At 59.4% G+C, this 57,154-nt stretch carries 51 protein-coding genes and 1 tRNA gene (2 of these 52 cut by a window edge); 28 read left to right on the top strand and 24 right to left on the bottom strand.

The window, feature by feature from the left end:
* A protein-coding gene (locus AB6B39_RS14510) for a serine hydrolase domain-containing protein (protein ID WP_284372544.1) crosses the window boundary here: on the bottom strand, window positions 1–436 show its 5' end (the start). It extends 743 nt beyond the left edge of the window; the window shows 436 of its 1,179 coding nt (coding positions 1–436); it begins with the start codon at window positions 434–436; its stop codon lies beyond the left edge, outside the window.
* Window positions 437–569: 133 nt separating this feature from the next.
* Between AB6B39_RS14510 and AB6B39_RS14505 the strand changes: the two genes are divergently transcribed.
* The 5 genes from AB6B39_RS14505 (at window position 570) to AB6B39_RS14485 (ending at window position 5,131) form a co-directional block, all read left to right on the top strand.
* Window positions 570–1,406, top strand: coding sequence for an enoyl-CoA hydratase-related protein (locus AB6B39_RS14505; RefSeq protein WP_284372548.1), 837 nt, complete (start codon window positions 570–572; stop codon window positions 1,404–1,406).
* A 155-nt stretch (window positions 1,407–1,561) separates the two neighbouring features.
* Window positions 1,562–2,275 carry a DUF4197 domain-containing protein gene (locus AB6B39_RS14500; RefSeq protein ID WP_284372550.1) on the top strand — a complete coding sequence of 238 codons (714 nt, stop codon included), beginning with the start codon at window positions 1,562–1,564 and terminating at the stop codon, window positions 2,273–2,275.
* A 129-nt stretch (window positions 2,276–2,404) separates the two neighbouring features.
* Window positions 2,405–2,716 carry a hypothetical protein gene (locus AB6B39_RS14495; RefSeq protein ID WP_284372552.1) on the top strand — a complete coding sequence of 104 codons (312 nt, stop codon included), beginning with the start codon at window positions 2,405–2,407 and terminating at the stop codon, window positions 2,714–2,716.
* 107 nt (window positions 2,717–2,823) lie between these two features.
* On the top strand, window positions 2,824–4,275 hold the full coding sequence (gene creD, locus AB6B39_RS14490) for a cell envelope integrity protein CreD (RefSeq protein ID WP_284372554.1): 1,452 nt from the start codon (window positions 2,824–2,826) through the stop codon (window positions 4,273–4,275).
* 76 nt (window positions 4,276–4,351) lie between these two features.
* The gene (locus AB6B39_RS14485) at window positions 4,352–5,131 is read left to right on the top strand and encodes a succinate dehydrogenase iron-sulfur subunit (RefSeq protein WP_284372556.1); all 780 of its coding nucleotides are present in this window, start codon (window positions 4,352–4,354) and stop codon (window positions 5,129–5,131) included.
* 39 nt (window positions 5,132–5,170) lie between these two features.
* Here the strand turns inward: AB6B39_RS14485 and AB6B39_RS14480 are convergent, their stop codons facing one another.
* From AB6B39_RS14480 to AB6B39_RS14465, 4 genes are all read right to left on the bottom strand, one after another.
* On the bottom strand, window positions 5,171–6,532 hold the full coding sequence (locus AB6B39_RS14480; protein WP_284372558.1) for a sensor histidine kinase: 1,362 nt from the start codon (window positions 6,530–6,532) through the stop codon (window positions 5,171–5,173).
* A gap of 79 nt (window positions 6,533–6,611) precedes the next feature.
* Window positions 6,612–7,976: a sensor histidine kinase gene (locus AB6B39_RS14475; protein WP_284372560.1), complete on the bottom strand. Its 1,365-nt coding sequence runs from the start codon at window positions 7,974–7,976 to the stop codon at window positions 6,612–6,614.
* A gap of 44 nt (window positions 7,977–8,020) precedes the next feature.
* Window positions 8,021–9,409 (bottom strand): sensor histidine kinase, encoded by a 1,389-nt coding sequence (locus AB6B39_RS14470; RefSeq protein ID WP_284372563.1) that lies wholly within the window; start codon window positions 9,407–9,409, stop codon window positions 8,021–8,023.
* Window positions 9,410–9,480: 71 nt separating this feature from the next.
* The gene (locus AB6B39_RS14465) at window positions 9,481–10,275 is read right to left on the bottom strand and encodes a 1-acyl-sn-glycerol-3-phosphate acyltransferase (RefSeq protein WP_284372565.1); all 795 of its coding nucleotides are present in this window, start codon (window positions 10,273–10,275) and stop codon (window positions 9,481–9,483) included.
* Between the two features lie 46 nt (window positions 10,276–10,321).
* On the opposite strand from AB6B39_RS14465, the gene AB6B39_RS14460 reads away from it, so the two are divergent.
* The gene (locus AB6B39_RS14460; protein ID WP_371398642.1) at window positions 10,322–10,834 is read left to right on the top strand and encodes an arsenate reductase ArsC; all 513 of its coding nucleotides are present in this window, start codon (window positions 10,322–10,324) and stop codon (window positions 10,832–10,834) included.
* A gap of 20 nt (window positions 10,835–10,854) precedes the next feature.
* Here AB6B39_RS14460 and AB6B39_RS14455 read toward each other — a convergent pair whose 3' ends face one another.
* Window positions 10,855–12,084, bottom strand: coding sequence for a mechanosensitive ion channel (locus AB6B39_RS14455; RefSeq protein WP_284372569.1), 1,230 nt, complete (start codon window positions 12,082–12,084; stop codon window positions 10,855–10,857).
* A gap of 182 nt (window positions 12,085–12,266) precedes the next feature.
* Here AB6B39_RS14455 and AB6B39_RS14450 point away from each other — a divergent pair, with 182 nt between their 5' ends.
* The gene (locus AB6B39_RS14450; RefSeq protein WP_284372573.1) at window positions 12,267–12,398 is read left to right on the top strand and encodes a hypothetical protein; all 132 of its coding nucleotides are present in this window, start codon (window positions 12,267–12,269) and stop codon (window positions 12,396–12,398) included.
* Window positions 12,395–13,543, top strand: coding sequence for a cell division protein ZapE (zapE, locus tag AB6B39_RS14445; RefSeq protein ID WP_284372574.1), 1,149 nt, complete (start codon window positions 12,395–12,397; stop codon window positions 13,541–13,543). The genes AB6B39_RS14450 and zapE overlap by 4 nt, the downstream gene beginning before the upstream one ends.
* A gap of 35 nt (window positions 13,544–13,578) precedes the next feature.
* Here the strand turns inward: zapE and AB6B39_RS14440 are convergent, their stop codons facing one another.
* The 6 genes from AB6B39_RS14440 to gmd form a co-directional block, all read right to left on the bottom strand.
* Window positions 13,579–13,731, bottom strand: a complete 153-nt coding sequence (locus AB6B39_RS14440; protein ID WP_284372575.1) for a hypothetical protein — start codon at window positions 13,729–13,731, stop codon at window positions 13,579–13,581.
* A gap of 88 nt (window positions 13,732–13,819) precedes the next feature.
* Window positions 13,820–14,791 carry a hypothetical protein gene (locus AB6B39_RS14435; protein WP_284372576.1) on the bottom strand — a complete coding sequence of 324 codons (972 nt, stop codon included), beginning with the start codon at window positions 14,789–14,791 and terminating at the stop codon, window positions 13,820–13,822.
* A complete protein-coding gene (gene cysN / locus AB6B39_RS14430; protein WP_284372578.1) occupies window positions 14,791–16,728 on the bottom strand; it encodes a sulfate adenylyltransferase subunit CysN in 1,938 nt (645 codons plus the stop codon). The genes AB6B39_RS14435 and cysN overlap by 1 nt, the downstream gene beginning before the upstream one ends.
* A complete protein-coding gene (gene cysD / locus AB6B39_RS14425) occupies window positions 16,728–17,621 on the bottom strand; it encodes a sulfate adenylyltransferase subunit CysD (RefSeq protein ID WP_348520187.1) in 894 nt (297 codons plus the stop codon). Before cysD ends, cysN begins: the two co-directional genes overlap by 1 nt.
* Before the next feature lie 267 nt (window positions 17,622–17,888).
* Window positions 17,889–18,869: a GDP-L-fucose synthase family protein gene (locus tag AB6B39_RS14420; RefSeq protein WP_284372580.1), complete on the bottom strand. Its 981-nt coding sequence runs from the start codon at window positions 18,867–18,869 to the stop codon at window positions 17,889–17,891.
* The gene (gene gmd, locus AB6B39_RS14415) at window positions 18,862–19,938 is read right to left on the bottom strand and encodes a GDP-mannose 4,6-dehydratase (RefSeq protein WP_284372581.1); all 1,077 of its coding nucleotides are present in this window, start codon (window positions 19,936–19,938) and stop codon (window positions 18,862–18,864) included. Before gmd ends, AB6B39_RS14420 begins: the two co-directional genes overlap by 8 nt.
* Window positions 19,939–20,029: 91 nt before the next feature.
* Here gmd and AB6B39_RS14410 point away from each other — a divergent pair, with 91 nt between their 5' ends.
* Window positions 20,030–21,013: a hypothetical protein gene (locus tag AB6B39_RS14410; protein WP_284372582.1), complete on the top strand. Its 984-nt coding sequence runs from the start codon at window positions 20,030–20,032 to the stop codon at window positions 21,011–21,013.
* Between the two features lie 3 nt (window positions 21,014–21,016).
* Here the strand turns inward: AB6B39_RS14410 and scpA are convergent, their stop codons facing one another.
* On the bottom strand, window positions 21,017–23,158 hold the full coding sequence (scpA, locus tag AB6B39_RS14405; protein WP_284372583.1) for a methylmalonyl-CoA mutase: 2,142 nt from the start codon (window positions 23,156–23,158) through the stop codon (window positions 21,017–21,019).
* Window positions 23,155–24,381: a methylmalonyl-CoA mutase family protein gene (locus AB6B39_RS14400; protein WP_284372584.1), complete on the bottom strand. Its 1,227-nt coding sequence runs from the start codon at window positions 24,379–24,381 to the stop codon at window positions 23,155–23,157. Before AB6B39_RS14400 ends, scpA begins: the two co-directional genes overlap by 4 nt.
* Window positions 24,382–24,600: 219 nt before the next feature.
* Here AB6B39_RS14400 and AB6B39_RS14395 point away from each other — a divergent pair, with 219 nt between their 5' ends.
* Window positions 24,601–25,398 carry a ferredoxin--NADP reductase gene (locus tag AB6B39_RS14395; protein ID WP_284372585.1) on the top strand — a complete coding sequence of 266 codons (798 nt, stop codon included), beginning with the start codon at window positions 24,601–24,603 and terminating at the stop codon, window positions 25,396–25,398.
* 48 nt (window positions 25,399–25,446) lie between these two features.
* On the opposite strand, the gene AB6B39_RS14390 is transcribed toward AB6B39_RS14395, so the two are convergent.
* A complete protein-coding gene (locus AB6B39_RS14390) occupies window positions 25,447–27,873 on the bottom strand; it encodes an LPS-assembly protein LptD (protein ID WP_284372586.1) in 2,427 nt (808 codons plus the stop codon).
* 309 nt (window positions 27,874–28,182) lie between these two features.
* Between AB6B39_RS14390 and AB6B39_RS14385 the strand changes: the two genes are divergently transcribed.
* Complete coding sequence (locus AB6B39_RS14385) at window positions 28,183–30,150, top strand: type I secretion system permease/ATPase (protein WP_284372587.1); 1,968 nt, start codon at window positions 28,183–28,185, stop codon at window positions 30,148–30,150.
* Window positions 30,147–31,523: an HlyD family type I secretion periplasmic adaptor subunit gene (locus tag AB6B39_RS14380; protein WP_284372588.1), complete on the top strand. Its 1,377-nt coding sequence runs from the start codon at window positions 30,147–30,149 to the stop codon at window positions 31,521–31,523. The genes AB6B39_RS14385 and AB6B39_RS14380 overlap by 4 nt, the downstream gene beginning before the upstream one ends.
* A 15-nt stretch (window positions 31,524–31,538) precedes the next feature.
* Here AB6B39_RS14380 and AB6B39_RS14375 read toward each other — a convergent pair whose 3' ends face one another.
* On the bottom strand, window positions 31,539–32,270 hold the full coding sequence (locus AB6B39_RS14375) for a glutamate--tRNA ligase family protein (RefSeq protein WP_284372589.1): 732 nt from the start codon (window positions 32,268–32,270) through the stop codon (window positions 31,539–31,541).
* 8 nt (window positions 32,271–32,278) lie between these two features.
* Complete coding sequence (locus tag AB6B39_RS14370) at window positions 32,279–33,787, bottom strand: helicase HerA-like domain-containing protein (RefSeq protein WP_284372590.1); 1,509 nt, start codon at window positions 33,785–33,787, stop codon at window positions 32,279–32,281.
* A gap of 68 nt (window positions 33,788–33,855) precedes the next feature.
* Here AB6B39_RS14370 and AB6B39_RS14365 point away from each other — a divergent pair, with 68 nt between their 5' ends.
* The 4 genes from AB6B39_RS14365 to AB6B39_RS14350 all read left to right on the top strand — a co-directional run bounded on the left by AB6B39_RS14365 (window position 33,856) and on the right by AB6B39_RS14350 (window position 37,553).
* A complete protein-coding gene (locus AB6B39_RS14365; RefSeq protein ID WP_284372591.1) occupies window positions 33,856–34,938 on the top strand; it encodes an AI-2E family transporter in 1,083 nt (360 codons plus the stop codon).
* A 160-nt stretch (window positions 34,939–35,098) separates the two neighbouring features.
* The gene (locus tag AB6B39_RS14360; protein WP_284372592.1) at window positions 35,099–35,758 is read left to right on the top strand and encodes a DUF1223 domain-containing protein; all 660 of its coding nucleotides are present in this window, start codon (window positions 35,099–35,101) and stop codon (window positions 35,756–35,758) included.
* 369 nt (window positions 35,759–36,127) lie between these two features.
* Window positions 36,128–36,466 carry a DUF2794 domain-containing protein gene (locus AB6B39_RS14355; RefSeq protein WP_284372593.1) on the top strand — a complete coding sequence of 113 codons (339 nt, stop codon included), beginning with the start codon at window positions 36,128–36,130 and terminating at the stop codon, window positions 36,464–36,466.
* 274 nt (window positions 36,467–36,740) lie between these two features.
* Window positions 36,741–37,553 (top strand): hypothetical protein, encoded by an 813-nt coding sequence (locus tag AB6B39_RS14350; protein ID WP_284372594.1) that lies wholly within the window; start codon window positions 36,741–36,743, stop codon window positions 37,551–37,553.
* Between the two features lie 187 nt (window positions 37,554–37,740).
* Here the strand turns inward: AB6B39_RS14350 and AB6B39_RS14345 are convergent.
* Together AB6B39_RS14345 and AB6B39_RS14340 are read right to left on the bottom strand one after the other, a co-directional pair.
* Window positions 37,741–37,816, bottom strand: a tRNA-Thr gene (locus AB6B39_RS14345).
* 73 nt (window positions 37,817–37,889) lie between these two features.
* Window positions 37,890–38,333: a DUF1761 domain-containing protein gene (locus tag AB6B39_RS14340; RefSeq protein WP_284372595.1), complete on the bottom strand. Its 444-nt coding sequence runs from the start codon at window positions 38,331–38,333 to the stop codon at window positions 37,890–37,892.
* A gap of 23 nt (window positions 38,334–38,356) precedes the next feature.
* On the opposite strand from AB6B39_RS14340, the gene AB6B39_RS14335 reads away from it, so the two are divergent.
* Genes AB6B39_RS14335 through AB6B39_RS14325 form a run of 3 tightly spaced genes read left to right on the top strand, consistent with a single transcriptional unit; the run spans window position 38,357 to window position 41,477 of the window.
* Window positions 38,357–39,250 carry a type II CAAX prenyl endopeptidase Rce1 family protein gene (locus AB6B39_RS14335; RefSeq protein ID WP_284372596.1) on the top strand — a complete coding sequence of 298 codons (894 nt, stop codon included), beginning with the start codon at window positions 38,357–38,359 and terminating at the stop codon, window positions 39,248–39,250.
* Between the two features lie 12 nt (window positions 39,251–39,262).
* Entirely contained in the window at window positions 39,263–40,990 is a 1,728-nt protein-coding gene (gene metG, locus AB6B39_RS14330; protein ID WP_284372597.1) for a methionine--tRNA ligase, read from the top strand.
* Complete coding sequence (locus AB6B39_RS14325) at window positions 40,944–41,477, top strand: DUF805 domain-containing protein (protein ID WP_284372598.1); 534 nt, start codon at window positions 40,944–40,946, stop codon at window positions 41,475–41,477. The genes metG and AB6B39_RS14325 overlap by 47 nt, the downstream gene beginning before the upstream one ends.
* A gap of 12 nt (window positions 41,478–41,489) precedes the next feature.
* Here AB6B39_RS14325 and AB6B39_RS14320 read toward each other — a convergent pair whose 3' ends face one another.
* Window positions 41,490–42,317 carry a hypothetical protein gene (locus tag AB6B39_RS14320; protein WP_284372599.1) on the bottom strand — a complete coding sequence of 276 codons (828 nt, stop codon included), beginning with the start codon at window positions 42,315–42,317 and terminating at the stop codon, window positions 41,490–41,492.
* 132 nt (window positions 42,318–42,449) lie between these two features.
* On the opposite strand from AB6B39_RS14320, the gene hpf reads away from it, so the two are divergent.
* The 4 genes from hpf (at window position 42,450) to AB6B39_RS14300 (ending at window position 47,448) form a co-directional block, all read left to right on the top strand.
* Window positions 42,450–43,019, top strand: a complete 570-nt coding sequence (gene hpf / locus AB6B39_RS14315) for a ribosome hibernation-promoting factor, HPF/YfiA family (RefSeq protein WP_284372600.1) — start codon at window positions 42,450–42,452, stop codon at window positions 43,017–43,019.
* 193 nt (window positions 43,020–43,212) lie between these two features.
* A complete protein-coding gene (locus AB6B39_RS14310; RefSeq protein WP_284372601.1) occupies window positions 43,213–43,692 on the top strand; it encodes a PTS sugar transporter subunit IIA in 480 nt (159 codons plus the stop codon).
* 71 nt (window positions 43,693–43,763) lie between these two features.
* Window positions 43,764–45,920, top strand: a complete 2,157-nt coding sequence (locus AB6B39_RS14305; RefSeq protein ID WP_284372602.1) for an RNA degradosome polyphosphate kinase — start codon at window positions 43,764–43,766, stop codon at window positions 45,918–45,920.
* Window positions 45,880–47,448, top strand: coding sequence for a Ppx/GppA phosphatase family protein (locus AB6B39_RS14300; protein WP_284372603.1), 1,569 nt, complete (start codon window positions 45,880–45,882; stop codon window positions 47,446–47,448). Before AB6B39_RS14305 ends, AB6B39_RS14300 begins: the two co-directional genes overlap by 41 nt.
* On the opposite strand, the gene AB6B39_RS14295 is transcribed toward AB6B39_RS14300, so the two are convergent.
* Window positions 47,421–48,617, bottom strand: a complete 1,197-nt coding sequence (locus tag AB6B39_RS14295; protein ID WP_371398640.1) for a hypothetical protein — start codon at window positions 48,615–48,617, stop codon at window positions 47,421–47,423. The genes AB6B39_RS14300 and AB6B39_RS14295 overlap by 28 nt on opposite strands.
* A 248-nt stretch (window positions 48,618–48,865) precedes the next feature.
* On the opposite strand from AB6B39_RS14295, the gene AB6B39_RS14290 reads away from it, so the two are divergent.
* The 3 genes from AB6B39_RS14290 to AB6B39_RS14280 are packed head-to-tail and all read left to right on the top strand — an operon-like array spanning window position 48,866 to window position 50,523.
* Window positions 48,866–49,459, top strand: coding sequence for an HNH endonuclease (locus AB6B39_RS14290; RefSeq protein ID WP_284372605.1), 594 nt, complete (start codon window positions 48,866–48,868; stop codon window positions 49,457–49,459).
* Window positions 49,456–49,620 carry a hypothetical protein gene (locus AB6B39_RS14285; protein ID WP_284372606.1) on the top strand — a complete coding sequence of 55 codons (165 nt, stop codon included), beginning with the start codon at window positions 49,456–49,458 and terminating at the stop codon, window positions 49,618–49,620. The genes AB6B39_RS14290 and AB6B39_RS14285 overlap by 4 nt, the downstream gene beginning before the upstream one ends.
* Before the next feature lie 33 nt (window positions 49,621–49,653).
* Window positions 49,654–50,523, top strand: a complete 870-nt coding sequence (locus tag AB6B39_RS14280; RefSeq protein ID WP_284372607.1) for a hypothetical protein — start codon at window positions 49,654–49,656, stop codon at window positions 50,521–50,523.
* Window positions 50,524–50,530: 7 nt separating this feature from the next.
* On the opposite strand, the gene AB6B39_RS14275 is transcribed toward AB6B39_RS14280, so the two are convergent.
* Window positions 50,531–50,956 (bottom strand): SufE family protein, encoded by a 426-nt coding sequence (locus AB6B39_RS14275; protein ID WP_284372608.1) that lies wholly within the window; start codon window positions 50,954–50,956, stop codon window positions 50,531–50,533.
* Between the two features lie 195 nt (window positions 50,957–51,151).
* Between AB6B39_RS14275 and AB6B39_RS14270 the strand changes: the two genes are divergently transcribed.
* Window positions 51,152–52,774, top strand: coding sequence for a sensor histidine kinase (locus tag AB6B39_RS14270; RefSeq protein ID WP_284372609.1), 1,623 nt, complete (start codon window positions 51,152–51,154; stop codon window positions 52,772–52,774).
* 5 nt (window positions 52,775–52,779) lie between these two features.
* On the opposite strand, the gene AB6B39_RS14265 is transcribed toward AB6B39_RS14270, so the two are convergent.
* Window positions 52,780–55,332, bottom strand: coding sequence for a hypothetical protein (locus AB6B39_RS14265; RefSeq protein WP_284372610.1), 2,553 nt, complete (start codon window positions 55,330–55,332; stop codon window positions 52,780–52,782).
* A 174-nt stretch (window positions 55,333–55,506) separates the two neighbouring features.
* On the opposite strand from AB6B39_RS14265, the gene AB6B39_RS14260 reads away from it, so the two are divergent.
* Window positions 55,507–55,923, top strand: a complete 417-nt coding sequence (locus AB6B39_RS14260; RefSeq protein ID WP_284372612.1) for a DUF1491 family protein — start codon at window positions 55,507–55,509, stop codon at window positions 55,921–55,923.
* Here AB6B39_RS14260 and AB6B39_RS14255 read toward each other — a convergent pair.
* Window positions 55,820–57,154 carry the 3' portion of an MATE family efflux transporter gene (locus tag AB6B39_RS14255; RefSeq protein WP_284372614.1) on the bottom strand. Its footprint extends 117 nt past the window's final position, so the window shows 1,335 of its 1,452 coding nt (coding positions 118–1,452); its start codon lies off the right edge, out of view; its stop codon occupies window positions 55,820–55,822. The genes AB6B39_RS14260 and AB6B39_RS14255 overlap by 104 nt on opposite strands.

Below are 57,154 nucleotides of genomic sequence, written 5' to 3'. Positions count from 1 at the left end.
CCCCGGCTGTATGAGACAAAAGCGCGCGCATACTCAGCGGCTGATCGCCGCCAGGAATGAGCCCAATCTCTATGGTGTCGAAAAGGCTGCGAATATCGGCATCAATGTCGATCCCTTCGCGTTCCATGAGTGTCAGGATTCCGGCGGCGGCGACAGCCTTGGACAGAGATGCGGCTTGCATCAGGCCCTGCGTCTGCGTTTGCGCCTCGCCAATACGGTAGGTGCGAGCGGGCGCGCTACCGGAAAGAACGGTAATCGATGCAGCGGTGACCGCGTGATGATCTGCGCGCTCGGACAGAATCGCTTCGACCCTGTCCAGTTTCGCGGTCGCGATCCGCTCCGTCGCCACGGGATCCGGCTCTGAAGGGCCGCTGCAGGCACTCAGCATGGACGCGGCCAGAAAGGCCGTCAGACGCTTGATTGCAGATATGCTCATGACCGTGTCCCCTGTCCGAAAAGGAATGGCACAGGCTCTTGGACTGGTCCAGATGCCGGTCTCTCGAGAAAGCCAAGAGGACGATGGACGGCGTCGTATCCGCTGCGCTAGCCTGTCGCAAAGAGGAGATATTATGCCTGAACAGATTGTTCTGTGCGAACGAGACACTGAGGTCGGGTCCGTCGCGATCGTGACGATGAACCGACCGGAGGCGATGAACAGTTTCAACAATGCGGTCTTTCGCCGGATGCTGGGCGTGTTCGACGCGCTGGAGCGCGATGACAGCGTTCGGGTGATCATTCTGACAGGGCAGGGTCGCGCCTTTTGTGCAGGCGCCGACATCTCCGACGGCTTCGGCTCGGCGGGGCTCGATATCGAAGCGGAGCGTGTCGACGGCGTGCCGCGCGATTCCGGCGGTGTGCTGAATCTCGCCATTGCGGCTCTGGATACGCCTGTGATCGCAGCGATTAACGGGGCGGCTGTCGGAATCGGTCTGACGATGACGCTACCCTGTGACATCCGGATAGCGGCAAAAAAGGCGAAATATGCCTTCCCCTTCGTACGCCGCGGCATCGTGTTCGACGGGGCGGCCAGCTTCTATCTACCAAAGCTGGTCGGCTTTTCGAAAGCAGCACAATGGTCGCTGACAGGGGGGTACATCGATCCGGAAGACGGGCTGCAATCGGGCTTGTTCAGCGCGCTATATGACAATGTGGATGTGTTGCCGCGGGCGCTGGAAATGGCGCGCGACATGGCGGTGAATTGCTCCCCAGAGGCGATGGCGCAAAATAAGCGGCTGTTGCGACGCACGATGCTGGGTCACGGCGTACTGGAGACGGAAGGCTTCACGGCGCACATGGAAGAGTCGGCCTTGCTGGAAAAAGCGTTTGTCTCGCACGACTGCGAGGAAGGTGTCCGCGCGTTTCTGGAAAAGCGCGCCCCGGACTTCCGCGACCGTGACACTGGCTGAGGCAAGGCGGATGCCCGAGCCAAGACAAATAGCCGAGCCATGACAAATATCCGAGCTAAGCCAAATGGCTGGACCAAGACAAGTCAGGGCCGTTTGTGATAGGCCCTTATCAGAGATGACATACGTAACCGTCAGTTGAACCAAGGATTGTAACCATGCTGGATCGTCGAACCCTGATCGTAGCCCTCGGGGCACTCCCTCTGACAGCTTGCGAAACGCTGGATCCGGCCATCCTGGAGCAAGTGCTGGGTTCGGGTGCGCTGACGCAGGGCGAAGCCGCAATGGGGATTCGCGCCGCTCTCGACAATGGTGTCGGTAATGCGCTGACCAATCTGGGAAGGGTCGATGGATTTCTGGGCAATCCTGTCGTGCGTATTCCGCTGCCAGATGTGCTGCAGGATCTGCAATCCTATCTCGCTCCGATCGGGGCGGATCGCTTATTGGTGGAATTGCAGCAACAACTCAATCGCGGCGCCGAAAAGGCGGCTCCGGTCGCGCGGGACATTTTCATCGATGCGGTGCGCGGTCTGACCATTCAGGACGCGATCAACATCGTTCGCGGTCCTGATACGGCAGCGACTGACTATCTGCGGGACCGCACAACGCAAAGCCTGACCGGTCTGTTCTCGCCGATCATGGAAGATGCGCTGGCCGATACGGGGGCGCTGCGTTTAGTGGACGAAGTCGACCGGCAAGTACCTGTCGGATTGCTGACAGGATCTGGCGCTGATCTGAAAAGTCAGTTGATCGCGCACGGCGTTGACTATGGCCTGCGCGGCGTGTTCCACTTCATCGCGAAAGAAGAACAGGCCATTCGCCGTGACCCCGCAGCCCGTACGTCGGCCATATTGCGGCGCGTTTTCGGCTGATTTTTCCCGGAATCGGCGAAAAAAGCAGCGTTAACAAAAGATTCACTTTCCTCAGTGGGGATTCTCTGGTTGTTTATTCTGACCGGGACGGGGAGCGTCCGGGCCAGTGGGGCGGTTTTGGGGAAAACCATGGATCTATCGGGCAACACGGTGCCGTTTGCGGCGCATTCCGGCGAGGATTGCGATCTGTATGCAATTCATGCTGCGGCTGAGATCGCGGATATGACGGATGCGACACTTTTCGTCGCCAGCGGTCTCCGTGCGGCTCGCGGCGCGCCGACAATCCATCGACGCCTGATCCTGACAGATCTGGCTCAGGTCCTTGGGTGCAATCCGGGCGAGCTGGATTTCCTGTTCATGGAACCGACGATCGCAGCCAATGACAGTGACCCGGTTGGCATGCCCGATTTCCGCGCCTCTCTGCTCGCCGCCAGGCATTAAGCGCCACGACAAGACCTGCAAGTCGCCCGATTTGCGTCGGGATTGGCCACGCTCTTGCCGTTAGTCAGGGTCAATGCACGGCGCAAATTCCCTGTTAGGATTGCGCCATGACCTATACGCCACAACCCACATCGCGATCGCTCGGCTTGAAGCTGATCGTCATTCTTGCCCTGATCGTCCTGATGGCGATTCCGGTCATGTTCATCTCCTTTATCAGCTTCGATCGATCATCGCGTGCCGATGAGGTCACGCGAGAGGTTAGCCGGACTTATGGCGGTCAGCAGCGATTATTGGGACCGGTCTTGGTCGTACCGTACCGGGAAACGCTCGCAAATGGCGGCGTGCGCGAAGGTGATTATGTCGTCTCCGCCCTGCAGGGAGAGGCCGCGTTTGCGGACATCACGGTCGAGGAAAAAAGCCGCTCACTCTATAAGGTGCCAGTCTACACGGCCGATGGGGCGTTGACGGCGACACTGCCGTCGCTTGACGCGCTGCCGGAAGCGGGTGGTCTGATGTTCGATCGATCGCAGGCCCGGATCGTCGTCGGGATCGGAGATGTGACGGGCTTGCAGGCGGACATTACCCTGAACGCGGACGGTCAGACGCTCACTTTCGAGCCCTTCTCACGCACGACCCGTTACCGCAGCGATCGCATGATGCGCGACATCGATGTCGACATCGAACCCGCTCTCGAGCTTGCCGTTGAACCTGCCATTGGACTCGCAAGAGATCCCGCACGTACAGTCGAGGTGCTGACGGACCGGTTGCAAGGGGGCGGCCTGACGCTGCTCTCCGTTCCGGCGACGGACTTGCTCCTGGCCGGTGAAAGAGATGTGTCCGTGTCGTTGCGTGTGACGGGCGCGCAGTCGCTATCCGTTATTCCCTTCGCCAGAAGCACGCGGGTCAGCCTGACATCTGACTGGCCGCATCCGGGTTTCGAAGGACGGTTCCCGCCGGGCGACCGCAGCATCTCCGAAGACGGGTTTTCAGCCGACTGGTCAGTCCCCTTCTTGCGTCGCGGCATTCCAGCCGATGGCCGCGCCATGGATATGACGGATTTGATCCATACGGGGCCGAACGCCATGCAGGTCAATTTCGTCAGCCCGCTCAACCCCTATCAGACCGTCAATCGCGCGTTGAAATATGCGGTGCTGTTCATCGGTCTGGTCTTTCTGGCCTATTTCCTGATGGAGACGCTGCTGGGCGTGCGGGTTCACCCGGCGCAATATCTACTGATCGGGATCGCACAGGCGATCTTCTATCTCCTGCTGCTGGCATTTGCCGAACATGTCGGCTTCACGATAGCCTTCCTGATAAGCGCTGTGGCGACGGTCGCTCTGACCGCCGGTTATGCCGGGGCCGTGTTCGGACGCAATAAGATGAGCATTGCTGCCTTTGTCTTCGCGTCCGTCTATGCGCTGCTATTCGTGCTGATGCGGATACAGGATTTTGCCCTGATGGTCGGTGCGCTGGTCAGTTTCATCGCCATCGCCGCGACGCTCTATCTGACGCGAAACTTGAACTGGTATGGCGACAAAATGTCGGACCCTGAAAGTTGAAACCAACTGACTAAGCGCTTCGTTTCTCCTGTAATTCCCGCTATAGGGCCGGAATTACAGGCAAGAGGATCACTTCATGGTTCAGCTGACGCTGCCCAAAAATTCCAAGATTGGCAAAGGCAAGGTCTTCGAGACCGACGCAACGGGCGCCAATGTCCGGACCTTCAAGATCTATCGTTACGATCCTTCTGACGGTGGGCTGCCGCGCTGGGACAGCTACCGGATCGATCTGGATGAATGCGGTCCGATGGTTCTGGATGCGCTGTTCAAGATCAAGAACGAGATTGATCCCACACTCGCCTTCCGTCGGTCCTGCCGGGAAGGGGTCTGCGGGTCATGCGCCATGAATATTGGCGGGCGAAACACGCTCGCCTGTACCCGCGCGATCGAAGATGCCGGCAATGGCGACATCACGATTTCGCCGTTGCCGCATCTGCCGGTCGTCCGCGATCTGGTTCCGGACCTGTCGCAATTCTACGCGCAATATGCGTCGATCGAACCCTGGCTGCACACACATGAGGCCGAGCCGAAAGAAGAATTCCGCCAGACGCCGGAAGACCGAGAGAAGCTGGACGGCTATTATGAGTGCATTCTCTGCGCGTCCTGTTCGACATCCTGCCCGTCTTATTGGTGGAATGGCGATCGCTATCTTGGCCCGGCGGCGCTGCTGCAGGCCTATCGCTGGCTGGTCGATAGTCGCGACGATGCCAAGACGGACCGGCTTGACGCGCTGGAAGACCCGTTCAAGCTCTATCGCTGCCACACGATCATGAATTGCGCCAATGTCTGCCCCAAAGGGTTGAACCCTGCTAAGGCGATCGCCGAGATCAAGAAGATGATGGTGGAGCGCGCCTAGATCGCTCTTCAGGATTTGCTGACGCGGCGGCTCCCCGGCCTAGGCGATGGCGGCGACGCCTGCGTCGGCGACGGGTAATTGCAGGGTGAAATGAAACGTCGTGCCTGTGCCGACGACACTCTGAAGCTGCAGCGTTCCGCCCATCATTTCAGTCAGTTCACGACAGATGGAAAGACCCAATCCTGTTCCTTTGGTCAGGGACGTCTTGGCCGAGGCCGATTGTGTGAAACGGTCGAAGACCGCAGCCTGCTCGCCCTCGGCGATCCCGACGCCCGTGTCCTGGACATAGAACTGGATAGCCGCGACTCCCCGCTCAAGGGCGACAGGACGCGCCCCGATCCGCACGCCGCCGGCATGGGTGAACTTGATGGCGTTACCGAGCAGATTGCTCAGGATCTGACGCAGATGCGCTTCGTCGCCGATCAGGATTTGCGGCAGTGACGCGGGTAGATCCGCGCCGACCCACAGCCCTTTTTCCGACGCCTTGACGGCAAACAGATCGCATAAATCCTGAATCAGCGGGTACGGATCGAATGGCTCAGCGGCAATCTGCAGTTCGCCGTCTTCCAGTTTTGCCATGTCGAGCACTTCGTCGATAATGTGCATGAGATTGCCGGCGCTCGTATAAATCAGTTCGACAGGGCGGACCTGTTCATCAGGCAATCTGGCCCGTGTCAGCATGTCCGAAAGGCCAATGATCCCATGCAGCGGCGTCCGGATTTCGTGGCTCATTTTCGCCAGAAAATCGGTTCGTGCGGCTTCGGCTTTTCTGGCACGGTCTGCCGCGGCTTCGAGCTTGCGCAAGGCGCGATACGCCATACGCGACAGGGCATAGGCCGTGACTCCGATCAGGGCGACAACCAGGAGAATCTGCATCATGCGTCGTTCGATAATTACGACGGCGTCCGCAGAGGGCGTGATGGACGTAGAGAGCGCACCGAGATGGAAAACCAGCGCCCCGACGGCCAGCGCATAGACCGCGATAGTCCAGCGGGCGCCGATCATGGCGACCATGAGAACCCCGAGGCACAGAAGCGGCAATGAGGGCGTGTTGATACCGCCGCCCATCGCCATGGATATATCGGTCGAGGTGCTCGATGTGGCCGACGCGAAAACCGAGGCAATCGGCAATGCAGTGGCAAAGAGACCATAGACGGACGGCGACTTCGTCCAGCGCAACCCCACGATCGCCGTGCAGATGATGACGCAAAGGGCCGCAAGAATGCCTGCGCTGAGCGAAAGCGCATGGTACCGAATGGCAAAGAAGAGAACGTTGACGATCAGCAGGCCGAGATAGGCCAGGCAGCAAAGATAGGTGATCCGTGCGCGTAGGCGATCTTCTGCGTGGATCGACCGGTCGATCCGGAGAAACCGTTCGAAGGCGTCAATATATCGGCTCACCCCACCTTTCATCAGGTCTAGATAGAAGATAAATGTTAAGCTGCCGTCACAATCCGGTCGTCAAGCCCGCCGGTCAGGTTCAGGCCAGAAGTCTTTCCGGCGCAGCGTCTGTCATTGGAAAGGCGAGGGTGAAATGAAAGGTCGTTCCCTGACCGGGCACACTGTGAAGCTGTAGTGTGCCGCCCATAATTTCTGTCAGTTCGCGACAAATGGACAGGCCGAGGCCCGTCCCTTTTTCCTTGGTCATTTTGGCAGACGACGTCTGCGAGAACCGTTCGAAGATATGGGCCTGCTCACTTTCCGGTATACCGACTCCCGTATCCTGGACAAAGAACTGGGTGATGGCGACCCCGGACTGAACGGAGACAAGCCTTGCGCCAATCTGGACGCCCCCTTCTGCCGTGAATTTCAAAGCATTACCGACCAGATTGCTGAGGATTTGGCGTAAATGGGGAGCGTCGCCAATCAGAAACTCTGGCATGCCGTTCGTCTTGGTGCCGAGCCAGAGACCCTTATGGGCAGCCTTGATGGAAAACAGATCGCAGACATCCTGCAGCATTTCTGCGGGTGAAAACGGATCCTGCGCGATCGTGACCGTTCCGTCTTCGAGCTTGGCCATGTCCAGGACTTCATTGATGATTTCCATCAGGCTGTTGGCACTGACCTGGACCAGCTTGGCATAACGCTTTTCCGTGTCTGGTATATCCGCCTCGGCGAGCATGTCGGACATGCCCATAATGCCATTCAGCGGGGTTCGGATTTCATGGCTCATCATGGCCAGGAAACCGGCGCGTGCGCTCTCGGCGGCGCGGGCGCGTTTCACGGCCCGATCCAGATGTTCGAGATTTGTGAAAAGCAGATGTGCAATCACGATGCAGATCGGTCCGACCAGGATTAGCCCGATTAAGGCTTGTGTTGCGCGATCCCAGGCGATGATAGTCATTGCCGCGTCCGCACCATAGCCAAGCGTGACGTTGAGTAGAGCGGCAATCACGCCGAAACTGGCCGCGATATAGAGAAGTGCCGTCCAGCGCGTTCCGATAAACGCGATCAGAGCTGATACGCCGCAAAGTACCGGCAGCAAGGCCGTGTTAATCCCGGGGGGCGGGTAGTTGGGAACAGAACTGATCATGGCCGATCCGCCGATGGCGATCAGGCAGGCGATCCCATAGCCGAGGCCGAAAAATGTGGCAGATTTCGTAAACCGCAGCATCGCTGTCATGGCGAGGGCAAAAACAGATGCGATCAACGGAATCGCCTGCTGCCCTGTCCATCCGCCGGTAACGGCATGCATCGAAATCACGTTGATGATCTGGACGAGAATGAAAATCAGCCCGGTCGCATAGATAATGCGCGCCCGCGCCCGCGTCCGGACATCCAGATGCGCATCGATCCTGAGCGTCCGCTCGAGGGTGGTTATGGATTGTCCGAAGATTGACCCCATGCGGCGGGCCTAGGCAAACAAGGTTGCTGTTTCATAAAGATGAATCACGCGCCGGATTGCACGCCCAGAGGCTCTGCGGTAGCCTGGGTTTGCTTAGCGGTTAGTGGCAGAGCGAGCGTGAAGTGGAAGGTCGTTCCCTGTCCGACCTGACTGTGTAGCGCCAGTGTCCCACCCATTTTTTCAGTCAGTTCACGACAGATGGACAGGCCAAGCCCGGTCCCTTTCTCCTTGGTCGTCTTCGCCGAAGACGTTTGGGAAAAGCGATCGAAAATATTCGTTTGTTCTTCGGCTGCGATGCCGACGCCGGTGTCCTGAACGAAAAACTGTATCATGGCCGTCCCGGACTGGACGCTGACCAGCTTTGCGCCGGCCCGGACACCGCCTTCCGGCGTGAACTTCAGTGCATTCCCGACAAGGTTACTCATGATCTGCCGCAGATGCGGCGCATCGCCGATCAACTGCCCCGGCAGACCGCCCACTTCACTGCCGATCCACAGATCCTTCTCCGCCGCTCTGACAGCGAACAGATCGCAGACATCCTGTATGACCTCTGCAGGCGAGAATGGATCCTGCGCGATTTTGACCGTTCCGTCTTCCAGCTTGGCCATATCTAGCACTTCATTGATGATTTCCATCAGCCCGTTGGCGCTGACCTGGACCAGCTTGGCATAACGCTTTTCCGTATCTGGAATATCCGCTTTGGCGAGCATGTCCGACATGCCCAGAATACCATTGAGCGGCGTCCGGATTTCATGACTCATCGTCGCCAAGAAGCCGGACCGGGTTTCCTCGGCTGCGCGCGCGCGATCCCGCGCATCTTCGACATCGTCCAGCGTGCGGTAGATCATCTGACTGACAGGCGCCATGATGGCGAGCGTCAGAAGAATGGCTGAGCTTCGCAGGACAAGGCTCAGCCGGTTCTGCGTCAAAAGGCCGACGTCAAACCCCAGTGCGACAGTCATTGCGTAGAATCCGATCAGGGTCATCACACACAGGCCAGCATAGAAGATGGCCACCTGACGATTGCCGAGAAGGCAAACAATGACGAGGATGGCGACCATATAGGGCGAATAGGCGAGGCCGATGCCCGTGATTTCAGTCGCGGCCGCATAATCGATATAGGCTGACAACCAGCCGCCAAGCGTCGAAGCGATCGCAAAGCCCCAGCTCAAAGCGATCGGGTCCTTGAAGCGCCGTAAGAGCAGTAGGAAGATCCCGCCGGAGCTGGCCATGAAGAACGAGACGAGATGGTGCGGCGTCGAAATGCCGAAGGCCCAGCTCAGCCCGAAAAAATTGAAAAGGGCGACCAGAATGAAACTGAGGCTCGCAATGCAGAAGAGTCGCGCGCGAATCCGGTTCGCCGCCGGCATGTCCTCCGGCAGGTCCATCCAGTCGATCAGACCGAGGATCAGCGTGTTAATGTGCCCCCACATCCGCACAGCTTAGGGAATAAGGTTTAGAAGATGCTTAATGGTAGATCGGACGCCGATACGCCCATCCGGGTCTAAAGATTGAGAACGACCCGGCGGAGATAATCCGTCGCTGTTTCGGCATTGTCGGGGAGGACGTCCGGAGGAATGACGTCACCAAAGGTCAGACGGAACAGGCGATGCTTCTTATTCAACATCTCCCGGAACAGGGTGATATCCCGCAATTCCGCGTTCAGTCGCGATACGGCATAGTAGAAATTGGAATTACGGGCCTGAATGCGTAGTGGCACGACAGGAACCTTGTACTTTTTGGCGACCATGGCGGCAGAGCTTTCCCAGCTTTGGTCTATCAGGCCATGCCAGCTCATCCGGGCGAGCCTTCCGGACGGGAAGATGACAATGCATTTTCCAGCTTTGATCGCCTGCCGCATTTTCAGAAGCGTGTCGCGGGTCTTGGCCAGGCTGCGTTTTTCCTTCACCCATTCGACCGGAATGATGATGTCCTCGCCCTGGGGAATGACGCGCAAAGCATCGGCATTGGCTAGAAAGACATGATCGGGGCGGCGTTCCCTGATCGCCTGGAAAACGGCCAGTCCGTCCGCCAGCCCGGTCGGGTGGTTGGCGATGATGATGCAGCCACCCTTGCGCGGAATATTCTGAAGCCCCTCGACCGCGACGCGCGGAGAAATATGCCGGGCCACCATGCGGAACGCCGCATGGCCCCGCATCGGCTTGACGGCATTGGCGAGGAATACTGCGGCGTCATAGGCGAGCAGCCTGTAAAGGAGCGGTCTGATAGCCCGCCACAGCCGCGGACGCCCCACCAGTTTGGGTGCGCGCTCCCGGATCAGTTCCTCGACAATATGCACGGCTCGCGTCTTGACCGCCCGATGCCGCCTTGGCAAGCGCCGCGCCATGACGCCTGTGCCCTATACTGTGTTGTTTCTCTGTACGGGCAATTCGGCCAGAAGCATCCTGTCCGAAGCACTTCTGACCGATCTGGGCGGTTCCCGGTTCCGGGCTCTGAGTGCCGGGTCGCAGCCCTCCGCGACGACGCATCCGGATGGGTTGGCAGAACTGAGGGCTCACGGACACGCGACGCGCGGTTACAGTTCCAAGAGCTGGGATGTTTTTACCGAAGCGGATGCACCGCAAATCGATCTGGTCGTAACCGTTTGCGACAGTGCGGCAGCAGAAAGTTGCCCGGTCTATCACGGTGCTGCCTTACGGGTCCACTGGCCTGCGCCAGACCCGGCACATATTGCCGATGAGAATACACGCCGACAGGCTTTCGCCGATGTCTACGCATTGTGCCGATCCCGGATCGAAGCGTTGATCGCGCTATCGGATTCAGAGTTGCGGGACAGCCAGACGCTACAGATGCTTCAGGCGATCGGGCACGAAAAAGCCGCCCCGAAGGGCGGCTGATCAGGGCGTATTAGGCGCGATCAGACCTTAGGCGGGGTCTTGCGGCGCGGAGTCGGTTTCGCAGCGGTTTTCTTGACCGGTGTGTTGCCCATTTCCTTGGGCGGGAACATTCTCTGCAGAACTTCACCGGCCCACTCGCGACCGCCAATACCGAAGGCCAAGGCACCGGCAACGGCTGCGCCGATCACAAGAGCGCCGAAGGCAGTCGGGATGATGTCGCCGGCAGGATCCAGAGAGGACAGGCCGAGGAAAACGAAGATCAGCACGGCGACATAGCGGAACAGTTCCGCGATGCGTGGGCTGATGACGCCGGCCATGATCCGGGCGATGAAATTCGCCAGGAAGACGCCGATCATGATCAGCACGGCCGCGCGCAGCAGCTGTCCGCCGAATGCGACGATGTCGTTGAAGGTCGCCGACAGGAACTCGTTTCCGAGAATGTCGAGCGCTGCCGTCAGGCCCAGGACGGTTATGATCAGAAAGGCCAGCGTGCCTGCCACGGAGGAAGGCTGAACGCGCAGTCCTTCGCCGTCATCGATCGACATCAACGTATTGACGCTATTGTCGAAGCCAAGGGTTGGCAGGAAACCTTTCAGGAAGTTGGACACAAAACGCCCGATAAAGATTGCCAGTCCAAGAACGAGAACAGCGCCGAAGATCGATGGGATGATATCGAGGAAGTCCTGCAGCATATTGCTCAGCGGTCCCGACACGCCGTCAATGTTCAGAATGCCCAATGCGCCGATCGCGACGGGTACAATGACCAGAATGAAGACCAGCGTGCCAATGGCGTTGGCCAGCGACCCGGTTGAACCCGTTGCCGATGCGACACCGAACCGGTTCATCAGATTGTCGATCTGCATGGCCCGCAGGGTCGTTGTGGTCGCGTTCTGAGCGATTTTGGCGATGAAATAGCCGATCCCGAAGAGAAGCGCCGCGCCGATTAGGTTCGGCAGGAACGCCGCAATGTTCCGGAACAGATCATCGATCGGTTGCGAATATTCGCCCAGATTGAGGAAACCGAGGAAAGGCGGTACAAAGAAGAGCAGGGTCAGCCAGAAACCGGCACGGCCCAGCGCGCTACCGAGATTGCCGCCTGTTGTCTTGGCCTTCGCTCCGAAGCGCGTCTTGTTGACGATCGTCGTGATAACGGAACGGATGATGAAAGCGATGATGAGCGCGGCAATGGCCGTGAGGATGGCGGCCAGCCATCCCGGCATCGTCGCCATGAAGTCGTTGATCTGGTCCATCGAAAGGGTCCCTCCAAATTTGATCGTGATACAGCGTATCGCGAAAGCAGGGCGTGAGTCGCCCGACATGCCATCTTACATTAACAGAAATTAAACGTAGCATGAACGGCGGAGTTCCCGCTTCTGGATGCTGTGGACGAGAAAATGTTGACGATGGGGCTGGCACGGGGAAAAGCGGAACTGTGACATCCCCTGAAAATCCCAACGAATCGATCGACACGCTGCCGCCAATCAGGCGGCCAATCTTGTTCTATGCGACCGTCACGATTGCCTTTTCGCTGCTGGGTTTGTCCGTGCTGGTTCTTCTAGCATGAGTGCATGGGCGGAGAGCGTCGGTGATTGGCTGGCAACCAAGGTGGAGGCAGGGGACCTGACGCCGGATCCCGTGCAGGAGCGTGCCGCAGCGACCCTCGACACGATGCTGCATCGACTTCGCGACTATGATCCGGGCTCCGGCTTTCTCGGTCTGTTCGGGCGGGACGACATCCCGAAAGGCCTCTATCTGTGGGGCGGCGTCGGTCGGGGTAAATCCATGCTGATGGATGTCTTCTTCCGCCTTGCGCCCGTAAGGTCGAAGCAGCGTGTTCATTTTCACGCCTTCATGATCGACGTGCATGCGCGCATCCATGCCTGGCGACAGCTGGACCGAAGCGGACGCCGCGCCAGCCCGCACCATAAGCGTGGCGACGGCGATGATCCGATCCCGCCGGTCGCGCGGTCCATCGCAGCCGAGGCGCAACTGCTTTGTTTCGACGAATTTCACGTGACGGACATTACCGACGCCATGATCCTCGCCCGCCTGTTCGAGGCACTCTGGGAGGAAGGGGTGATTGTGGTCGCGACGTCGAACCGGGCTCCGGAAGATCTTTACCGAAATGGTTTGAACCGCGCTTTATTCGAGCCGTTCATCGCCATGATGCCGGATCATCTGGAAATTTTCGATTTTGACGGCGAGATGGATCATCGCCTGCGCCAGCTGACAGCTGCGCCGGTTTATTATGCTCCGTTGGGCCCGGACACGGACCTCGCCATGAATGCCGCTTGGTCACGGATTACAGGCGGTGCCAAAATGCGCGCGACAACGCTGATGATTAGCGGACGCGAACTGACGCTGGAGCAGACCGGTTCGGGTGCCGTGCGGGCGGACTTTGACCGGCTGTGCAATCGTGCGCTCGGGGCCGCAGACTATCTGGCGATTGCGGCAACCTTCCATACGCTGATGTTGGATAACGTGCCGCAAATGGAACGGGATATGCGCAATCAGGCGAAACGGTTCGTGGCGCTCATCGACGCACTTTACGAAACCCGGACCAAACTTGTCATGAGCGCCGAAGCGGAGCCGGCCGCGCTTTATCCGGACGGAGACGGCGCTTTCGAATTCGAACGCACTGTGTCACGTCTGATGGAAATGCGGTCGGAAACCTATTTGGCAAAGGCGCGAAAGCTACAGTCGGACTAGGCATCCGTCAGAGATTGCGACGTCCTTGGCGATCGCTAATCCCAGTAAGCGGCTTTCTTTTTGGATCGCCGGGCCTTGCCCCAATCCTTGCCTTTCGGGCGTTTGGTTTTGGGAGCTTGTAAGTCGTCCATACCTATTTCGACGATCGGATCGTCGAACATCTGGTTCTTGCGGCGGCGCTTTGACATTTCAGTCTCCATCAAAGCTGGTGGGCCAGACCAGTAATTTAACCTGTTTTCGGTTGCGCGCCTATGCAAATTTTCGTGACTGCGACGCTTACGCAAACGTCGCCCGGAACTGATCGATAAATGCGGGTAGATCGGCGTCGGGCAGGCTATCGATGCCGGCGGCTGCGGCGCGCCCCCCGCCGCCGAATTGGTTTGCCAAAGTCGCCGCCGATCCGCTGTCTCGCCTGCGCGGGGCCCGGATCGAGACGCGATAGGCCGGCGGATCGTCCGCGATTTCCGTCAGTATGGCGAAGGCCTGTCCGGGATCCTCTGCGACGAGTGCGTTGCCGAACAGGCCGCTGATCCGATTGGATGCAGGCCCAGCCGGCAGGGACAGAACGTGTCCAGCCTCGGAAATATCCAGTTCGCGCGCTTTTTGCGCTACATCCCAATCGGACGCATATCCCGACTGCAACGTGGCGAATGCCGGATGGTCATCATCCAGAAAGGCCACGGGGCCCGGATAAGTCAACAAGATGCGATACAGCTCGGCCGGGTCAAAATGCAGATCGGACAGACTCAGCCCGTAAGCATTATAATTCACCAGTTCGCCCAACTCGCGCAATCGCCCCAAAGGTAGGTTCATTCCGTGCCGCTCTGCGATGGCTTGAGCCAGTGACTGGAAATTGTCGCCATAGGCACCGCAGACCGCCCAAGCCGCCTTCGCACCGTCGAGATGACGGTCGATCAGGTTGGCTGTGCAGGTTTCCCTGGACATGTCGGTGAGGGCGAACAGGGCTGGATCATCCGGGATATCGCCAGTCTGGTGATGGTCAGCATAAAAGATGTCTGCGCCTGCCGTGAGCGCCTTGTGAAGGCCGTCCATATTCTTGGCCATGCTGATGTCGAGCGCGGTGATGCGGTCTCCCACCTGCACCCGGTCGGCGATACGCGGGAACAGTCTGATGTCGCGTTTAACACCCGTCACCAGCAAGGCCTCGAGCCGTGGCTCGACCTGCCTGAGCTGCACCAGGGAAAAGATGCCATCCGCATCGCCATTGAACAGGTCGTAATCGGCCATCAGATGCCTCCGCCGTCGCGCATCTGTCCAGATGGATCGTCCAGTCGTCCGCGTGAGCGGAGAAGATCCAGAACGGCGTCCGCCGCTTCCTCTGGCGAAAGTGCTGTCGTGTCGATCCGCAAATCAGGCTGCTCCGGTGGTTGATATTCGGAATCGATCCCGGTGAAGTTCTTGATCTCGCCAGCGCGGGCGCGTTTGTAGAGGCCTTTGACGTCACGCTTCTCGGCGATTTCCAGCGGCGTATCGACGAAGATTTCGAAAAACTCGTCCTCGCCCAACATGTCGCGCACCATGTCCCGTTCCGCGCGGTAGGGGCTGATAAAGCTGCACATCACGATCAACCCGGCATTGCCCATCAGCTTGGCGACTTCGCCGATGCGACGGATATTCTCGATCCGGTCTTCCTTGGTAAAGCCGAGATCGCGGTTCAGGCCATGACGAACATTGTCGCCGTCCAGCGTATAGGTATGGTGCCCCCGTTCGAAGAGTGCTTCATCGACCAGATTGGCGATGGTCGACTTGCCGGAGCCCGACAGGCCCGTGAACCAGAGAATGGCGGGTTGCTGGCCTTTCTGGGCCGCCCGCGCAGTCCGGTTTACGACCAGATCCTGGCGCACGATGTTCTTGGCGCGTCGCAGGGCGAAATCGATCATACCGGCGCCGACAGTATGATTAGTCAGACGGTCGACGACGATAAAAGCGCCGGTCTTGCGGTTATTGCCATAGGCATCGAAGGGGATCGAGCGCGACAGAGACAGGGTGATGACGCCGATTTCGTTGAGCTCCAGCGTCTTGGCCGCGGCTTCGGAAAAATCGTCCACGTCGATGCGATATTTCAGAGCAGTGACCGAGCCGGAGACCGTCATATTGGCCGTGCGAATAATATATTGCCGTCCCGGAAACAGTTTGGCCTCGTCCATCCAGATCAGATGCGCCTGGAACTGATCCGCGACATCCGCCGGATGGTCCGTACTGCAGAGCATATCGCCGCGCGAAATATCGATTTCGTCTTCGAGCGTCAGTGTCACCGCCTGATCCTGCCGCGCATGCTCCAGATGATCCTTGTAGAGGATGATATCCTTGACCCGCGACCGTTTGCCGGACGGCAGAGCGATAATTTCTTGTCCCTTGGAGACTGTGCCGGACGCGATCGTGCCGGAAAATCCGCGAAAGTCGAGATTGGGCCGGTTGACCCATTGCACGGGCAGACGAAAGGGCGCTTCCAGCGATTGCCGGTCGACATCGACGGTTTCCAAGAAGTCGAGCAATGTCGGTCCCTTATACCAATCGGCTCTGTCCGATGGCGTCGTCACATTATCGCCGTCCAATGCGCTAACCGGGATCGTCATAATGTCCGCGAAATGCAGATCGCTTGCGAACTGACGGAAGGAGACATCAATATCGTTGAAGCTCTGCTGATCGAAATCGACCAGATCCATCTTGTTTACAGCAACCACGACCTGAGGGATGCCCAGCAGGCTGGCGATGAAGGCATGACGGCGCGTCTGCTCGACCACACCGTACCGGGCGTCGATCAGCAGAACCGCGACATCTGCCGTCGACGCGCCAGTCGCCATGTTGCGCGTATACTGCACATGACCGGGTGTATCGGCGATGATGAATTTGCGGCTGTCGGTCGAAAAGAAGCGGTAGGCGACATCAATAGTGATGCCTTGCTCGCGCTCTGCCGCCAGCCCGTCCACCAGCAAGGCGAGATCAGGTTTCTCGCCCGTAGTTCCGGACGTTCTGGAATCTTTCTCGATCGCGGCCATCTGATCTTCGTAAATCAGCTTGGAATCATAGAGCAGCCGCCCGATCAGGGTCGACTTGCCGTCGTCGACCGATCCGCAGGTGAAGACGCGCAGAAAACTCTTGCGCTCCTGAGCGGACAGATAGGCCGAAATATCTTCGGCAATGAGGGGGTCATGGTGGGCCATCAGAAATACCCCTCCTCTTTCTTCTGCTCCATCGATGCGCCCGAATCCGAGTCGATGACCCGGCCCTGGCGCTCGGACGTGGTCGCCAGTAGCGTTTCCTGAATGACCTGTTCGAGTGTTACGGCTTCGCTCTCGACCGCGCCGGTCAGCGGGTAGCACCCTAATGTGCGAAATCGTACGGATCGCATCTCGGGCGTTTCTCCCGGTTCCAGCGGCATACGGTCATCATCGCGCATGAACCATATGCCATCGCGCTGCACGACGGGTCGCTCGGCGGACAGATAGAGATCCGGGATCTGGATGTTCTCGCGGTGAATATATTGCCAGATGTCGAGTTCGGTCCAGTTGGAGATCGGAAACACCCGCATGCTTTCGCCCGGCTTCACGCGCGCATTGTAAATGTCCCACAATTCAGGGCGCTGGTTCTTCGCATCCCAGCGATGATGAGCATTGCGGAAGGAGAAGATGCGCTCCTTGGCCCGGCTTTTTTCCTCATCGCGTCGCGCCCCGCCAAAAGCGGCATCAAACTGACCGGCGTCGAGGGCCTGTTTCAGACCGATCGTTTTGGTGATGTGCGTATGTTCAGCCGATCCGTTTCTGAACGGGCCGACATCGTCGCGAACGGCGTCGGGATTGACATGGACAATAAGGTCCATGCCGACTTCACGGGCGCGCCGATCACGGAACTCGTACATCTCCTTGAACTTCCAGCGCGTGTCCACATGCAGAAGGGGAAAAGGTGGAGGCGACGGATAGAACGCCTTCACGGCCAGTTCCAGCATGACGGAACTATCCTTTCCGACGGAATAGAGCATAACCGGGTTATCGCACTGCGCCACGACTTCGCGGATAATGTGAATGCTCTCGGCTTCCAGTCGGTCAAGATGGGTCATGTCAAGCCCCAACGGTCCCGCCAGTTCGCGCTCAAGCTCTGCCAACCGCATCTGCGCCCGGTCCAATGTGCGCGGCGTCAGCTGTCCACCGTCGCGCAAACGCGCAACCGTTTTCCCGTCATTGAACAGCTTGCGCGAGACGGTTGAGATGGACTGACCAGAGCGAACGGAAAAGTCGTCGAGCGCAGTAAGAAGTGTATGTGTATCCATGTGGGATAAATCCCACGATTAGATTGGTGCGTCAATCACCGATCTGTCGAGACCGCATCACGGATTTGCGATTGTCCCGCCATGCTCTTCACGGAATGTTTCGACAGTTCTTGATAGCCCCGCCTCAAGGGAAATGGACGGTGCCCAGCCCAGCGCGTTGAGTTTTGATCCATCCATCAGCTTACGGGGCGTACCGTCCGGCTTCGAGCGGTCATGGGTGATGACGCCCTCGAAACCGACTGCTGCCATCACCGCGCGTGTCAGTTCCAGAATCGTTACGTCGGAGCCAGAACCGATATTGATTGGGGCCGCATTGGAGTAATGTGTCAGCACGTGAATGGCCGCGTCGGCAAGGTCGTCCACATGCATGAATTCGCGTCGTGCGGACCCCGTGCCCCAGATTTCCATTGTTTCGGCACCGTTGAGACGGGCCGCTTCGGCCTTGCGTATCAGGGCCGGAATGACGTGCGAGGTGGTCAGGTCATAATTATCGCCCGGGCCATAGAGATTGGTCGGCATGGCGGAAATGAAATCACAACCATGCTGCGCCCGATAGGCCTGACACAATTTCACGCCTGCGATCTTTGCAATCGCGTACCACTCATTGGTCGGTTCCAGCGGACCGGTCATCAGAGAGTCTTCGCGGATCGGCTGTTCGGCGAATTTGGGATAGATGCATGACGAACCAAGAAAGAGAAGCTTCTTCACACCGGCACGGTAGGCCGCATGGATTGCGTGGCTGGCAATCATCAGATTTTCATACAGAAAATCCGCCGGGGCATCCCGGTTGGCGACAATCCCGCCGACTTTGGCAGCCGCGATAATAGCGACATCGGGCGACTGCCCAGCAACCCAGTCTTGGACCGCGTGCTGATCGGTTAGGTCGAGCGTTTCTCGGCCGGCCGTCAGCACATCGGCGACGTCTTCGCGTTCAAGCCGCCGGAGCAGGGCCGATCCGACCATGCCGCGATGCCCTGAAACCCAGATACGCTGTCCGCTCAGATCGAAAAGAGGCTCAGGCGTGGCTGGGTCAGGCATGGCCGAATTCCGTATCGCCTGCCGCCACCGCGCGAGCCGCCAGCTTCAGGTCTGAATCCACCATGTCTTCGACCAGTGTCTGAAAGCTGGTTGTGGCTTCCCATCCCAAAACCCGCTTCGCTTTCGCTGGGTTCGACAGAAGTATATCGACTTCGGCGGGACGGAAATAGCGCGGATCGATCTGAACGCGGATTTCGCCCGTTTGCGCGTCGCGTCCGATTTCCTCGACGCCTTTGCCCGACCAGGTCAGGGGCATGCCGACCCGGTTGAATGCCAGTTCCACGACTTCACGCACAGAATGCATTTCGCCAGTACCGAGTACGAAGTCGTCGGGCGTTTCCTGTTGCACGATGCGCCACATGCCATCGACGAAATCCCGCGCATCGCCCCAGTCGCGCTGCGCCTCCAGATTGCCAAGATAGAGCGTCTCCTGCAATCCGTGCCGGATCGCAGCGGCTGCGCGTGTGATCTTCCGGGTCACGAATGTTTCGCCCCGCCGCGGGCTTTCATGATTGAACAGGATGCCGTTGGACGCATGAATGCCGTAACTCTCGCGGTAATTCACCGTGATCCAGTAAGCATACATCTTGGCGACCCCGTAAGGGCTACGCGGATGGAAGGGCGTGGCTTCGTCTTGCGGGACGGCTTGCGCCTGGCCGTACAATTCGGATGTCGACGCCTGATAGAAGCGGGTCTTGTCTTCCAATTTCAGAATGCGGATGGCTTCGAGCAATCGGAGCGTTCCGATGGCGTCCGCATTGGCCGTGTATTCCGGCGTTTCGAAACTGACCATGACATGGGATTGAGCGCCCAGATTGTAAATCTCGTCGGGTTGCGTGTCCTGAACGATCCGGATCAGGTTGGTCGAGTCGGTCAGGTCGCCATAATGAAGGAAAAAACGCGAATCCCTTTCATGCGGGTCGACATAAAGCTGGTCGATCCGTTGCGTGTTGAACGAAGAACTGCGGCGTTTAACACCATGAACCGTATAGCCTTTAGCCAATAGAAATTCTGCTAGATAGGCCCCGTCCTGTCCGGTGATGCCTGTAATCAATGCTGTCTTGCTCATTGGAAAACATATCCTTGGGTCAGGCTTGAAACGCGTTCTGGGCCGGCGGCACAGCCTATACATCTCCGGTCGGCCCGTGCAACAAGGGCGCATGAGCACAGACGACGATACGCTGTCCCATTTGCCGGCCTATGCCGATCATCCCATCTCCGAGCAGATGAAGGCGCTGGTCAGCAACATTGTCAAATTGCTGAATAAGAACGGCCCGACGGTCGGGGCCACCCTGTCCGAATGGTTCCCCGATGTTCCACCGATCGAGCTGTGGCGAGCCTGTTATGTGTCGCACAAGATCCGCATTCGGAATTGCGCGCGTTACTATCTGCGCTACGATATCAAGCGTGACAATGCGCTACGGCTGTCGCCATCGATCTTGCGCGATTTTCTGACATTCAGTCTCATCTATTTGCCCGAACAGGCAATCCCTGCGGTCGAAGCCGGGACATTGTTGGCCAACAAGTTTCGCAGCATTTCGCTACGGAAGCTCTCGCGTGCCAGACAGGCTTTGCTGGAACTGGCCCCAGACCTTCAGGCGGAGCTGAACGCGCATTGCGTCGTCTTCCTGTCCGGCGACATCGCCTATTTTCTGGCGCATGATACGCTTCGCCGTCATGCAACGCTGGAAGTGCCGGTTAACGGCTCCGATATCGATATCGTCATCGTCGCAAATAATCAGGCCGATCCAGCCAAGATCGCCGCGATCGAAGCGCAGATGCTGAAGATAAAACGGCTCTATCTGCTGATGCCGCAGGTCCGTGAGGAGCTGGATTTCATCGTCAAGCCGGTCGAAAGGATGCTGGAGCAGCTATCCTACCGGGACATCCACGAAAAGATTGCGTCGAAAATCCTTTATGAAAGCTATTTTCTGATGGGGCGTGTCGATATTTATGAAGCCCTGATGAAAGGGCTTGAGGTGAGCGGCACGCGCGACAAGATCGAAGCGGATTTCGAAACGGCCTTGATCGAGCGTCAGCAGACGATCCGCAAGATTCTATCCTTGCCGGCCACGGATAGCGTCAAGGATAGTGAGGTCGCGTCGCTCTTCTTCGCTTCGCAGGAGCGGTTGGAATTTCAGTAGCGCTCACGCCCCTTGGCTGAGCCGCATGTTGACCACATCGAGAACCTCCAGCACGGCGTCCGGAATGTTCGTGCCGGGGGGAAAGACGGCTTTGGCGCCCATTGCCTTCAACCTATCGACATCTTCGGGCGGAATGACGCCGCCGACAATGATCAGAATATCGGAGCGCCCCTGATCCGCGAGCGCATCGCGCAGGCCAGGCACGAGCGTCAGATGACCCGCCGCCAGTGACGAGGCGGCAATGATGTCCACACACTGGTCAACGCCGAGCGCAGCTGCTTCCTCCGGCGTCTGAAAAAGCGGGCCGATGACGACATCGAACCCAAGGTCGGAGAAAGCTGTCGCAACGACTTTCTGACCGCGGTCATGGCCGTCCTGTCCCATTTTGGCGATCAGGATGCGGGGCTTGCGCCCTTCCAGTTCGGCAAAGGCGCTGACGCGGGACTGCGCCTCCCGGTAGGACGGGTTGCGATCATCAAAGGCGGAGGAATAGACGCCCGACACGCCCGCAGGCTTGGCTTCATAGCGGCCATAGACCTTTTCCAGCGCGTCACTGATCTCGCCGACGGTGGCTTTCTTGCGGGCGGCGTCCACAGCCAGTTCAAGCAGGTTGCCTTCGCCGATATCCGCACTTTTCGTCAGCGCGTCGAGCGCATCGGCGACGGCTCCCGGATCGCGGTCTGCCTTAAGTTGACGCAGACGGGCAATCTGACCTTTTCGTACAGCCGCATTGTCCACCGTCAGGATCGGGATATCGCGGTCCTGGTCCGCGACGTAACGGTTGACCCCAACCACTGTCTGCGCGCCGCTGTCGATTCGGGCCTGGATACGGGCCGCCGATTCTTCGATCCGCAATTTTGGAATGCCGGCTTCGATCGCTTTTGCCATGCCGCCCAGAGCTTCCACTTCGCGGATATGGGCAAGCGCCTTGTCGGCGAGTTGTTGGGTCAGCGCCTCGACATAATAGCTCCCGCCCCATGGATCAATGGTCTGGGTATGGCCGCCTTCGGTTTGCAGAAAGATCTGCGTATTGCGGGCTATCCGGGCGGAGAAGTCCGTTGGAAGAGCCAGCGCTTCATCCAGTGAATTGGTGTGCAGGCTCTGCGTGTGGCCATCCACGGCGGCCATGGCTTCGATATGTGTGCGCCCGACATTGTTGAACACATCCTGCGCAGTCAGGGACCAGCCAGATGTCTGGCAGTGCGTACGCAACATGGTCGATTTCGGATTATCCGGACCAAACGGTTTGATCAATTGCGCCCAGAGCAGTCGCGCGGCCCGCATCTTCGCCACTTCCATGAAATAATTCATGCCAATGGCCCAGAAGAAGGACAGGCGCGGCGCGAAGCGGTCAACGTCCATTCCGGCCGCCAGACCTGTGCGAACATATTCAAGCCCGTCAGCCAGCGTGTAGCCCAGTTCAATATCGGCCGAGGCTCCCGCTTCCTGCATGTGATAACCGGAAATCGATATGGAGTTGAACTTCGGCATGTGCGCCGAGGTGTGCGCGAAGATATCACCGATAATCCGCATGCTCGGCGTGGGCGGGTAGATATAGGTATTGCGCACCATGAACTCTTTCAGAATGTCGTTCTGAATGGTCCCGGAGAGTTGCGCCTGATCCACGCCTTGTTCCTCTGCGGCTGCAATATAGAGCGCCAGAACCGGTAGAACGGCTCCGTTCATGGTCATTGAGACGCTCATCTTCCCGAGGGGAATCTGGTCGAACAGTACGCGCATATCGTAGATGGAATCGATCGCAACGCCCGCCATGCCGACATCGCCAGCAACACGCGGATGGTCCGAATCGTACCCCCGATGTGTGGCCAGATCGAAGGCGACGGACAGGCCTTTCTGGCCCGCAGCCAGATTGCGACGATAAAAGGCATTGGAATCTTCTGCCGTCGAAAAGCCCGCATATTGCCGGATCGTCCAAGGCCTTTGCACGAACATGGTCGGGTAGGGACCGCGCAGATAGGGTTCGAGACCGGGATAGGTGTTGAGATGATCTAGAGACCGGACGTCATCGGGACCGTAAGCGGCGGCAACATCGATTCCTTCCGGGGATTTCCATGCCGGACCGGACTGGCGCGTTGCCTCTGCCGTGATGGGCAGGGGCATGTCTGTGAAATCGGGAAGGCTCATGTCCGGACCTCCGGTGCAGGCACATCGTCGCTTGGATGGAGAGTTACGCCGAGAACAGGGACGTCAGCATCGGCACGCATCTGTATGGCCGCGTCGCAATCCGCCTTGAAATCTCCGCTGCTGGCATAGGCCTGGATCCCGCCTTGCGCTTCGATAGATTGGAATTTCTGCCAGGCCGATTGTGCGAGATCCTCTGTCAGTCGTTCATGGAAATAGCTGCCATAGGCCACGTCCCGGACGTGACCCAGATGGCTTTCTTCCATCATCAGCAATTGCTGGTTGCGGGCGACACGGTAGCCAAAGGGTGTGGCGTCGCCGATCCGTCGCTCATGTGGCGTGTCCGTGAACGGGCGCACAGTGATATAGTCCGCCCCGCCCGTGACGGCACCAAATCCGGCACTCATGGTGCGAAGCATGTTGGTCCAAGCGTCCTGCGCCTGCATCATGCGCAGACTGGTGATGGCATGCACCGGCAAGGTGGGTTTTTCGACGCCGAAAGCGTCGGCGATGGCGGCAAAGATATGCCGCGCGGCACGCAGTTTGATGATGTTCAGATGGGCGTCCGGGCCGACAGCCAGGAGTACGCTTATTTGTTGATGCAGAGCGGGCCCATGACGCCGAAACGCTTCGGCGGTCGTCGCGGCAAATCCGGCCAGCTCCAGAGCGTCCGTTCCGCCTGCTTCATGAATGGCCGCCGCATTAGCCGTAAAGGGCCGCCATGGGTCAGGGCAATCCGGCTTTTCCCGCAGCGGATCGAGGCCAAGGCTGACATGTGCGTCTGTCAGGTCCGGCAGGTTCAGTGCGTGTTCAGCGGCCTGGCAGTCGGGTGCGAACACCACCGGCACCAGATCCAGATAGACGCCTTCGAGCAGGCGTTTCAGATCGGCGCGGCGCGTCACGCCCTTGCTATCGATCCGCACAGCGCTTGCCCCGCCTTTCAGGTCAGCGAGCAGCTGTGCATTGGCAAACCCAAGATCGGGATCGGTTACGGGGGCGCAGATATGCCACGGACGCCCTTCAAGGTGAGGGGTATCAGTGCGTGATCGCGCTGTGTGCCCATCCGGGCGCCCGTCCCGGTCAAAAAGGGGGCCGCGCGTCAGCCCGTCCTCGGTCCGGCTGATCAGCGTGTCGAAATCAGCCCCGCGCAGCCCTTTTTCAGCCAAGCTGTGCCAGTCGTCACGGGTTCGGTCAGGAAAGTCGTCATGCAGTCGGAAGTCAGTCATCAAGCTCTCCATAAAGGAGGATCGGGCAGGCGTCTTGCGATAGGTCGATAAAAGTCGGGTATCAACTCTGTCGAAAACGTGATTGCCGCATAAACATTCTGTTCTATATAAAGAACAATTGTTCGTTATATCATCTATTGTCAGTCTGACCCGTCTTCGTTAGAGGCTCCGCGCCGCGAATGAAGCGCAAGCCGGATTCGTACTCTAGGAAAGTCTGTCATGTCCAATGCGCCCACGGAAGAAACCGTGCTCGAAGTCGAGCATTTTACGGATCGACTGTTCGCTTTCTCCATAACGCGTCCGTCCTCATTCCGTTTCCGCACGGGCGAGTTCATCATGATCGGCTTACCCAAGACCGAAGATCAGAAACGTCCGATCATGCGGGCCTATTCCGTCGCCAGCCCGGCTTGGGACGACAAGCTGGAATTCTATTCCATTAAAGTCCCGGATGGCCCGCTGACGTCGCGCCTGCAGATGATTGTGCCAGGCGATACGGTTCTGCTGGGCCGCAAGCCTGTAGGAACCCTCGTCCTCGATGCGCTGCTTCCCGGAAAGCGGCTCTGGATGTTTTCAACCGGGACGGGCTTTGCGCCGTTTGCGTCACTGATCCGTGATCCCGAGACCTACGATCGTTATGATGAGGTTATTGTGACCCATACATGTCGCGAAGCTGCGGAACTGCAATATTCGCAACGCCTGGTCGCGAACCTGATCAATGATCCACTGGTCGGTGAAATGGTTGTCCGTGATGACGGGACGCCCAAATTGAAACTGATCACATCGCTGACTCGCGAAGATCATCCGCTGACCGGACGGATCACGACGCTGATCGAGACGGGCAAACTCTTTGAAGTGGCTGGCACATCGCCGCTCGATCCGGAGACGGACCGGGTGATGATCTGCGGGTCGAAAGAGATGATCGACGATACAGCGGCGCTCGTCGACGGATTCGGGCTCAGTGAAGGCTCCAACTCCGAGCCGGCGCAATATGTCATCGAAAAGGCGTTTGTCGGCTAGCGGTTATCCGCCTGAATTGCGTATTGGAAAACGTTTGCTGGAAAATCTTTACTGGGACCCCACCCCACCCAGCGTTGCCAGCGTGATGCGGAAGCCGAATGACGCGTCATTCTGTATCACATCATTGTTGAAGTCCTGCTTGACGAAGAACAGCGACAAGGTGGTGCAATTATCCGTCCATGACAGATTGCCGCCCTGTGACCGGGTCACATTATCATTCAGATCGCGCACCAGATTATAGCCGATCGAAAAATTGCCAAACGGCGTCAGCGTGATGCTGCCGGACACTTCTTCCGGCGGAATGCCTGGAATGGTCGTGATGACTGCTGGAGGCGTGTTGAGTTTGAAGTAGCGACCACTCAGCGTCACATATTTCGATCTGGCCGTCAGGCGCGACTCGACCCGGGACAGCACGCTGCGATCCGGGTCATAGCGCAGACGCGTATCCGAGATCAGCTTGTTGCCGAGATTGATGCCGACATTGGCGACATAGTCGGAATTGGAATTGATCAGACCCGAACCGACAAAGAACGATCCCTGCACGCCGTCCGCAAAACTCTGTCCGCCGAAGACGGAGAATTCGCTAGGCTGGCTCCACATGTCCCACTGCGCCTTGAAACTGGCCCCGACATCGATGCGTCGACCTTCCTGGAAGAAGTCGTAACCATCGGCTTTGTTGGGTTGAAACAGAGAAATCACGTCCAGATCGGCCGAAAACCCGTCCTCATAGAGCAGGGCTCCGTTATTCGGATCGATAAACTGGCCCAGCTTGGCGTCGCCAAAGCTTTCCGTCACCTGAATGCGCGGTTCGATGACAAGATCGACGGATTTTCCGGGACGAATGAACGGGTAGCGAATATCTACACCAACCTGACCAATGGTCCGATCAAATGCGATGTCCGCATCGGTGGCTGTGACGAGGTCATAACGATCGAACCGACCCCAGGCGAAAGGTTTGACCTCCAAGCCGCCCGGCGCAATCCAGGTCTTGGAATAGTCGAGCCCGGCAGAGGCGCGCCCATAGTCATTGCCTGTTTCACGCGTCAGATAGGTGGCATCGCCGCTCAGCCGTAATCGACCGCCAATAACGGGGTCGGTGACGTAATACTCACCCGTGATCTTGGGCGCGATGATCGGCAGTAGCGAATTGTCATCTTCTGAGAGGAAAATCAGTCCGGTCGCAGGATCCCCGAAATAACCGCTGCGGACAGCCTGGAAGCCGGCGGCGAGGACAGACACCCGGAAATTGTCGCCTTGTCCGGCGACGAAAGCCTGATTGGTATTGATCAGCGGCTCTGCGGGGATCAGCCCGTTGGACTTGAACTGCTGCGACAAGCCATAACGACGCAGATAAGTGTCGTCGGATTGCAACATGGCCGTATAGCCATAGCTCCAGATGTCGGACGGCTTGAAATAGCCATCGAGGAAAAAGTGGCTGGATGTTTCCGGTCCAGTCTCGGCTTGTGAGGGAATGATAAACTGTGCTGGATCATCCAGCGGAATGCCGTCCCGGTCGAACAAGGTCCCGTGGGTGACCGATCCGGCGAAATTGATTTCGCCGGTCGCGAACTTGCGTCTGGCCTGTAGTTCCAGCAGCGGATTGACCTTGGTGTATAGATGCGGCGTGATCGTGGCTTCGGTGTAGTCGTCGATTGCCCAATAATAAGGGAGACGCGCCTGAAACCCGCGCGCGCCCGACAAGCCGATGGTCGGCGTCAACAGCCCGGACGCCCGGTCCTGGCTGGGATCGGGGTGGGCGAGGTAGGGGGTATAGAAAATCGGAATGCCGAACAGTTCCAGTACGGCATTATTATAACGGATGGTGCGGGTTTCGCTGTCCTGTTTGACCCGGCGGGCTTTCAGTCGCCAGGTCGGATTTTTGACCTCGCCTTCGGAATTTTCGCACAGTTCGCAGGCCGTGTAGGTCGCGTTGAATAGTTCGACTTCGCCCGCTTCGGAACGGTTGACGAACCGCGCGGAGGTCGTCGCCCCCGTGGCCAGTCGTGCGGTGAAATTGGCAGCCGTTCCGGCTTGCAGTTCGTCAGACAATTCCAGCTTGTCCGCATATTGAATGTCGCCCGTGGCGTCGATCAGAACCACATCGCCCGATGCGAGAACCTGCCCCGTCGTCAGATCGTAATCAACCCGGTTGGCGCGTAGGGTGCGGTCCTGATAACGCCCTTCCACTTCGCCGATCGCCGTCAGCATGCTGGCGGCTTCATCATTGATCAGCTCGTCCGCTTCCAGATAGATCGTGTCGGGGTCGCGAAAAGGGCTGTCGGCGGCCAGCTGTAGCGGGCGGTTCGTGCCGGCGGCGGTCTGCTCCAGACCGACTTGTGCCAATGCCGCGCTGCTACCCAGCAGGGCCGCCGTCAGGCCGACCGCAAGGACAGGAACAGCAGAACGCGACAGGGCACGTCGCGCGCGACGGCCGAGCCCATGCTTGCTCTGAGTATCGATTTCCGGCGATGGCATGATAATAATGGCCGCCCCTGGACGAATAGATGATGATCGACCTGTCAGCCGATTCTCAGTCTGGCCTTATCCGCAGATTGTGAGCGGGTCCAGCATGCGCGCCCATCAATCGGGCCGAAATAGCGCCTCTATCCATTAAATTTCAGACGCAAGCTGTTCAGAATAGGTTCTATATCAGGGCACCGGATAACAGCGGTTGTAATCCGCCATCCTGCCTTGGTCGCTGGTCATCGACTTGCAAGCTGCTGTATGGCAAGTCCATGGACGGGATGCTGCGGGTGCAGATCACGCGGAGAATGGGGTCAATCTATGGGCGCAGCGGCCCGAAAGACGAAGAACGGATCGGGTGATGCCCCGGATCGGACCGGCTTACGCTCGCCCGTCGGCGAAGTGCTGGCCAAGGCCCGCTCGGCTTTCGTTGGGATCGGCATATTTTCCTTTTTCGTCAATCTCCTGATGCTGACTGGCCCGATCTACATGCTGCAGGTCTATGACCGCGTGCTGATGAGCCGGTCCATGGCGACACTGATTTTCATCTCTGTCGCCATGCTGATGCTCTACGCATTTATGGGTCTGTTCGATTTCTGGCGTTCACGCGTGCTTGTCCGAGTCGCCGATGACTTCGAAGGGATCATGAATTCCCGCACCTTTGCGCCTTGGCTGCGGCGCAGTTCGCAAGGCGGAGCAGCAACACGCTCCGCGCCTCTATCCGATATTTCGACGATCCGGCAATTTCTTTCCGGCAATGCGCCCGGTGCCTTTTTCGATTTGCCTTGGGTTCCCGCCTTCATTGCGCTCATCTTCTTTTTGCACTGGACACTCGGCGTTCTGGCTATTGTCGGAACGCTGATCATTCTGATCTCGGCGATCATTTCATCCAAACGCGTGGCCAAGCCGATGGCTGAAAGCCTTAAAATGCGACGGCTGGAGCAGGCTTTTGCAGCCTCTGCGCAGCGCAATGCCGAAGCCGTGCAGGCGATGGGCATGACCGATCATATCCGGGCCCGATGGGCGCAGTTCAATTCAACTGGCTCACGCGAGACGGTCAATGCGGCAGACCGGACGGGCGGCGCGACCGCCTTCACCAAATCCTTTCGCATGTTTTTACAGTCCGCCATGCTGGGCGCTGGCGGGGCTCTGGCAATCCAGCAGATCATTACGCCGGGTGCGATGATTGCCGGCTCGATCATTCTGGGTCGCGCGCTCGCGCCCGTACAGATGGTCGTCGGCCAGTGGCGCAGCGTCGGTCAGTCCAGGGATGCTTATGAGCGTCTGAATGAATTTCATCTGGATGAAACCATCAGCCAGCCTCCGACCCAGCTGCCAGACCCAACTGGACATCTGACCGTGCAGGACGTGACGGCAGGACCGCCCGGCGCGTCCCGTGCGGTGCTCAGCGGGTTGAATTTCGAAGTCCGGCCAGGGCAGGGTCTGGGCGTGATCGGGCCGAGCGCATCCGGCAAATCGACGCTGGCCCGGCTGCTGGTCGGAGTCTGGACTCCGCAGCGGGGGTCAATCCGCATTGACGGGGCGACGTTCGATCAATGGGACCGGACCGTCATCGGACAGAAGATCGGATATCTGCCGCAGACCGTCGAGCTGTTCGACGGAACGATCGCGGAGAACATCGCCCGGTTTGATCCGCACGCGACCGACGAAGACGTCATTGCAGCCGCCCAGTGGGCGGGCGTGCATGAACTGATCCTGAAACTGCCCGACGGCTACGATTCTCTGATCGGGCCGGGTCAGACCGTCCTGTCTGGTGGTCAGACGCAACGGATCGGTCTGGCACGGGCGCTGTTCGGCACCCCAAAATTGATCGTGCTGGACGAACCCAATGCAAGCCTGGATCAGGAGGGGGATCAAGCGCTGACGCGGGCGATAGCCAAAGCGCGCGAAGACGGTGCCGCCGTCATCGTCATGGCGCACCGCCCGTCGGCGATCGCGGCTGTCGATTTGATCCTGTCATTGCGTGACGGCCAGCAGGAAGCGTTCGGCCTCAAAGAGGATGTAATGGCCCAGATGCGGGAACGGGTCGAGGCTGCAAAGGCTAGTGTCGTCCGTAAGAAGGGGGCGGGCAGAACAGCCGCGACTGATAAAACGGGAGATGCGTCCAAGCCTGCGCCTGACAGCAAGGTTGCACCTAAAACCAAAGCCCGGTCTGGAACCAAAACGCCGTCAGGGGTCAAACCTGTACCAATGCCCCGGTCTGCCGGTCCCGTCTCCGGTGCTGTTCCAATGACCCTTAAGCGACCCGGTCAGGGAGAGACGTTGTGAACGCGCCTTTGCCTGCCGAACTGGGCGCGGCCCTGGCGTCCGCCATGGCGTCGGCCTCCACTTCTGCGCCGACCGCGCCGCCGCAGCCAAGCTATCAGCGCTATTTGCGTATCGGCTATATCGGTGTGGGCCTGCTGGTCGTCGGTCTGTTCGGCTGGGCGGCTCTAGCGTCGATCAAGGGCGCCGTCGTCGCGCCGGGTTTCGTCGCTGTGGACGGCAAGCCAGCGGTGATCCAGCATCTGGACGGCGGTGTCGTCGGGGAAATCTATGTCCGGGACGGGGCGAAAGTCGCGACGGGCGATCCGCTGATTCGTCTGGACCCGACGGAAATCGATGCCAGTCGCGAGATCATCGAAGTTCAGTTCAACGAAACCCGCGCACGCGTCGAACGGCTGAAGGCCGAACGGGACGGCTTGCGGACCATTCTATTTCCTCAGGACTTGCTCGGTGCGGCGGCATCCCAGCCGCGTGTCGCGCGGGCCATCAACGGGCAGCGTGACCTGTTTGCGGCCCGCCGCGCGGCCAGCGACGGGCAGCGCGCACAATTGCGCCAGCGCATCGATCAGTCCGAAAGTCAGATTACCGGCTTGTCCGCCCTCATCCAGGCTACGCAGGACCAGCTTGAAAAAGTCCTCGAAGAGCGAGACGACAAGCAGACCATTCTCGACAAGGGCTTTATCGGTCGGCCTGCCGTTCTGGCGCTTGAACGCGAAGCCCTGCGATTGCAGGGCGATATTCAGTCGCGTCAATCCGAAGTCGACCGCCTGCGATCCCAGATCACCGAGACCCGCGCCCAGATTGATCAGCTGTCGCGCGACCGGCAGTCGGAAGTCCTGACCGAGCTGCGCCAGGCAGAGACGGAGGCCTCGGGATTCCGCGAACAGCTCATCGCCGCTTCGGCCCAATCCGACCGCATTATCATCACCTCTCCTGTCAATGGTGTCGTCCACGATCTGGCGATCACGACGACAGGCGGTGTGGTGCAGCAGGGGGCCGATCTGATGCAGATCATCCCGTCTGACGCCGCGCTTATAATCCTGACGCAGGTTCAACCCGCCGATATCGATCAGGTCTATCCCGGGCAGCCGGCGACCTTGCGCCTGTCGGCTTTTAATGCGCGCTCGACGCCGGAACTGAACGGCTTCGTCGCGCGCGTGTCGCCGGACCGTCTGGTCGATCCGACAACAGGCTTTCCTTATTACGAAGTCGAAGTCGACCTCCTGCCTGATGAGCTGAACCGGTTGCCCGACAATTTGACCTTGCTGCCTGGCATGCCTGCCGAAGCTTTCATGCAGACGGAGTCGCGCAGTGTGCTGGAATATCTGCTGAAACCCGCCACAGACGCCATGCGGCGCGCGGGTCGGGAAGAGTAGAGCGCAAGCGTGCGCTTAGCCGGTTCCGGCTTGCTCCCGCGCCATGCTCAGAACATCTTCAGAGCTTAGCCCCTGTTCGCGCAGGGCGTGAATGGTCATCGATCCGCGTCGCTTGCTCATCTTCTTCTCGCCCGTTTCCATAACCAGACCGTGATGATGATAGCGCGGCACAGGCCAGCCCATCAGCGTCTGAATCAGCACATGCACACGGGTCTTCTCGAACAAATCCTGACCGCGCGTGACATCTGTGACTCCCTGCATCCAGTCATCATGAGTGACGGCGATATGATAACTCGTCCCGATATCCCGCCGCACGACTGTCTTGTCCTCCAACTTGGTGAGATCGATTGTGACGACCCGCTCTCTTTCCATAAAGGTCAGGCGGTCCGTCCCGATCGCCTTGATCGCTGCCGGGGTCGAGAGTTTGATCGCCGGGGGGAGGTCCCGGTTTTCCTGACCGGTCCGGGTCGTGAAATCCTCATAGAGAAGGCCGCGACCCGCCAACGTGTCGATCACCGCACCGTAGTCGGACAGGTGTCGGCTTTGCACTCGGACAGGCTCCGGCCAGTCAAAGCCAAGCCAGCGCAAATCCTCATTAATTGCAGCGTAGAATTCAGGCCGTGCGCGTGTCAGGTCGATATCTTCGATCCGGAGAAGACACGGCCCACGCCCGAAGGCTTCAGCCGCGGCAAAAGCATGGCCGAGATGCAGGTAGCCGGTTGGCGAGGGGGCAAAGCGTGTTAGCATTGGCGTGACTATCGCCGCATCATTCCGCCCAATATGCCGCGAACTGCGTTGCGCATGGCGCGGCGCATGATCAGGCGGCCTTCGCGTTTCAGCTCCTTGACGATGACATTGTCCTTCTTGCGGGTCGTGCGTCGTCTGGTGGGGGCCTTGGTTTTGGCCTTCTCGCGCTCTGCTCGCTTGGCTTCGGCAGCCTCTTGCTTGGCGCGGGCTTCGGCTCTGGATTCCAGCGTCTCATAGGCGCTTTCGCGATCGATGGCCGTGTCGTACTTCGCGCCAACGGGACTATCATTCTGTACGGCCTTGCGTTCGGCCTGCGTTGCGGGGCCCAGCCGGGATGACGGGGGCCGGATCATGGTGCGCCCGACAATAGCCGGCGCACCGCGTTCATCCAGCAGACTGACCAAGGCCTCGCCGACACCTAAATCGGTGATGACGTCTTCTGTGTCGAAAGCCGGGTTTTCACGGAAGCTGCTGGCGGCGGCGCGCACGGCGCGCTGTTCCTTCGGCGTATAGGCCCGCAGCGCATGCTGGATGCGGTTGCCGAGCTGACCCAGCACGCTGTCAGGAATATCCATCGGGTTCTGGGTCACGAAATAGACGCCGACCCCCTTGGACCGGATCAGGCGGGCGACCTGCTCGATCTTCTGAATCAGCGGCTTGGGTGCGTCGTCGAACAGCAGGTGCGCTTCATCAAAGAAGAAGATCATTTTCGGCTTATCGGGATTGCCGACTTCGGGCAGTTCTTCAAACAGTTCGGATAATAACCAGAGCAGGAACGTCCCGTAGAGAGTCGGACTATTGATCAATTCGTCCGCCGCCAGAATATTGACCTTTCCCCTCTTTTTTCCATTGGGACCGTCTGCGTCGATCCGCATGAAGTCTTCGAGTTCCAATGCCGGCTCACCAAAAAACTCTTCCGCGCCAGCCCGTTCCAGCGTCAGCAGATCGCGACGGATCGCGGCGACGCTCTGCCCCGTCACATTCCCATATTCGCGGCTGACCTCAGCCCGGTTCTCCGCCAGATGGTTCAGCAGTGCATTCAGATCCTTGAGGTCCAGCAGTAACATGCCGTTATCATCGGCATATTCGAATGCGATCGTCATGATCCCTTCCTGCGTTTCCGTGAGCCCCATCAGGCGTGACAGAAGCACGGGTCCCATTTCGGAAATGGTCGTGCGCACGGGATGGCCCTTTTTACCGTAAAGGTCCCAGAAGATGGTCGGGAACGCGGTATAGCCATAATTATCCAGACCGATCTTCTCGGCCCGTTTGATCAGCTTGTCGTGCAGCTTGTGGCTTTCCGATCCGGCCTGGGACAGACCGGACAGGTCGCCTTTTACGTCGGCGGCAAAGACCGGGACGCCGTGACTGGAAAACCCTTCTGTCAGGATTTGCAAGGTGACGGTTTTGCCCGTTCCGGTCGCGCCGGCGATCAGCCCGTGACGATTGGCCTTGTCCAGGCGGAGTTCCTGCCGGACACCGTCCGTATCCGTGCCGATGAAAATCGTCTCGCTCATAGCTTCGTCTCCCTGACCGACAAAAACCGTTATGAGGGTGACGTACCGAATGCAATAAGGGGCAGGCTATGCAAACCGATACTACCATCCGATCCTCTCTCCTCGTTCTCGCTACGGTCGCCGTCTTCTGGACCTTGTTCGTAACGCGGGACCTGGTCGCACCGTTCGCGCTTGCGGTGTTTTTCTGGCTGGCGATTGATGCGCTTGCCCGCTCGATCGACGGAATTTCGAAGCGAATTCCCTACTGGTTCGCCCTGACGATTGCGGCCATCATTACGGTAGGCGCTCTCGTCGGACTGATTGTCGTGATCGCCGATACGGTTGGATCCGTGGTGGACGAAGCGCCGCGCTATCAGGCCCGTATCAATGAGATTTTTGGCTGGATCGGACGCATGACAGGTCAAGATGTGTCCTACTCTGCGCTCAATGCGCGGTTCGGTATCACGGCGTTGCTGCAGGGGGCGCTGGCCGGTTTCGCCGCCACCATTCAGGCGGTCCTGTCCGACTTCATGCTGATCGCGATTTACGTCGTCTTCCTGTTCGTGGCGCAGGCGGGCTTCCCGGCCAAGATGGACAATCTCTTTCCGGATGAGATCCGTCGGGCCCGGGCGCAGCGAATCGGATCATCCATCCGCCATTCGATCGAAGATTATATCTCGGTTCAGACCATCATCAGTCTGATCCAGACGGTGATTTCCTACATCGCCATGGTTGTGCTGGGGCTCGACAATGCGCTGTTCTGGGCTCTCGTCATCTTCATCCTGAACTATATTCCGATCGTCGGTGGCTTTGCTGCCGTCGTCATGCCGGTCCTGTTCGGTCTGGTGCAGTTCGACAGTCTGGCCAAGGTCGCCATTCTGGGCGGGGTTCTTTTCGGTGCGCAATTTGTCGTCGCCAATACGCTGCAGCCCAAAATGATGGGCGATAGCATGAATATGAGCCCGCTGGTCGTCGTCCTGTCGCTGACGCTCTGGGGCGCGCTCTGGGGCGGTGTCGGAGCGTTTCTCTCCGCGCCGATGACCGTCGTGCTGATGATCATTCTGGCGCAATTCACGACGACCCGCTGGATCGCCGTGCTGCTGTCGGCGGACGGTGATCCCGACATGGATGGCGACGGCAAGCCGGATATCGCGCCCATGCCATCGCTCTGACGGGGCCTATTGCGATTATGCATGACAGGTCTGGCGCTGCGGGTCCGATGCCCCGGGTCGCCAGCCCGGCATGAGCGCGTTATGTTATAAGGGCAAACCTCACCGCAACGTGATGCGGTCGTTCATGGCAGGTTCGGTCTGGTCTCGCTAGTCGATGTTCATGAGATCCACTTGCCTGTCTATTGCCGTGCTGAGTGCACTGGCTGCGCCTGCGCTGGCCACGACCTCGCAACCTTCCGCCGTTGTCGAGCTGTTCACGTCGCAGGGCTGTTCATCCTGTCCGCCCGCCAATGCCTTCGTTACGGAACTGGACCAGAGTCACACGGACGTGCTCGCCCTATCTTACGGCGTGACCTATTGGGATTATCTGGGCTGGAAGGATACGTTCGGTCATCCGGATTTCACCAAACGCCAGAAAGCCTATGACGCAGCGCTCGATTCGGGGGTTTACACACCCATGCTCGTCGTTGCTGGACGCCATCATGGCCCTCGCCTGACTGAGGCGACTGCAATCGGAACGTCCATCCCAGCGAGCCTGAAACTCGCCGCCCATGCTGGCATGCACTGTATTGAGGGCGACCTTCCTGTGGGGAGCAAGCTCGCCCTGGTCGAGTACAGGCCCGGTACGAAGACGGTTTCTGTTAAAAGCGGTGAAAATCATGGTCGGACGCTCACCCTGACCAATGTCGTGACTGCAGTGCGGTACAAGGACTGGTCTGGTGAGCCGATTTGCGGCCTGCAGCCGGAACAGGCTCTGGCCGTACTGGCCCATGACTCGCAGACTAGCGCGATCATCGGCGCAGCTCGCTACGAACCTTGAAAACATCCTGCGCGACGGTCGGATTCAAACCGCAGGAACGGACCGACCACCATGTGGGAGATGGTCGGCCCGCCACCCGTTCACTTTGATGGCGTGCGGATTCGTGCAGGCTCAGGGCAGAAAGATCGGGGTGTCGAGACAATGTTCACGCATCCGGCCCGGGGGCTGGGGGGCTGATAAAAACCAGGCTGGTGTCGCTCCCATTGTCTCGACATCTCCGCTATCCGGCGCAACCTTGCCGACACCGTGACCGACTGGCGGCGACAATGGGGCGAAGCCTGCCTTGTTTGCGCCGCAATCGGACCGCCCTCATTTCGACCGGCGTGCCTCATAGCTCGACACGGCTGACGGTCTTGCTATGACAGGGGCATGACACGCATCGTGCGGATCGGAAACGGCTATAAGCAACCCAGCCAGGTGAGCTTCGACCGGCGTGAGCTTTCCCTCATTCTCAATGTTTATGGGCAGATGGTCGCCAAGGGCGACTGGAAGGATTATGCAATCGGTTTCGGGGCCGACAAATGCGTCTTTTCGGTCTTTCGCCAAGCGTCCGAACATGCGCTCTACCGGATCGAGAAAATTCCAGCCTTGCGCAATCGCCAGGGACAATTCAGCGTCGTCGCCCCGGGCGGCCTCATCCTCAAACGCGGTCACGACCTGGCTCAGGTCCTGCGCGTCTTCGACAAGGCACGTTTCAGGGCCGTCTAGGCAGGGGCCTTATTAAGGCCCGACAACACGCATATCAGGGATCTCTGACGGATCCAGACAGCCACCACGCAGTTAATGGCGATCTCTATCTTGTCGTCCCTATCGGCTTTGGCCGGCCCTTCGAATCGTGTCATTGGATGAAGGGTGAATGTGATCCGTCCTACGGGACTGTGGGGTTTTAGAGAGTATGACTACGCCAAAAAAACCATCTCTGATCTGCGCGGCGATGTCAGTTCTGCTCAGCGCGTGTGCGGCGCCGTCAGAGGATGACGGGATGGCTGCTGCCGATCTTATCGGGGCCTATTGCGTGCCGAACAGTACCGACCGACTTGCCCTGCGCGCCGTGGATGGATCCGTTGATCGCGATCCGCAGCCAGACCTCGTGATCGAGACGTCAGAGGCGCGCGCGCCGGCTCTGACCGCCTATAGTTATTTCGGCAGTGTCGAAGCACCGCCTCGGGACTTTGTGATGGGGATCATGCCAATGGAGGAGCAGAGCGGTCTGGAGGATGTTCTGGTCTTTCGGAATGGCGACGATGTCTGGCTGACCTATCAGGACATGCGCTTTCACCCTTGTCAGGATGCTGCGGAACCGGACGTTCTGATCACGGTCGTTGAACCGATCTGGACATTATCGAAGGAAAAGCCGGATTCTGAGCAGGATCTCGATGCTGCGAGCTGTACGCTGCAAGAATCCAATCCGAAAGCTTTCGGAATTGAAGTGAGTTTCTACACATTGGATGCAGCGCCGCCCGTCAATTATCCGACCGTGCGCCTGGTCAAGGGCCTCGGGGCTCCAGGGCCGATGGCGGTCAGTGAAGAGGCCGAGACAGCGACATGGAGCTTTGCTCCGGGCGAGAAGCTGACGACGCTCATGACGCATGACTATGTGGAGGGACAGGATGCCTTCTATCTTGCTTTCGAGGATACACAGCCCGTTCTTGCTGCGCTCGCCAAAGCGGACCGACTATCCATCACTCATGATAGCCTCGGTCTGATCGAGTATGATGTGAGCGGTTTCGCCAAAGCCTATGCCGACATGGCCGTCACCTGCGACTTCTCTACGATCGGCGTGCTAGACGACTGAACCCGGAACCGACACTGCGTGCGGACTGACCTATGAACAGGGATTAACACTCAGGCGTCGGACAAAAAGCCGACTGTGAGTGATGCCTCATCGCTAAGCCACTCCCTCATCTGTTGGGTCGAGAGCGTTACTTGCGCGATGCAACGATGGCGATGAGTCAACATGCTGTTGAAATTATTCAGGAAAATGGTGCCCCCACACGGACTCGAACCGCGGACCCCCTGATTACAAATCAGGTGCTCTACCAGCTGAGCTATAGGGGCGAACCAGTAGGACGCGCCCTTTAGAGCGCGTCCTCAGTTCAGGCAAGGCCTGGCGTCAGCGTTTTTTCACGCCTTAGGCGTCGACGCGGTCGCGGCCCCGGAAGGCGCTATAGATCGCGGCCATGATCAGATAACCGATCAGCAGGTGGCCAAGATCGATCAGATAGCCCGTCAGACCATAGCCCGTATAGACGCAGGCATAGGCGATGATGGGCGCGACAATCGTCACGACCAGCCAGAAGGCATATTTCAGGCTGGCGGGCAGGCGTTTGGCACCAGCCAGATGCAGGACCATCAGCACGCCGATGGCCTGACCCAATGTGATCAGCAAGGCAAAGACTAGCCACACGGCCATCCCCATCTCATCAAGCATGGCCTGCATCGAGGCTTCGGTCATGCCTTCGGCGGCCATCCAAGCCGGACCGAATATCGGGCCATACCAGAGCCAGCCAAACAGGAAAAAGGCCACGGTCGCCAATATGACGGCCAGCCAGGATGTATTGAAAATCTTCGGCATTTTACTCCCCATTGTTGTTACCGATGGGACGTCATTATCACAGCTGCGACAATCTGTCGAAAGGCACGCTTGTCGGGGCTGGCCGGTCGCTATACCGCGAGGGGATGATCCCGATCGCTGATACCGTCCGCTATGTGCTGTTCCCGCACTATATCAGTCGCCGAACGGTCATGGATGGGGCATCTGCCGGCCACCTCCTGGTTTTGCTGTTCATTACGATCTGTCTGGGGATTGTCGTCAGCGGCCTTGTCGGTGGCGTCATAACGATCATCATGGGCGAAATTCCTGAGAATGTGAACGGAACGCTGGCTGAAACCGACGCCCGGCGGCTGATCATTCTTGGCGTGCTGATCGCTCCACTGATGGAGGAGCTGATCTTCCGGAGCTGGCTTGGCTTTCCGCGGTCGAGTGTCCTGGGTTTTCCGGCCATGATCTGCGTGCTTGTCCTGTTGGCGATGTGGGGGCTGGGGACAGGCGCCGCCCTGTTCCTGCCCGTGGCCATGGGACTGGGGCTTCTGATCTTTCTGCTGGTGCAGCGCTACGGACGGTTGAGTGCTGCGGAACAGGCCGTCGCCCGGCACCGCCTGTTTCCCGTGGCGTTCTGGGGTACCATCCTGACATTCGGCGTCATTCATCTGAGCAATTATGAAGGTGGCATGGCCGGGGCTCTGGCCAATCCCATCCTGTTCCTGGCAATCGTGCCGCAGATTATTGCCGGGGCGGTTCTGGGTTATGTGCGCATGCGTTTCGGGCTGATGCAGGCCATTTTCTTTCACATGGTCTATAATGCAGTGCTGATCAGCCTTGCGCTTCTGGCGGTCAATCAGACCCCACCCGCTGAAGCGTTTCTGTTGATGTCGGAAAACCAGGCCTTCAGCCGTGTCCCTCTCTTGCAGACGGCAGGCCCTCTGCCCTAGAGGCACGGCGATATGACCTCGCCAAACACAGCATCCAGCAAGCGCATCCTAATCACCTCTGCGCTGCCCTATATCAACGGGGTGAAGCATCTCGGCAATCTAGCCGGGTCGATGCTGCCGGCCGACCTCTACGCGCGGGTGATGCGCCTGCTCGGTCATGAGGTGCTCTATATCTGTGCGACGGACGAACACGGCACGCCTGCCGAGCTGGCGGCGGCTGATGCCGGGCTCAGCGTCGAAGCCTATTGCGATGCCATGTATGCAGCGCAAAAGGCCGCCGGGGAGGCGTTCGATCTGTCCTATGACTGGTTTGGTCGATCATCGGGAGAGGCGACGGCCAGGTTGACGCAGCATTTCTCCAGCGTACTGGAGAAGAACGGCCTGATCGAGGCGCGCATATCCAAGCAGGTCTATTCCAACGCCGATGGGCGCTATCTTCCCGACCGCTATGTAGAAGGCATCTGCCCGAATTGCGGTTTCGAGGCCGCGCGTGGCGATCAGTGTGATAATTGCGGCAAGTTGCTGGATCCGGTCGACCTGATCGATCCTTATAGTGCGGTGTCCGGGTCCAAGGACGTGGAAATCCGCGAAACTGAACATCTCTATCTCAAACAGTCGGCGATGAGCGACCGTTTGCGCGACTGGGTCGAGGGGCAGAATAGCTGGCCCGCACTGGCCAGCTCGATCGCGCTGAAATGGCTGGATGAAGGCTTGCGGGACCGCTCGATCACGCGGGATCTGGATTGGGGGATTCCGGTCGTGGATGCGGACGGCAATCCGCGGGACGGGTTTGACGGTAAGGTCTATTATGTCTGGTTCGATGCGCCCATCGCCTATATCGGCGCGACGCAGGACTGGGCAGCGGGCAATGGCGGCGACTGGGAACGCTGGTGGCGGACCGACGCGGGCGCTGACGATGTCGAATATGTTCAGTTCATGGGCAAGGACAATGTCGCCTTTCATACGCTGTCCTTCCCGACGACGCTGATGGGGTCGGGAGAGCCGTGGAAACTGGTCGATACGCTGAAAGCCTTTAACTGGGTGACTTGGTATGGCGGCAAGTTTTCGACATCTAACAAGCGCGGCGTCTTCATGGATCAGGCCATCGATCTGGCGCCGTCTGATACGTGGCGCTGGCACTTGATGGCAAACGCGCCGGAAAGCTCGGATGCGGCGTTTACCTGGGAAGAGTTTCAGGCAAGTGTGAATAGTGATCTGGCGAATGTGCTCGGTAATTTCGTCAACCGGATCACTAAATATGCGGCTTCGAAATTTGACGGCCAAGTCCCGACGGGTGGTGTTTCAGGGGGACATGAAGACTGGATCATGGACGAAATCGGTCTGAAACTGCCGCAAATGATCGATCATTTCGAAGCCCGTGATTTTCGCAAGGCGCTGGGGGAAATGCGGGCGATCTGGGCTCTCGGCAATGAATATCTGACGCGTGCCGCACCGTGGACTCATTACAAGACGGATGTCGATCAGGCCGCCGTGGGTGTGCGCATGGGCCTCAATCTCGCAGCTCTGTTCGGCATTATCGCGCAGCCTGTCATCCCGCGGACGGCGAGCAGCATACTGGATGCCATGGGTGTTCCAGGCGATCGCCGCAGCTGGAACTTCGACGGATGGGCGAACGGCCTGCCGGTCGGTCATGCCGTCTCTGCTCCGGACATGTTGTTCGCCAAGATCGAAGATGACGATATTGCTGACTGGGCTGCGCGGTTCGGGGGCGACGCCTGATGACCACAAGCTTCGCATCATGATCCCGGCCAACATCGCCCTGCACGAATGGATCCGGCGTGCCTTTATTTTCAAGGGGCGCTCGACACGGTCGCATTATTGGTGGCCGTTCCTGCTGAGTTTCTGTGTTCAGCTCATCCTTATGCTGCTGATCATCAGCACGATGGGGGCGGACAATGTCAATGCGCTTCTTGCCTGGGCGAGCTCGCAGCCGACGGATTTTTCCGGGCTTGAGATCGCGCCGCTAAGCTCACCGGCCAAGTTCTTTCTGGTCTTTCTGGCCGTCTTTTCCTTGCTGACCTTTGTCCCGAACATTTCCCTGTCCTGGCGACGGTACCAGGACATGGGTCTGCCCGGCGCGATCCACCTTGTCTTTCTTTTTACCGGGCCGTTTCTGCAGTTCATCTGGCTGATGGAACTGGTCTGGTTCGCCTTTCCCGGAACGCGCGGACCCAATCGTTACGGACCAGACCGAGTCAGGCGTTAGGCCGACTGGGCGTCAGGTTGATCGGGATTCATAAACCGGCTTCGCGCCATGCGGTTTCCAAAGGGCGGAGGCCATCAGCAAGAGAATTCCGATCAGCGCAACGATACCTATGATCGGAGTGTCCGTTTCGGCAATCAAATGCCGCGCAGCCAGCCAGCCGAGCCCCCAGATCGCGGGAACGACATAGATCTTGTTGCACTGTGCTGCCCGGCAGACCCAGACGATAAGACCGAGTGCGGCGGCGAGGATCAGCAGGCTCGACGTCAGGCTCGCTTCGCCGCCGGCAAACAGATCATAGGTGATCGGCGTCCAGTTCAGGAAGATCGCCAGGCTGCACCAGCCTGCAATGAGGCTGATCGGCACCCATGTGAATAATCGCTCCAGGCCGCTGAGCGTATCGGCGCGGCGGGTGAACTTGATGGTCGCGATGTTGAGGGCGGCCACGGCGGGAATAAAGATCAGCGCCGTGCCCCACTGGACGGCAGCGTCCGGCGCATAGGCCGTGATCAGGGCCCAGCCACAGACGCACGCAAAGCCCGCCGCCGTCCACCAGCCTACGGCACGAAACAGCGCGCGTGTGCGGTGTTTCGGCAGCGCCTGAATGATGCCGTACCCGATGCAGCCGACAAAAATCGGAAACCAGATCGAGAAGGCCGGACCGAGCGGCACCAGCAGATTGTCGCTCATGTCGGAAAACTCGCTCGCTGTACGCGCGCTGTCGCTGATGAAGCCGATGGAGGAGAGGATCCACATGGCGGGCGCCAGGACGAGATTGAGACTCTGGCGCAGATAGTCGCGCGCAGTGGATTTGGCGGGGTTGGGAGAGCGTAAATCGGTCATGATCTCCTTACGCATGACGGCGCGGAAAGTGGCATTTTTGTTAACTTATGTTGGCTGTCACATTTCAAAGCCCTTCCACAGGGGATGCTCGGCGTGCTACGTCTGTGATCCCGAAGACCAAGAAAGGCTGTTATGCAAATCCAGATCGTTTCCAAAGGCATTGATGTTTCAAAAGCGCTGGAAGAGCGCATATCGGACCGGCTCGAAGAGATGATCGACAAGTATATCCACCGTGACGGGGACGCGCAGGTTGCCGTCGCCCGCGACGGTTCGGGTTTCAAGACAACGGTCTCTGTCCATCTGCCGAGCGGCGCGACGTTTGAAGGCGAAGGGCGCGCGCAGGAAGCCTATCCCGCCTCGGATGAAGCTCTGGAGCATGTCGAAAAACGGCTGCGCCGCTATAAACGGCGGCTCAAGGATCACAGTCAGAAAGCCAAGGCCAAGGAAGCGGCCATGTTCGTACTGAGCAATCCGGTCACCCCAGATGATGCGGATGACGCGCCGGTGCAGGATGAGCCCATGGTCATTGCGGAGCGCACCAGCAGCATTCGAACCCTGACACCGGGAATGGCCGCGCTCGAAGTCGGCCTCGCCGATTCGGGTTTCGTTCTGTTCAACAATTCGCGCCATGGCGGGCTCAACGTCGTCTACAAGCGCGCCGACGGCCATATTGGCTGGATTGATCCGAAAAACGACGATTGAGCTTGTTCACAGCACTGTTTCGCACGGGCGGTCGCCATGCCACTCGCCCTTGTGAACAGCGATTGGAGCGTCTATGTGGCGCGGCGTTGCGAGACGGTAGCCCCGGATCGAAACGCCAAGGCCCTGTGATCCGGGCCTGCAACCCTCGACGGCCTCCAGGCCGATCTTACGGATCCGACCCTAGAGTGATGTTATGACCGACCGCGCCCTGTTCAGCGCCGACACGATGATTTGCGATCTCGTCGCGACCAGTCCGAAACAGATGTTTCGCGACATTGCGCGGCGTCTGATCGATGCGCGTGACCTGTCCAGTGCAGGCGTTGCCTGTCGCGATATCGTGGCTGCTGCAATTGAGCGCGAACGTCTGGGTTCCACCGGAGTCGGTAATGGCGTTGCCTTGCCGCATGCGCGGATCGAAGGCCTGGACCAGGTTGTGGCCGCGTTCGCCCGTCTGGCGGAACCGATTGAGTTTGATGCCGTCGACGGTCGTCCGGTCGATCTGGTCTGTTTTCTGCTGGCTCCGGCTGATTGCGGCGGGGCGCATTTGCGCGCACTGGCCCGTGTGTCGCGCTTGCTACGCCGTCAGGAATTACGTCAACGCCTGCGCGCAGCGCCCGGACCCGAAGCCCTGTTCGCGATCCTGTCCGACGATACGGCCAGCGCCGCCGCCTAGTCATAAAAACGTCGCCGCATTCGGCGCTCACCTGTCTGGACGTCGGCGGGTCTGGCGGGCATAGGCAGCGCATGCCGACCGCCAGCCATCAACGCTATTTCAACCGGGAACTCTCCTGGCTGCAATTCAATCACCGTGTCATGGAAGAGGCCCGCAACAAACGTGTGCCGCTGCTCGAACGGTTGCGCTTTCTGTCCATCTCGGCGTCCAATCTGGATGAATTCTACATGGTTCGTGTGGCGGGTCTTCGGACCCAGATGCTGGCGGGCATGAATGCGCCCAGCTTTGACGGGCTGACTCCGGAGCGCCAGCTCGACAAGATCGCCAAACGCGTCGATGATCTGATCACGGCACAGGAAAAGTGCTGGGTGTCTATCCGGTCGGAACTGGCAACGCGGAAGATTTCCGTTCTTACTGTGTCCGATCTGGATGATCAGGCCCTGTCTGAATTGCAAACGCGTTTCGACGCGCAGATCCTGCCACTGCTGTCGCCCTTATCAGTCGATCCCGCGCACCCTTTTCCGTTTTTGTCAAACCTGTCGCTGGGATTGGTCGCTTCGCTCGCCCACAAAACGGAAGCGGACGAGCAGGCCTTTGCCTTGGTGCCGATCCCGTCGCACCTGCCACGCTTTCTGCAGCTATCGGCCGGTACCAAGAAGCGCGAATATCTGCAGATCGAGGATGTCATCGCCTATTTTCTGCCAAGCCTGTTTCCGGACTTCGACATGCGCAATCACGGCCTGTTCCGGATCACGCGCGACAGCGACATTGCAATCGACGAAGAAGCGGAAGATCTGGTCCGGCATTTCGAGTTTCTACTCAAAGAACGCCGTCGAGGTCGAGTGATCCGACTGGAATTGAACGAAGGGATCGAGACCGAACTGCGTGATTTCCTGGTCGAGAATTTCGAATGTTGGGACGAAGACATTCAAGAAGCGAAATTCCTCGGCATGGTCGATCTGAAAGGCCTGATCGACAATGGCCGCAACGATCTGCTGTTCCCGCCTTTTCAGGCACGGTTTCCTGAACGGATTCGCGACTATGACGGGGATCACTTCGCAGCCATCGCTGCCAAGGACATACTGGTGCATCACCCGTATGAAGAATTCGATGTCGTTATCCAGTTCCTGCGCCAGGCGGCGCGCGATCCGGATGTCGTTGTCATCAAGCAGACGCTCTACCGCACTTCTGACGACAGCCCGATCGTTCGCGCCCTGATCGATGCAGCCGAATCCGGCAAGAGCGTGACTGCGCTGGTCGAGTTGCAGGCCCGGTTTGATGAAGCGTCTAATCTGCGATTTGCGCGGGATCTGGAACGGGCAGGGGTGCAGGTCGTCTATGGATTGTTGGGCTTCAAGACCCACGCGAAGGTCTCGCTCGTTATCCGGCGCGAAGGGGAACGGCTGCAGACCTACACCCATTTGGGTACGGGCAATTATCACGCGCTGAATGCCAAGATCTATACCGACCTGGCGCTCTTCACGGCAGACCCGGTGATCGGTGCTGATGTCGGCAAACTGTTCAATTTCGTAACCAGTTCCTCGCGTCCGCGCGATCTCGCCAAACTGTCACTTGCCCCGCACGGTCTTCGCGACCGGCTCTTTGAGCAGATCGATGCGGAAATCGACAATGCAAAGGCGGGGCGACCTTCAGGGATCTGGGCGAAGCTCAACGCGTTGGTCGATAAAGGCGTGATCGACAAGCTTTATGAAGCCAGTCAGGCGGGCGTGCCGATCGAACTGGTCGTGCGCGGCATTTGCTGTCTGCGTCCAGGCGTAAAGGGCCTGTCGGAAACGATCCGGGTCAAATCCATTGTCGGACGGTTTCTGGAACATTCACGGGTCGTGGCGTTTGGCAATGGTCACGCATTGCCGTCGCAAAACGCCAAGCTCTTCATGAGTTCGGCGGACTGGATGCCCCGCAATCTCGACCGCCGGATCGAAACGCTGGTCCCGATCGAAAGCGCGACCGTCCATGATCAGGTGCTGGATCAGATCATGGTCGCCAATCTGATGGATAATGAAAATAGCTGGGATCTGCAGCCCAACGGGAAATATGCGCGCCGCAAGGCCAGCGAAGATGAAGAGCCGTTTTCGGCCCATAAGTATTTCATGGACAATCCGTCCCTGTCCGGGCGCGGACATGCGCTGAAAACATCCCGTCCAAAGGACTTGCCGGATCCGCCCCGTGTCCCGGTCAAATCCGTCGATCCATCTGCCGGTGACTGAGGATGATCAGCTGACGGATCCATTCAACGTTCCCGCGACCGGCCCCGAGAAAGCCGGAGTGCTCGACATCGGATCGAACTCGATCCGGTTCGTGGTTTTCGACATTTACGGCTCGCATTTTACGCCAGTTTATAATGAAAAGGTCCTGGCGGGGCTCGGGCGCGATCTCAAGGCGACGGGGCGTCTGTCGGATGACGGCAAACGGCTCGCTCTGGCCAGCCTGTCGCGCTTTCAGGCGATCGCCGAAGCGCGCGGGTTGAGCCGAATTCTCGTCGCCGCGACGGCGGCCATGCGCGAAGCCAGCGACGCGCAGGATTTCATCGAGGATATACGCGTGCAAACGGGTCTTGAGGTGGTTCCCGTCTCCGGAGAGGAGGAAGCGCGCCTGTCCGCGCTTGGCCTTCTGGCCGGCGACCCCGGTGCAACGGGGCTCGCGGCCGATCTTGGCGGGGCGTCGCTGGAATTGATCCGCCTGCAGGACCGGGCGCCGGGTCAGCGACGCTCCCTTCCGCTGGGCCCGTTTGACATGGTTGGCCCCAATCTGCGGGATGCCGATTACGCGTCGCTGATCCCGCATATCGATGCCGCGCTGGCAGAATTGCCTCCCATTCTGTCCCGAACCGACACGCTCTATCTGATTGGCGGAGCCTGGCGAAACCTGGCGGCCATTCACATGACGCGCTCACTCTATCCGCTCAAGACGATGCAGAACTATGCGCTGGATACGCTCGATGCGGCGCTGCTGGCGCGCTGGGCCTATAATGAAGGACGCGACGCCCTGTTCGACTGGCCGGGTCTGCGTGCCCGCCGGTCCGAAACTCTGCCCTATTCCGGCCTGTTGCTGGAACGGCTGATCCGGGTGCTGAAACCGCGCCGGATCGAAGTGTCGCTAACCGGATTGCGCGAAGGGCTTGTCTTCGATCATCTGCCCCAATCTGTGCAAGCGCGCGATGCCCTGCTGGATGGGTGCCGCGATTTTGCGTCGGGCTCGCTGCAGTCGGAACTGTTCGGCCCGCCCCTGATGCATTTCGTCGAATCCATCGCCGATGCTTTACCCGTGGCCTTTGATGCCGGAATAGACAGACGGCTGCGTCAGGCAGCCTGCCTGCTTGCTGGCCTTGGTAAGAATCTGCACCCCGATTATCGCGCCGAACTGGTCTTCGAAGATGTGCTTTATGCGCCCATTTCGGGTCTGTCCCACCCGCAGCGTGTATGGCTGGCGCTGACCCTGTTCCGCTCAGTCTCACGCAATCGCAAACCGCCCAATATGGAGGCTGTCGATCGCCTGCTGGATGACGCGCAGATCAAGGCGGCCTGTGCGCTCGGCTCGGCAATCCGTCTGGCCATTGTCGCGACGGGACGAACGCCGGATCTGGTCGGTGCTTTGCATTTGTCGCATGCGGATGGCTGCCTCCATCTGGAAAGCGACGTTCCGGAACTGCTGACCGAGCAGGTTCAGTTTCGCCTGCAGAAGCTCGCCGATCGGCTCGGCTTCGCCTATCAGTCCGGGTCGTCTTCCGACTGTTGAGTGGGTATCTGAGTGGGCGTCTGGCTTGGTGGTGCTGCAGGTGGCAGCTTAGATGCCGGGCCCATCGTCGAGGCCGAACCCATTTGCGACGCCTGACCAATGCCGGAGCCGCGCAGCAGTGCGGGCTGGGACGATTCCGGACCGGCCTTTTCAGCTCCAGGCGGCGGCAGACCATCCGCGCCTTGGACCTCATCCGTTTCTGATTCAGGCTTCAGGATTTCAGACTTGATGGTTTCGGGTTTTGCGGCTTCGACCCGCCAGACCCGCCCCCGCCTTGGTTCGGCTATGAACAGACCGCGCACATCCGTCACCATCGTGCCGACGCCGCCATTCAGTCCGCTCAGAATATCCCGTCCCGGTTCGCTCAGCCCTTCAAAGGACGCCCGCGCTTCGCTGACGCGGTCAGTTAAGCCCATCAGCGCCTGTCCCGTTGCCGGATCGAGCCAGAGATGGGTCGCGGACGAAGCGACGGGAGTCGCACTGCGCAGGCGACTGCCCGCAAAGGTTCGACCGTCCCGCTGCAGGATGACCCAGCTCAGCCGGTCATGGCCAAGCGCGTCCCTCTCCGCTTCATCGCTCGGGTGTGCCTGACGCGAAAAGGACAGGATCCGGCCTGGCGCGCTCTCCACGGCGTCGGCCCGCCCTGTCAACGCATCGACATCGATCAGGCTGGCCGTTCCGTCCCGGCGGTTCAGACCCATGCGGATCATGCCGGAGGTCAGTGCGACGAGCGGCACCGGATCCTCCGATATGTCGGCATTCGCGAAGGGAGCAAGCAGGACAGGCGTGCCGCCATCCGGATCGATACGCCAGACACCGCCGCGATCGGACACGAACAGCGTCTCGTCGATTATGGCCAGTCCGCCGGGGCCGTCAAAACGATGCGGCAAGGGCTGCATCAGGTCCGCGCGGCCATTCATGTCGCGGTCGATGACACGCAGGATCCGCCCGCCGCTCCGGTCCGCCAGATAAAGCGTGCCGTCATCTCCGCGAACCATGTCGGCGATCTGCCCGGCGCGCTGCGCGAACAGGGTCGCACTCAGACCGTCTGCAGCGACCACCTGATCGCCTGTTCCGCCCGTTTGCAGGCGAGGGATTTGCGAGGCGCTGGTCGTGGTCATCAGAGTGATGACGGCAAGCGATATGAAAAAGGCGCGAATCACGGTCATCTCATTTCAGACTATCGGCCTGCCCCTACCAAGCGCAGCCTGAATAAAGCATGAGTCGCGCTGACATCCGCCGTGTGACATTTGCCATGTGACGGGAATGCGACGTCCGGCGTCACAGGCCTGTGTCTTGTCACGCAGGTCCGATTCAGCCTATCGGGAAGACGAATCAACACGGAGCGTCCAGCCTTCAGTTATTCTGATGTAGATCGCAGCTGTCTCACCCGGCCCCTTAACTATGGAGGCCGCTCATGAGCGCGTCGCCCGTTTTGCCCAATGCCGTCGCCGCGGCTGTGCCCGTGTCATCCGGCAACTATCCCTGTCTGATCCTGAATGCGGACTATCAGCCACTATCCTATTTCCCGCTATCGCTCTGGTCCTGGCAGGACGCGATCAAAGCTGTGTTCCTGGAACGCGTCAATATCGTGGATCATTACGAACAATGCGTTCGCAGCCCGACATTCGAAATGCAGATGCCGTCCGTCGTCGCGCTCAAGGACTATGTGCCGCAAAACCGCTCGCCGGCCTTTACCCGGTTTAACCTGTTTCTGCGCGACGGGTTCGAATGCGTCTATTGCGGCTCGCCCGACGAACTCACTTTTGACCATGTGCTGCCGCGTCGTTTGGGCGGTAAGACCAGCTGGTCCAACATCGTTGCGGCCTGTTCGAGCTGCAATCTGAAGAAGGGTGGTCGCCATCCGAACGAGGCGCGCATGCATCCTCGCGTTAAGCCCCGTCGCCCATCCATGCATCAGCTACAGACGCAGGGTCGCCGATTCCCGCCTAACCATCTGCATGAAAGCTGGCTTGACTATCTCTACTGGGATGTTGAGTTAAAGGGATGAAAATCCATCCCTATGCCATTCTGCTCGGCGTTGCCATTGGTGGCATGAGCCTGTTCGCCCTGCGACATCCCATCTTCGCTGTCATGGCCGGTCTGATCGCCATCCTCGGCATCGACATGGTCATTCGCGTGAGGAAAGACTGGCCGAAAAAGCCAAAATAGGGATGCGGATTCGCCTCAGCTAGAAGGACGGGAATGCCGGGGGACAGCGAGAGTTTCACGCCCGAACGCGCCTATGCGCCATGGGAGATCAAGCCTGCGTTCGACTTCGGTCGGGTAATGTCCCGGACATTCAGTGGTTTGTTCCGCAATATCGTGCCCGTGCTTATAGCTGGACTGCTTATATCCTTATTGAGCGGCGTCACCCTGCTGGCGACGAGCATGATCACTGACACGGGGCCGGACGACACTTATCTGTCTGGTGTCGTTGGTCTTATGACCACATTGTATCTGATTTTCCTGGGCTGTCTCTATTACGGGTTTTGCATGGATGTCGCCTACCGGACCCTGATCGGTTATCCGGTCGGTTTGAAGGACTCGATGTGGCGGGCCTTGCCGCATGCGTTCCCGCTTATGGTGATCGCGTTCCTGTTCTGGACGGGGTTTTTTCTGGGCTATCTGGCGTTGCTGGTCCCCGCCCTCATACTGACGGCAGGCTGGGCGATCCCCGGGCCTGCCTATATGTTCGGCGGCGCCCCTATCCTCGGCTCCTTCGGCGAATCCTGGCGTCTGACCCGGGGTTATAAGTGGTGGGTCTGGCTGATTAACTTCGTCGTCGGACTGATCGCGCAGATTGGCGCGATTAGTCTCTTCATCCTGATTTTCATGGTGCTTGCGCTGTTTCAGCAAACGGATTTGACGACAGATCCCGAAGCAGAACTAAGCCAGGCTGAAGCTGCGTTCACATTCACCGCGACCCTGCTTTGTTTCAATCTGCTCGCGGGCCTTTATGCCTCGATGAAAGCGGCGATCTATTCGGAATGCGTTGATCTGCAGGATATGTGGGAACGCAACAGGGTGGGCCTGTCGAACGCGGAGAACGACGATCCTCCTGTGGTGATCTAAACAGCGGTTAACCCGCCCCCGCTTCGCGCTTGATCCGGGCGACCATGCTGCGCAGGCCGTTGGCGCGCTGAGTCGAGAGGTGTTCGGACAGACCGAGCGCATCGAAGAGCGCGTCCGTGTCGAGGTCACAGATCACCCGATCCGGCTTGTTTGAAAAGACCTGCGTGGCGATCGCGACAAGGCCGCGCACGATGTGGGCGTCCGAATCGCCGCGAAACACAAGCTGACCATCGCCATTGCGCGTGCTCGTCAACCAGACCTGCGAGGCACAGCCGCGAACCTTGTTGGCATCGATCTGGTCCGCTTCCGGTAGTGGATCCATGGCCTTACCCAGATCGATGACATGCATATAGCGCTCTTCCCAGCCGTCGAGGAAGGCGAAATCCTCGATCAGCTCGGCGACATCATCAGGCCAGTCGGATGCATCGGTCATCCCCGGCAGATAGGGGACCGAAAGGCTGAGAACAAGCGAGCGAACAGCCCTTTCTGCACGCATTCCGGGTCGGGTTGGCGGGGACATCCAGGCCGGGTGAGTGCTGCATGAAAGATTAGCCTGAAACGCGAATTCGCTCGCTCTGTGGCTGTAAAGCGCGCTTTGCAGGGGAGAATCTGCCGCTACGGGAGAAGAATGGATCAAGAGCTGGATATGTCGCTGGGCATGCGCCTGCTAGGACCGATGCTGATCTGGCTCGTGGTGATGATCGCAGGGGCCGGGGCTGGCTGGCTGGCTGGTGATGGTGCGCTGGCTATGGGCAAGGTCGCCATCGGACTGATGGTGCCGGCACTGCTGTCGCTTCTGCTGACGCCTGTCCTGCACCGTTTCTGGGCGCAGATCGTGCTGATCGCAATCTGGACCGGCTTTTGCGTCATGGTCACGCTGATCGGCGGACTCTGGCCGGTCGGGGTGGTTTTCCTCTGTATTCCCGCCATTGCGATGGTGTTTACCAAGGACCGGGTGATCGAAGCGCTGATCCTGGCGGCAATAGCGCTGATCGCCGCGTTCCTGGCGCTGGCTCTGGTTAATCTGGGCGGCTCGCCGATCAGCGAAACGCAGCGCGGCTATGTCGGGACTCTTGGCTTCGTTGGAACGATGGCGCTGACGATAACGGCGATGATTGCCGGAACCCATGGTCGGGACAGTGACGATACGCGCTCCGGGCGCGGGCCTTACGGTACATTGTGGCGACGCGGCGTGTCCGGCGGTCTGTTCGAGTTTGCACCGGACGGGTCGATGGTCGGCTCGAACCCCGAAGGCCAGATCCAGTTCGGTCTGCGCGGTGACAATGATCGCCCCAGCCTCGACGCACTGGTGCGCAATGCCGCCGCGCGTGAGGTCTTGCTGGAAACAGCCGCTACGGCCCGACGCCTCGATTCTCCCAATAGTGCACGGATCGCGCTCGATAGCGGTACGGCCAGCGAGGCGACGCTGGACGTCCATATTACACCGCTCGCATCGGGCGGTTTGCTGATACACGCGCTCGACCGAACAGATGATGCGGTGCGGATCGAGGCCCTGCGCCGCTCGCAGACGGTGGCAGAACATGATGCGCTCGAAAAGACATTGTTCTTTGCCGGCGTCAGTCACGAACTTCGAACGCCGCTCAATGCCATTATCGGTTTTTCCGACATGATGCGGTCGCGTTTGTTCGGCCCGCTGCCCAGTAAATATGCCGAATATGCGGACCTGATACATGATAGCGGACAATATATGCTGGACCTGATCGGCGATGTGCTGGATCTTTCCAAGGTCGAAGCGGGAAAATACACGCTGGTCACGGACACGTTCGATGTCAGCGATGTGGTTCGCAGCTCGGTCAAGATGATCCGCCCGTCAGCCGACGCCGCCGAAGTCGCGCTCGAAGCCAGCTTGCCGGATGAGGAACAGCTGCTGATCACCGCAGATCGCAAGGCGCTGCGTCAGATCCTGCTCAATCTGATGTCGAACGCCGTGAAATTCTCGCCCAAGGGCGGCACGGTGCTGGTCGAAGCACGGTCGCATCAGGGGCAGATGATCGTCCGGGTCACAGATGAGGGACCGGGCATGAGCGCGAGCGAAATTGCGCGGATTGGGCAGCCTTTTATTCAGGGGGCCTCCGGAAAATCCACTGAAACGCGCGGATCGGGGCTGGGCCTGTCGCTCGTCAAGTCTTTGGCCGAACTGCATGGCGGCCGTCTGGACGTGACAAGCGTTCCCGGCGAAGGAACCGATGCGCAAGTCGTCCTGCCACTCGGCGGTCCCGCCGCAGCCTAGATGATCTAATCAGTGCGGCCCGCGCGGCGCAGCACCAGACTTGTCAGCCCGCTCAGCAGCAAAAGCATCACGGCCAGAATGGCCGGGTGAAGCTCGCCCTCACGGGTCTGGAAGAAGTGTGCCCGGGTCCAGATATCGATCCGTGACAGCAATCCGCCGTCCATATGCGCCGGCAAGGCTCTGGGACCTGCGGCAGCACCCATCGTCGCCGCTTCGCTATGGGGTATCAGCGTGGTCTGGGTCGGATTGTTGGCCGGGGCTTGGTTCGGGGCAGAATCTGGGGCAGTTGCCGGACCATCTATCCGCGTACCCGGCTGCGGTTGGGCCACGGGCGATCGAGGTTTAGCCTGACGGGCCTGCGAGATTTCGCGCCAGCGCCGATGTATCCAGTCGCCGGCATCGCTAAGCTCGATATCGGGCAGATCGACGGCTGGCAGCGACAGGGTTCGTCCGGACGCGGTCGATTCCAACGCTTGGTTCGCCTGCAAGGCCGGGCCAGTGTCCGGTTCGGGCAGGGATAGGGGCGCTTGCGTGCTGACCACCGCATTGCCGGACCAGCGGGCCACACCGCCAGCCAGTCCGTTCCAGTTCAGCGGTCCCGACAAGGGGGCGAGGGCGGCGGCAAAGCTCTGATCCGGTGTATTCGTGATCAGGCCGACCAGGCGCGTATCGTCCAGCGGGAAGATCGCCGCCGTTCCGCCGGGACCGATCCGACCCACTGCGGGTGCAGTCTCACCGTTCAAGCGGGCATAGGCGGCCACGCGGTTGCGTCCTTCGACGGTTTCACCGCGCCACGCGGCCTTCATGGTACGCGGTGCCGCGCCCTTATAGGCCAAATCCAGCGTATGATAGGGTTCGATTACCAGATGGTGGCGAACCGTATCGTCCGTTCCCCCGCGGGAGAAATCCGCCGATGTCCAGCCGCGTCCATTGACCTTGGCCAGCTGCGCCACGACCCGCAGGGAGGCTTCATAGTCGGATGTCGTTTCCGGCAGAATGAAGACCGTGTTCGCGCCGTTCTGCGCCCCGAAGATCGAGCCATCCGCAGCCAGTCGCGACAGGTCCGTAGGGGCAGAGGGCGTATGACGTATCAGCTGCAGGGTCGACTGGCTGCCGATTGCGATAAAGGGATCGGACGTCGTGCAATGCGGCGCATCCCTGGCATCGACCGTCGTCAGGATCAGGCGATTTTCCGATCCGACCAGCATGCCTGGACGGATCGGGTAGGCGACGGTCCTGCGACGACCATTCAGCTTGGCCATGCCGAGATCGGCTCCGTTCAACCTTGCGGTCAGCTTGGCCCCGGCGGAGGTCCGGCTATCGCGCTTCAGATGCAGAACAAGCTCGCCATGCGTCGCTTCCGGATCGGAAACGTCGAACGCGTAGGTGCGGACGGTGCCCGTTTCCACGGACAGGGCCGTCAGGCGGATCGCGCCATCGATGCGTCTGCGATCGGAATCGAGCGGGCTTTGCACCAGAATATCGGCAGGCGTGACCTTGGTCGTGCGGGACTGCGGCAGTGAGGCCGTCGCGAAAGCGCTGATAGCACGCAAGACATCGTCAGCCGTATCGCCCGTCATATAGAGCCGGGTCGGATGTTCCTGTGACAGGAACAGCGCGGGTCCGGTGCCGCTCATCACGTCAGCATCCGTGGTCAGCAGGCTGATATCGTCCAGTGCGGCGAGTTCCAGGCGCGTTGCCATGACGAATTCGAAATCCGTGTCGACCGATTCCGTCCTGAAGTCCGGAATATCTGCCATTCGCAGCGCCAGGCCTTGCGCGGCCAATGCCTGATAGCGGGTCGCCATCGGGCCGTTTGCGATCAGGCCGACGGTCTGTGGCGCAAAGGCATGTCCCGAGAGGCGGGCCTCCAGATCGTGCATGCTCAGACCATCACCATCGGAGCGGGCCCGCAGATCCAGTCGCGAGGCCCGGAGGTCGATAGAGAAACCGCCCGATTTAGGATGTGTCGTCTGTGCGTGACCGGCTTCGCACCCGGACAGAAATCCGATCCGTAGTTCATTGCCACGTGCCCGCGCCCGCTTTGGATCGAGAGTGATGGTCGTAGTGCCGTCCGGATCGACCGAATGATGGACGCCGTTATTGAATTGCAGCGTCAGCGGTCCATCAGGCGTTCCAGCGTCAAGTGGCGTGACGGATAGCGAGAGCTGCAGCGTTTCGATGCGATCGTTCGGGCTCAGATCGAAACGCAGCACCTGTTCCGATCGCCGCCAGTCCAACGTCATGATCCGGTCATCGTGATGCAGGGCCTGCAGAGTGGTTGCGTAGTCGCGCGGCAAGATTTCGGTCGGCGCGATGGGGGTTTCGACGGGCTCTATATTCAGTGCATTGACCTGATCGGCCGGCGTGTCCGGGGCGAGGGCAGGAACGGCCTGCGTGACAGCAGCCTGTGTGACAGTGGCCTGTAGAGGTTGCGGTGTCGATGTCGGTGTTGTCGGCGTCGGGCCCTGTGCCGTCTGCGCAACCGCCAGCGGTGCTGCCAGTGGCAGCATCAGCGCAGAGCTGATAAGCAGTAGGCGGAGGCAGGTGCGGTTCATCTTGGGAAGCCCGGGTTCGATACAGGCTTGTGAAAGCAAGGCCCATGCCAGACATGGCCTGTCAGGAGAAGGCAATCGCAGTGCTTCGCCCAATACGGGATTTGTCGTCAGGGGCGGCGGTGGCGACGCTCAGGCCGGAATTGATCGCGCGGAAACGCTTTGCAGGAGATGCAAATGCCACAGCTAAAGACGGGAATCTGGGTCGATGCCCTGATCCGGCGCGCGCAAGTCGCCGGCGCCTATGCCTGCGTCGTGATGCGGGGCGACCGGGATGCGGGCAGCGTACTGGTCACGGTGCGCAGTCGCGCGGGTCTGTCGCTATTCACGCCCGAACGCGACATGCAGGGGGAGCGCGTGTGGCGGGAAGACCGTCTGGACGAAGCGGCGCTCTATGCCCGCATTGCCGCGCGTCGGGATTTCGACCCCGACCTGATGGTGGTCGAGATCGAGGACCGGGAGGGGCGTCATTTCATCGATGAGGGTGTGATCAGGCGGGATTCAGATCCGGCGAGTCCTGATCCGGCTGACGCAACTCAGGCGGACGCGGCGGCACACGCAGCCGCTGTAAAAGCCTTATTCCGAGACCGATAAAGGCCGCCATCAGTCCGGACATCAGGCCGTACCAGACGCCGTTCGGCCCAAACTCGGTATAGAAGCCGAGATAATAGCAGAGCGGGAAGCCGATCACCCAGAAGCTGACGCCCGTGATGATCATCGGGGCCGTCACATCCTTCAGACCTCGCAGCAGCTGATTGGCGACCAGCTGCGTCGCGTCGAAAATCATGAAGGCTGCGGCAATGGGCAGGAATGTAAGGATGAACGCAATCGTGGCCGCGTTTTCGGGGTCGTTCGGACGCATATAGATATGCGCGATCTGTGTCGGGAGTAACGTGACCAGAAGGGCGATCACGGCCATGCCGCCCACGGCGGCGACCATGGTCGTCTGCGCCGCACGCTGCCTCGCCTCGGCATCGCCCGCCCCTTCGGCCAGACCGATCCGCGTCGCTCCGGCCATGGCCAAACCCCAAGGTAGCATGAACGCCATCGCCGCCACATTGAGCGCGACCTGATAGGCGGCCAGCTGATGCACCCCGATCGCCCCCATGACGAGCGCGGCGGCATTGAACAGCATGCCTTCGAACAAGGTCGTCACGCTGATCGGCCAGCTCAGCCGCACAAGTTCGCCGAAGCGGTCGCGGTCGAATGTCAGCAGGTTGCGGAAAACATCGAACTGACGCCCATCCCGGTCCAGCGATACATAGCTCGCCATCATTACGAAGCAGAGGCAGTAGGAAATGGAGCTGGCAATTCCAGCCCCGATCAGTCCCAGCGCGGGCGCACCGAGTAGCCCGAATATCAGTACCGCATTCAGGCCCGCATTGATGAGCACGCTGAACGTCACCAGCACGAGCGGCACCATCGTCTTGTTCAGTGTTGCGAGGAAATTTCGCAGTACCATGACGCCGAGCGCGAAAGGCAGGCCGGGTGCCAGCACCAGCACATAGTCCTGAGCCATGCGCGAAATCTCCGGATCCTGGCCAAAGAAGATCAGCACGTCCTCGGCGAACAGCAGAAAACCGAACATCGGAACGGTCAGCAGAGTCACGAGCCACAAGGCCATGCGGACACTGCGTCTCGCGTCGCGGCGCGCATCCAGGCCGGGCTTGCCGATAGTTGTGCCGATAGACTGGCTGACCATGGGCGTGACGGCGCTGACCGGACCTGCGCCGATCATCCAGAGCAGGAAATAGATCACTGTGCCGATCGCGGCTGCGGCGAGCGCGTCCGTCCCGACGCGTCCAATCATGATCGTGTCGATTGT

Source organism: Algimonas porphyrae (genome assembly GCF_041429795.1).
In the GTDB taxonomy this organism is placed as follows: domain Bacteria; phylum Pseudomonadota; class Alphaproteobacteria; order Caulobacterales; family Maricaulaceae; genus Litorimonas; species Litorimonas porphyrae.
Note: the sequence above shows the minus strand (reverse complement) of the source record. Positions and strands in the feature narration are given on the sequence as shown.

Bases quoted from the DNA above. Each gene is read 5' to 3' on its own strand.
- AB6B39_RS14505 (WP_284372548.1), top strand. From the start codon at position 570: ATGCCTGAACAGATTGTTCTGTGCGAACGAGACACTGAGGTCGGGTCC.
- AB6B39_RS14500 (WP_284372550.1), top strand. From the start codon at position 1,562: ATGCTGGATCGTCGAACCCTGATCGTAGCCCTCGGGGCACTCCCTCTG.
- AB6B39_RS14495 (WP_284372552.1), top strand. From the start codon at position 2,405: ATGGATCTATCGGGCAACACGGTGCCGTTTGCGGCGCATTCCGGCGAG.
- creD (WP_284372554.1), top strand. From the start codon at position 2,824: ATGACCTATACGCCACAACCCACATCGCGATCGCTCGGCTTGAAGCTG.
- AB6B39_RS14485 (WP_284372556.1), top strand. From the start codon at position 4,352: ATGGTTCAGCTGACGCTGCCCAAAAATTCCAAGATTGGCAAAGGCAAG.
- AB6B39_RS14475 (WP_284372560.1), bottom strand. From the start codon at position 7,976: ATGGGGTCAATCTTCGGACAATCCATAACCACCCTCGAGCGGACGCTC.
- AB6B39_RS14470 (WP_284372563.1), bottom strand. From the start codon at position 9,409: ATGTGGGGGCACATTAACACGCTGATCCTCGGTCTGATCGACTGGATG.
- AB6B39_RS14460 (WP_371398642.1), top strand. From the start codon at position 10,322: ATGACGCCTGTGCCCTATACTGTGTTGTTTCTCTGTACGGGCAATTCG.
- AB6B39_RS14455 (WP_284372569.1), bottom strand. From the start codon at position 12,084: ATGGACCAGATCAACGACTTCATGGCGACGATGCCGGGATGGCTGGCC.
- zapE (WP_284372574.1), top strand. From the start codon at position 12,395: ATGAGTGCATGGGCGGAGAGCGTCGGTGATTGGCTGGCAACCAAGGTG.
- AB6B39_RS14440 (WP_284372575.1), bottom strand. From the start codon at position 13,731: ATGTCAAAGCGCCGCCGCAAGAACCAGATGTTCGACGATCCGATCGTC.
- AB6B39_RS14435 (WP_284372576.1), bottom strand. From the start codon at position 14,791: ATGGCCGATTACGACCTGTTCAATGGCGATGCGGATGGCATCTTTTCC.
- cysN (WP_284372578.1), bottom strand. From the start codon at position 16,728: ATGGCCCACCATGACCCCCTCATTGCCGAAGATATTTCGGCCTATCTG.
- cysD (WP_348520187.1), bottom strand. From the start codon at position 17,621: ATGACCCATCTTGACCGACTGGAAGCCGAGAGCATTCACATTATCCGC.
- AB6B39_RS14420 (WP_284372580.1), bottom strand. From the start codon at position 18,869: ATGCCTGACCCAGCCACGCCTGAGCCTCTTTTCGATCTGAGCGGACAG.
- gmd (WP_284372581.1), bottom strand. From the start codon at position 19,938: ATGAGCAAGACAGCATTGATTACAGGCATCACCGGACAGGACGGGGCC.
- AB6B39_RS14410 (WP_284372582.1), top strand. From the start codon at position 20,030: ATGAGCACAGACGACGATACGCTGTCCCATTTGCCGGCCTATGCCGAT.
- scpA (WP_284372583.1), bottom strand. From the start codon at position 23,158: ATGAGCCTTCCCGATTTCACAGACATGCCCCTGCCCATCACGGCAGAG.
- AB6B39_RS14400 (WP_284372584.1), bottom strand. From the start codon at position 24,381: ATGACTGACTTCCGACTGCATGACGACTTTCCTGACCGAACCCGTGAC.
- AB6B39_RS14395 (WP_284372585.1), top strand. From the start codon at position 24,601: ATGTCCAATGCGCCCACGGAAGAAACCGTGCTCGAAGTCGAGCATTTT.
- AB6B39_RS14390 (WP_284372586.1), bottom strand. From the start codon at position 27,873: ATGCCATCGCCGGAAATCGATACTCAGAGCAAGCATGGGCTCGGCCGT.
- AB6B39_RS14385 (WP_284372587.1), top strand. From the start codon at position 28,183: ATGGGCGCAGCGGCCCGAAAGACGAAGAACGGATCGGGTGATGCCCCG.
- AB6B39_RS14375 (WP_284372589.1), bottom strand. From the start codon at position 32,270: ATGCTAACACGCTTTGCCCCCTCGCCAACCGGCTACCTGCATCTCGGC.
- AB6B39_RS14370 (WP_284372590.1), bottom strand. From the start codon at position 33,787: ATGAGCGAGACGATTTTCATCGGCACGGATACGGACGGTGTCCGGCAG.
- AB6B39_RS14365 (WP_284372591.1), top strand. From the start codon at position 33,856: ATGCAAACCGATACTACCATCCGATCCTCTCTCCTCGTTCTCGCTACG.
- AB6B39_RS14360 (WP_284372592.1), top strand. From the start codon at position 35,099: ATGAGATCCACTTGCCTGTCTATTGCCGTGCTGAGTGCACTGGCTGCG.
- AB6B39_RS14355 (WP_284372593.1), top strand. From the start codon at position 36,128: ATGACACGCATCGTGCGGATCGGAAACGGCTATAAGCAACCCAGCCAG.
- AB6B39_RS14350 (WP_284372594.1), top strand. From the start codon at position 36,741: ATGGCTGCTGCCGATCTTATCGGGGCCTATTGCGTGCCGAACAGTACC.
- AB6B39_RS14340 (WP_284372595.1), bottom strand. From the start codon at position 38,333: ATGCCGAAGATTTTCAATACATCCTGGCTGGCCGTCATATTGGCGACC.
- AB6B39_RS14335 (WP_284372596.1), top strand. From the start codon at position 38,357: ATGGGACGTCATTATCACAGCTGCGACAATCTGTCGAAAGGCACGCTT.
- metG (WP_284372597.1), top strand. From the start codon at position 39,263: ATGACCTCGCCAAACACAGCATCCAGCAAGCGCATCCTAATCACCTCT.
- AB6B39_RS14325 (WP_284372598.1), top strand. From the start codon at position 40,944: ATGACGATATTGCTGACTGGGCTGCGCGGTTCGGGGGCGACGCCTGAT.
- AB6B39_RS14320 (WP_284372599.1), bottom strand. From the start codon at position 42,317: ATGACCGATTTACGCTCTCCCAACCCCGCCAAATCCACTGCGCGCGAC.
- hpf (WP_284372600.1), top strand. From the start codon at position 42,450: ATGCAAATCCAGATCGTTTCCAAAGGCATTGATGTTTCAAAAGCGCTG.
- AB6B39_RS14310 (WP_284372601.1), top strand. From the start codon at position 43,213: ATGACCGACCGCGCCCTGTTCAGCGCCGACACGATGATTTGCGATCTC.
- AB6B39_RS14305 (WP_284372602.1), top strand. From the start codon at position 43,764: ATGCCGACCGCCAGCCATCAACGCTATTTCAACCGGGAACTCTCCTGG.
- AB6B39_RS14295 (WP_371398640.1), bottom strand. From the start codon at position 48,617: ATGACCGTGATTCGCGCCTTTTTCATATCGCTTGCCGTCATCACTCTG.
- AB6B39_RS14290 (WP_284372605.1), top strand. From the start codon at position 48,866: ATGAGCGCGTCGCCCGTTTTGCCCAATGCCGTCGCCGCGGCTGTGCCC.
- AB6B39_RS14285 (WP_284372606.1), top strand. From the start codon at position 49,456: ATGAAAATCCATCCCTATGCCATTCTGCTCGGCGTTGCCATTGGTGGC.
- AB6B39_RS14280 (WP_284372607.1), top strand. From the start codon at position 49,654: ATGCCGGGGGACAGCGAGAGTTTCACGCCCGAACGCGCCTATGCGCCA.
- AB6B39_RS14275 (WP_284372608.1), bottom strand. From the start codon at position 50,956: ATGACCGATGCATCCGACTGGCCTGATGATGTCGCCGAGCTGATCGAG.
- AB6B39_RS14270 (WP_284372609.1), top strand. From the start codon at position 51,152: ATGGATCAAGAGCTGGATATGTCGCTGGGCATGCGCCTGCTAGGACCG.
- AB6B39_RS14265 (WP_284372610.1), bottom strand. From the start codon at position 55,332: ATGAACCGCACCTGCCTCCGCCTACTGCTTATCAGCTCTGCGCTGATG.
- AB6B39_RS14260 (WP_284372612.1), top strand. From the start codon at position 55,507: ATGCCACAGCTAAAGACGGGAATCTGGGTCGATGCCCTGATCCGGCGC.